50 protein-coding genes and 5 tRNA genes (1 of these 55 only partly in view) are annotated in these 53453 nt (G+C 53.0%); 15 read left to right on the top strand and 40 right to left on the bottom strand.

Annotated features, from left to right (window positions below):
* From B5F75_RS02715 to B5F75_RS02700, 4 genes are all read right to left on the bottom strand, one after another.
* The coding region (locus tag B5F75_RS02715) for a GTP-binding protein (protein WP_143351232.1) at window positions 1–109 on the bottom strand (109 nt) is incomplete at its 3' end.
* Between the two features lie 55 nt (window positions 110–164).
* Window positions 165–237 (bottom strand) — tRNA-Thr (locus B5F75_RS02710).
* Between the two features lie 41 nt (window positions 238–278).
* Window positions 279–351: transfer RNA gene (locus B5F75_RS02705), tRNA-Thr, on the bottom strand.
* 35 nt (window positions 352–386) lie between these two features.
* Window positions 387–457 (bottom strand) — tRNA-Gly (locus B5F75_RS02700).
* Between the two features lie 364 nt (window positions 458–821).
* Between B5F75_RS02700 and B5F75_RS02695 the strand changes: the two genes are divergently transcribed.
* Window positions 822–893 (top strand) — tRNA-Cys (locus B5F75_RS02695).
* 99 nt (window positions 894–992) lie between these two features.
* Here the strand turns inward: B5F75_RS02695 and B5F75_RS02690 are convergent.
* From B5F75_RS02690 to sppA, 6 genes are all read right to left on the bottom strand, one after another.
* Window positions 993–4175, bottom strand: coding sequence for an efflux RND transporter permease subunit (locus B5F75_RS02690; RefSeq protein WP_087287537.1), 3183 nt, complete (start codon window positions 4173–4175; stop codon window positions 993–995).
* Between the two features lie 7 nt (window positions 4176–4182).
* A complete protein-coding gene (locus B5F75_RS02685) occupies window positions 4183–5088 on the bottom strand; it encodes an efflux RND transporter periplasmic adaptor subunit (protein ID WP_087287533.1) in 906 nt (301 codons plus the stop codon).
* Window positions 5069–6448 carry a TolC family protein gene (locus B5F75_RS02680; RefSeq protein ID WP_087287530.1) on the bottom strand — a complete coding sequence of 460 codons (1380 nt, stop codon included), beginning with the start codon at window positions 6446–6448 and terminating at the stop codon, window positions 5069–5071. Before B5F75_RS02680 ends, B5F75_RS02685 begins: the two co-directional genes overlap by 20 nt.
* A 5-nt stretch (window positions 6449–6453) precedes the next feature.
* Window positions 6454–7113 (bottom strand): TetR/AcrR family transcriptional regulator, encoded by a 660-nt coding sequence (locus tag B5F75_RS02675; RefSeq protein ID WP_087287527.1) that lies wholly within the window; start codon window positions 7111–7113, stop codon window positions 6454–6456.
* Window positions 7114–7223: 110 nt separating this feature from the next.
* Window positions 7224–7787 (bottom strand): hypothetical protein, encoded by a 564-nt coding sequence (locus B5F75_RS02670; protein WP_087287524.1) that lies wholly within the window; start codon window positions 7785–7787, stop codon window positions 7224–7226.
* Between the two features lie 9 nt (window positions 7788–7796).
* A complete protein-coding gene (gene sppA, locus B5F75_RS02665) occupies window positions 7797–8936 on the bottom strand; it encodes a signal peptide peptidase SppA (RefSeq protein WP_087287522.1) in 1140 nt (379 codons plus the stop codon).
* A 127-nt stretch (window positions 8937–9063) separates the two neighbouring features.
* Between sppA and dapA the strand changes: the two genes are divergently transcribed.
* Genes dapA through B5F75_RS02645 form a run of 4 tightly spaced genes read left to right on the top strand, consistent with a single transcriptional unit; the run spans window position 9064 to window position 12922 of the window.
* Window positions 9064–9951, top strand: a complete 888-nt coding sequence (gene dapA, locus B5F75_RS02660; RefSeq protein WP_087287519.1) for a 4-hydroxy-tetrahydrodipicolinate synthase — start codon at window positions 9064–9066, stop codon at window positions 9949–9951.
* 9 nt (window positions 9952–9960) lie between these two features.
* A complete protein-coding gene (locus tag B5F75_RS02655) occupies window positions 9961–10839 on the top strand; it encodes an aspartate-semialdehyde dehydrogenase (RefSeq protein WP_087287516.1) in 879 nt (292 codons plus the stop codon).
* The gene (locus B5F75_RS02650) at window positions 10836–11510 is read left to right on the top strand and encodes a 4-hydroxy-tetrahydrodipicolinate reductase (protein WP_087287513.1); all 675 of its coding nucleotides are present in this window, start codon (window positions 10836–10838) and stop codon (window positions 11508–11510) included. The genes B5F75_RS02655 and B5F75_RS02650 overlap by 4 nt, the downstream gene beginning before the upstream one ends.
* Window positions 11507–12922 (top strand): UDP-N-acetylmuramate--L-alanine ligase, encoded by a 1416-nt coding sequence (locus B5F75_RS02645; protein WP_087287510.1) that lies wholly within the window; start codon window positions 11507–11509, stop codon window positions 12920–12922. The genes B5F75_RS02650 and B5F75_RS02645 overlap by 4 nt, the downstream gene beginning before the upstream one ends.
* A gap of 47 nt (window positions 12923–12969) precedes the next feature.
* Here B5F75_RS02645 and murD read toward each other — a convergent pair whose 3' ends face one another.
* Both murD and B5F75_RS02635 read right to left on the bottom strand, forming a co-directional pair.
* Window positions 12970–14364 carry a UDP-N-acetylmuramoyl-L-alanine--D-glutamate ligase gene (murD, locus tag B5F75_RS02640; RefSeq protein ID WP_087287507.1) on the bottom strand — a complete coding sequence of 465 codons (1395 nt, stop codon included), beginning with the start codon at window positions 14362–14364 and terminating at the stop codon, window positions 12970–12972.
* On the bottom strand, window positions 14357–15820 hold the full coding sequence (locus tag B5F75_RS02635) for a UDP-N-acetylmuramoyl-L-alanyl-D-glutamate--2,6-diaminopimelate ligase (RefSeq protein ID WP_087287503.1): 1464 nt from the start codon (window positions 15818–15820) through the stop codon (window positions 14357–14359). The genes murD and B5F75_RS02635 overlap by 8 nt, the downstream gene beginning before the upstream one ends.
* 64 nt (window positions 15821–15884) lie before the next feature.
* Between B5F75_RS02635 and B5F75_RS02630 the strand changes: the two genes are divergently transcribed.
* The gene (locus tag B5F75_RS02630; protein ID WP_087287501.1) at window positions 15885–16670 is read left to right on the top strand and encodes an alpha/beta fold hydrolase; all 786 of its coding nucleotides are present in this window, start codon (window positions 15885–15887) and stop codon (window positions 16668–16670) included.
* 15 nt (window positions 16671–16685) lie between these two features.
* Here B5F75_RS02630 and tilS read toward each other — a convergent pair whose 3' ends face one another.
* A complete protein-coding gene (tilS, locus tag B5F75_RS02625; protein ID WP_087287498.1) occupies window positions 16686–17429 on the bottom strand; it encodes a tRNA lysidine(34) synthetase TilS in 744 nt (247 codons plus the stop codon).
* A gap of 43 nt (window positions 17430–17472) precedes the next feature.
* Between tilS and B5F75_RS02620 the strand changes: the two genes are divergently transcribed.
* Window positions 17473–17838, top strand: coding sequence for a response regulator (locus tag B5F75_RS02620; RefSeq protein WP_087287495.1), 366 nt, complete (start codon window positions 17473–17475; stop codon window positions 17836–17838).
* 66 nt (window positions 17839–17904) lie between these two features.
* On the opposite strand, the gene B5F75_RS02615 is transcribed toward B5F75_RS02620, so the two are convergent.
* The 4 genes from B5F75_RS02615 to B5F75_RS02600 all read right to left on the bottom strand — a co-directional run bounded on the left by B5F75_RS02615 (window position 17905) and on the right by B5F75_RS02600 (window position 21909).
* Entirely contained in the window at window positions 17905–18489 is a 585-nt protein-coding gene (locus B5F75_RS02615; protein WP_087287492.1) for a biotin--[acetyl-CoA-carboxylase] ligase, read from the bottom strand.
* 41 nt (window positions 18490–18530) lie between these two features.
* On the bottom strand, window positions 18531–20537 hold the full coding sequence (uvrB, locus tag B5F75_RS02610) for an excinuclease ABC subunit UvrB (RefSeq protein WP_087287489.1): 2007 nt from the start codon (window positions 20535–20537) through the stop codon (window positions 18531–18533).
* Between the two features lie 72 nt (window positions 20538–20609).
* Window positions 20610–21296, bottom strand: a complete 687-nt coding sequence (locus B5F75_RS02605) for a MarC family protein (RefSeq protein ID WP_087287486.1) — start codon at window positions 21294–21296, stop codon at window positions 20610–20612.
* A 538-nt stretch (window positions 21297–21834) separates the two neighbouring features.
* Window positions 21835–21909: transfer RNA gene (locus B5F75_RS02600), tRNA-Val, on the bottom strand.
* A 123-nt stretch (window positions 21910–22032) separates the two neighbouring features.
* Between B5F75_RS02600 and B5F75_RS02595 the strand changes: the two genes are divergently transcribed.
* Genes B5F75_RS02595 through B5F75_RS02575 form a run of 5 tightly spaced genes read left to right on the top strand, consistent with a single transcriptional unit; the run spans window position 22033 to window position 27779 of the window.
* Window positions 22033–23049: an AI-2E family transporter gene (locus B5F75_RS02595; RefSeq protein WP_087287483.1), complete on the top strand. Its 1017-nt coding sequence runs from the start codon at window positions 22033–22035 to the stop codon at window positions 23047–23049.
* Window positions 23050–24393 (top strand): MFS transporter, encoded by a 1344-nt coding sequence (locus B5F75_RS02590; RefSeq protein ID WP_087287480.1) that lies wholly within the window; start codon window positions 23050–23052, stop codon window positions 24391–24393. It begins immediately after the preceding gene.
* A complete protein-coding gene (murQ, locus tag B5F75_RS02585) occupies window positions 24390–25286 on the top strand; it encodes an N-acetylmuramic acid 6-phosphate etherase (protein WP_087287477.1) in 897 nt (298 codons plus the stop codon). Before B5F75_RS02590 ends, murQ begins: the two co-directional genes overlap by 4 nt.
* Entirely contained in the window at window positions 25279–26367 is a 1089-nt protein-coding gene (locus B5F75_RS02580) for an anhydro-N-acetylmuramic acid kinase (RefSeq protein WP_087287474.1), read from the top strand. Before murQ ends, B5F75_RS02580 begins: the two co-directional genes overlap by 8 nt.
* On the top strand, window positions 26364–27779 hold the full coding sequence (locus B5F75_RS02575) for a glycoside hydrolase family 3 N-terminal domain-containing protein (protein WP_087287471.1): 1416 nt from the start codon (window positions 26364–26366) through the stop codon (window positions 27777–27779). The genes B5F75_RS02580 and B5F75_RS02575 overlap by 4 nt, the downstream gene beginning before the upstream one ends.
* On the opposite strand, the gene B5F75_RS02570 is transcribed toward B5F75_RS02575, so the two are convergent.
* The 8 genes from B5F75_RS02570 to B5F75_RS02535 form a co-directional block, all read right to left on the bottom strand.
* Complete coding sequence (locus B5F75_RS02570; protein WP_087287468.1) at window positions 27780–28802, bottom strand: hypothetical protein; 1023 nt, start codon at window positions 28800–28802, stop codon at window positions 27780–27782.
* Between the two features lie 93 nt (window positions 28803–28895).
* Window positions 28896–29384 (bottom strand): nucleoside deaminase, encoded by a 489-nt coding sequence (locus B5F75_RS02565; RefSeq protein ID WP_087287465.1) that lies wholly within the window; start codon window positions 29382–29384, stop codon window positions 28896–28898.
* Window positions 29385–29415: 31 nt separating this feature from the next.
* On the bottom strand, window positions 29416–31278 hold the full coding sequence (locus tag B5F75_RS02560) for a ComEC/Rec2 family competence protein (RefSeq protein ID WP_087287462.1): 1863 nt from the start codon (window positions 31276–31278) through the stop codon (window positions 29416–29418).
* Window positions 31278–31871, bottom strand: coding sequence for a recombination mediator RecR (recR, locus tag B5F75_RS02555; RefSeq protein WP_087287459.1), 594 nt, complete (start codon window positions 31869–31871; stop codon window positions 31278–31280). Before recR ends, B5F75_RS02560 begins: the two co-directional genes overlap by 1 nt.
* A gap of 2 nt (window positions 31872–31873) precedes the next feature.
* On the bottom strand, window positions 31874–33805 hold the full coding sequence (dnaX, locus tag B5F75_RS02550) for a DNA polymerase III subunit gamma/tau (RefSeq protein WP_087287456.1): 1932 nt from the start codon (window positions 33803–33805) through the stop codon (window positions 31874–31876).
* Between the two features lie 3 nt (window positions 33806–33808).
* Window positions 33809–34249, bottom strand: coding sequence for a DoxX family protein (locus B5F75_RS02545; RefSeq protein ID WP_087287452.1), 441 nt, complete (start codon window positions 34247–34249; stop codon window positions 33809–33811).
* A 10-nt stretch (window positions 34250–34259) separates the two neighbouring features.
* Window positions 34260–35114: a hypothetical protein gene (locus tag B5F75_RS02540; protein WP_087287449.1), complete on the bottom strand. Its 855-nt coding sequence runs from the start codon at window positions 35112–35114 to the stop codon at window positions 34260–34262.
* A 6-nt stretch (window positions 35115–35120) separates the two neighbouring features.
* On the bottom strand, window positions 35121–36197 hold the full coding sequence (locus B5F75_RS02535; protein WP_087287445.1) for a 1,9-bis(guanidino)-5-aza-nonane synthase: 1077 nt from the start codon (window positions 36195–36197) through the stop codon (window positions 35121–35123).
* 151 nt (window positions 36198–36348) lie between these two features.
* Here B5F75_RS02535 and B5F75_RS02530 point away from each other — a divergent pair, with 151 nt between their 5' ends.
* The 3 genes from B5F75_RS02530 to B5F75_RS02520 all read left to right on the top strand — a co-directional run bounded on the left by B5F75_RS02530 (window position 36349) and on the right by B5F75_RS02520 (window position 40236).
* Complete coding sequence (locus tag B5F75_RS02530) at window positions 36349–37596, top strand: serine hydroxymethyltransferase (RefSeq protein ID WP_087287442.1); 1248 nt, start codon at window positions 36349–36351, stop codon at window positions 37594–37596.
* 185 nt (window positions 37597–37781) lie between these two features.
* Entirely contained in the window at window positions 37782–38993 is a 1212-nt protein-coding gene (locus B5F75_RS02525; protein ID WP_087287439.1) for a S1 family serine peptidase, read from the top strand.
* A gap of 1 nt (window position 38994) precedes the next feature.
* Window positions 38995–40236 carry a S1 family peptidase gene (locus tag B5F75_RS02520; RefSeq protein ID WP_087287436.1) on the top strand — a complete coding sequence of 414 codons (1242 nt, stop codon included), beginning with the start codon at window positions 38995–38997 and terminating at the stop codon, window positions 40234–40236.
* Between the two features lie 34 nt (window positions 40237–40270).
* On the opposite strand, the gene B5F75_RS02515 is transcribed toward B5F75_RS02520, so the two are convergent.
* The 15 genes from B5F75_RS02515 to gyrA form a co-directional block, all read right to left on the bottom strand.
* Window positions 40271–41404 carry a tetratricopeptide repeat protein gene (locus tag B5F75_RS02515; protein WP_087287433.1) on the bottom strand — a complete coding sequence of 378 codons (1134 nt, stop codon included), beginning with the start codon at window positions 41402–41404 and terminating at the stop codon, window positions 40271–40273.
* 82 nt (window positions 41405–41486) lie between these two features.
* Complete coding sequence (locus tag B5F75_RS02510; protein WP_087287430.1) at window positions 41487–42296, bottom strand: prohibitin family protein; 810 nt, start codon at window positions 42294–42296, stop codon at window positions 41487–41489.
* Between the two features lie 56 nt (window positions 42297–42352).
* A complete protein-coding gene (locus tag B5F75_RS02505) occupies window positions 42353–43195 on the bottom strand; it encodes a carbohydrate kinase family protein (protein ID WP_087287427.1) in 843 nt (280 codons plus the stop codon).
* 66 nt (window positions 43196–43261) lie between these two features.
* Window positions 43262–43672 (bottom strand): ATP synthase F1 subunit epsilon, encoded by a 411-nt coding sequence (gene atpC / locus B5F75_RS02500; protein ID WP_087287424.1) that lies wholly within the window; start codon window positions 43670–43672, stop codon window positions 43262–43264.
* Window positions 43673–43675: 3 nt separating this feature from the next.
* Window positions 43676–45094: a F0F1 ATP synthase subunit beta gene (atpD, locus tag B5F75_RS02495; RefSeq protein ID WP_087287421.1), complete on the bottom strand. Its 1419-nt coding sequence runs from the start codon at window positions 45092–45094 to the stop codon at window positions 43676–43678.
* Window positions 45095–45114: 20 nt separating this feature from the next.
* Window positions 45115–46017, bottom strand: a complete 903-nt coding sequence (atpG, locus tag B5F75_RS02490) for an ATP synthase F1 subunit gamma (RefSeq protein ID WP_087287418.1) — start codon at window positions 46015–46017, stop codon at window positions 45115–45117.
* A gap of 9 nt (window positions 46018–46026) precedes the next feature.
* Window positions 46027–46965, bottom strand: a complete 939-nt coding sequence (gene rfaD / locus B5F75_RS02485) for an ADP-glyceromanno-heptose 6-epimerase (RefSeq protein WP_087287415.1) — start codon at window positions 46963–46965, stop codon at window positions 46027–46029.
* Window positions 46966–48501 carry a F0F1 ATP synthase subunit alpha gene (gene atpA, locus B5F75_RS02480; RefSeq protein ID WP_087287413.1) on the bottom strand — a complete coding sequence of 512 codons (1536 nt, stop codon included), beginning with the start codon at window positions 48499–48501 and terminating at the stop codon, window positions 46966–46968.
* Window positions 48502–48513: 12 nt separating this feature from the next.
* A complete protein-coding gene (gene atpH / locus B5F75_RS02475) occupies window positions 48514–49041 on the bottom strand; it encodes an ATP synthase F1 subunit delta (protein WP_087287411.1) in 528 nt (175 codons plus the stop codon).
* 2 nt (window positions 49042–49043) lie between these two features.
* Window positions 49044–49538, bottom strand: coding sequence for a F0F1 ATP synthase subunit B (atpF, locus tag B5F75_RS02470; RefSeq protein ID WP_087287408.1), 495 nt, complete (start codon window positions 49536–49538; stop codon window positions 49044–49046).
* Window positions 49539–49558: 20 nt separating this feature from the next.
* The gene (gene atpE / locus B5F75_RS02465) at window positions 49559–49789 is read right to left on the bottom strand and encodes an ATP synthase F0 subunit C (protein ID WP_087287405.1); all 231 of its coding nucleotides are present in this window, start codon (window positions 49787–49789) and stop codon (window positions 49559–49561) included.
* A gap of 47 nt (window positions 49790–49836) precedes the next feature.
* Window positions 49837–50598: a F0F1 ATP synthase subunit A gene (gene atpB / locus B5F75_RS02460; protein ID WP_087287401.1), complete on the bottom strand. Its 762-nt coding sequence runs from the start codon at window positions 50596–50598 to the stop codon at window positions 49837–49839.
* The gene (locus B5F75_RS02455; protein WP_087287398.1) at window positions 50585–50842 is read right to left on the bottom strand and encodes an AtpZ/AtpI family protein; all 258 of its coding nucleotides are present in this window, start codon (window positions 50840–50842) and stop codon (window positions 50585–50587) included. Before B5F75_RS02455 ends, atpB begins: the two co-directional genes overlap by 14 nt.
* 199 nt (window positions 50843–51041) lie before the next feature.
* Window positions 51042–52505: an alpha-amylase family glycosyl hydrolase gene (locus tag B5F75_RS02450; RefSeq protein WP_087287394.1), complete on the bottom strand. Its 1464-nt coding sequence runs from the start codon at window positions 52503–52505 to the stop codon at window positions 51042–51044.
* Window positions 52506–52667: 162 nt separating this feature from the next.
* On the bottom strand, window positions 52668–53453 hold the 3' end of the coding sequence (gyrA, locus tag B5F75_RS02445; protein ID WP_087287391.1) for a DNA gyrase subunit A. It continues 1734 nt past the right edge of the window; the window shows 786 of its 2520 coding nt (coding positions 1735–2520); the start codon falls outside the window, past its right edge; it ends in the stop codon at window positions 52668–52670.

Genomic DNA, 53453 nt, shown 5'->3' with positions numbered 1-53453 from the left:
CCAATACCTTCGTGATCGCCGTCGTTAACGTCGTCTTACCATGGTCCACGTGCCCGATCGTTCCCACGTTCACGTGCGGTTTGCTGCGGGAAAATTTTTCCTTTGCCATCGTTTAGTTCTCCTGTTTTTAGTCTGTACTGCTATTGTTTAGTTGTTTCAAAACAAGCTGGGAGTGGGAATCGAACCCACGACCTTCTCCTTACCATGGAGATGCTCTACCGACTGAGCTACCCCAGCAGTTACTGCTGCCCCCTTGCGGGGAATTTTTCAAATCCATAAGCTGGGAGTGGGAATCGAACCCACGACCTTCTCCTTACCATGGAGATGCTCTACCGACTGAGCTACCCCAGCATTTGTTTTGACGCTTGCGCGTAAAAACCGTACCAAGCGGGCGATGGGAATCGAACCCACGTATCAAGCTTGGAAGGCTAGTGTTCTACCATTGAACTACGCCCGCATACGGCAATATACTTTATTATATCAAAAAACAGACAAAGACGAAAGTCTTTCGCTCCGGGGCGGGCACGCGCACCGCGAAAAACGGCCCCCGTTTGGGGGCCTTTGTTTTATTATACCAAAAAATCATCGGCTGTGTATGAATTTATCGGAAGCGGGCTACGGCTGCCCAGAAGGACAAAAAAGTGGGAGGCCTAGTCCCCTACAAGAGGTATACCCTAAAACGGGTCTTGGTGGCACTCCCATATTGCTAGTATAGCAAGCAAGCTTAAAAAATCAAGGCCTAAATTTAAAATTTTTCACTTCTTCCTAAAATTTTCTTTTTTTGCTATAATAATTAAGTCGTAACTATTTCCGATTTACTCGGTGCGGTAGCCAAGTGGTAAGGCGTCAGTCTGCAAAACTGATATTCGTGGGTTCGATTCCCGCCCGCACCTTTTCTTTTTTATACCGCGCCTAAAGCGCGGTTTTTCTTTATGTCCGCCATAAAAAACGCCGGGGTTTGCCCCGGCGTTTTCTGTTTTCCGAAGGAAGAATCAATCTTCTTGCGGCACTTCCGGCAAGATGGTGTCTTTGCTCTTATCTTCCGGATACGGAATGCCTCTGAATTTATAGTTGATCCAATCTCCAAATTCGTCCATTAAAATGTACGTAACAGGCGTCATCAGCAAGGTTACCAGCAGCGACAGCGCCTGCCCGCCCACAATTACAATGGCCAAGCTGCGGCGGGATTCTGCGCCTTCTCCGTTGGAGATAAGCATCGGGACAACCCCTACCACCAGCGTCAGCGTCGTCATCAAAATCGGGCGCAGACGTACGCGGTTGGCTTGCAAAATAGCGTCCGTACGGCCGTAGCCGCGGGCACGCAATTGGTCGGTATAGTCCGTCTGCAAAATAGCGTTTTTACTGACGACCCCGATTAACATAAACAGACCCAGCAAACTGTAGATATTTAACGTCTGCCCGGTTACCAATAGCGAAAATACCGCAAACGGAACCGTCAACGGAAGCGACACAATAATTGCCACCGGGTGAGAATAGTTCTCGAACTGGGCGGCCAAAATCATGTATTTAAACAAGAATGCCAACACAAACGCCAAGATAAACGACTGGAACATCCGGCCCATTTCTTTGGCGCTTCCGCTGGTGCCGCCGCTGTATTCATTGGAAACGTCCAACGAGTCATACGCCTGCTGGATAATCCCCATAGCCGTGCGGGTATCCAGCCCGTTCAAGTTGGCTTCCACCGTAATTTCGCGCTGGCGGTTGTAACGGTCAATTTGGCTGGGGCCGGTGCCTTCCTCAATGGTGGCCACGCTGTCCAGACGGACAATCGTTTCTTTCCCGTCAATGGTAGCCGGCACCATGAGCGCACTGACAGCTTCCTTGGTGTCGCGGTATTCTTCGCCTACGCGGATGCGGACTTCATAAAGTTCGTCCCCTTCCTTGTATTTGGTTACTTCGTCTTCGCCGCCCACCATGGTGCGCAGGGCCGAAGCGATATCCGTTACGTTCACGCCCATATCATGCGCTTTTTCGCGGTTGATGATGACGCGGTATTCCGGTTTGGCCAAGTCCAAGGACAAGTCCAAATCGATAAACCGCGGATCTTGGCGCAATTTATCCAAAACAGCGTTGCCGTATTCCGTCAGTTTGTTGATATCCGGCCCGGAAATACGGTATTCCACGTCTTTCAGGCCGCCCGGCCCGTCCGAAACGATATACGAGCTGGTTTTTAAGCCGTCGTATTTTTTCATCATTTCACGGGTCAGCTCCAGATACTTGGCGGTCGTAATGCCGTGACGGGTTTTGCGGTCTTCCAACTCAAAGCGCACGTGCCCTTGGTTGCTGGGGTTGGAATCCAAAAAGCTGCTGCCGACCCCGGCCGAAATCAGTACGTCTTTCACATAGGGCATGCGTCTTACGTCTTGCTCCAGCTGCATCAAGATTTGCTGCGTATCCGTATAGCTGGTGCCTACAGGCGCTTCCACGTTAATCTGAATTTTACCGCTGTCTTCCTGCGGGAAGAATTCCCCCCCTACAATCTTGAGCATCGGAACTAACGCAAATAAACACAGCACCGAAATCAAAACCATCGTTTTGCGGTGGTGGATAGACCAGTTGAGCATGGGAATATAGATGTTCACCAACTTTTGGTTGATAGCGTCCACAATATGATCCAGCTTGGTCTTTTTCTCCCCCTGCTTTAACATTTTGGCGCAGAGCATAGGCGTCAGCGTCAAGGCCACAATACCGGACAGCGCAATAGCAAACACCACCGTCATCCCATAGCTGCTTACCACGCGGCCCACAATACCGCTCATATACGCCAGCGGCAGGAAAATGACCAGAATGGAAAGCGTGGTGGCAATTACCGTAGAAGTGATTTCGCGCGATCCGTCCAACGCGGCCTGCAGCGGCGTTTTGTTGTATTTTTCCATATGCCGGAAGATGTTTTCCAGCATTACGATAGCGTCGTCAATAACGATACCCACGGCCACGGTTAACCCCAAAAGCGTCATGGAGTCAATCGTAAAGCCCATCATGTTCATAAACAAGAACGAACCGATGATGGAAATAGGCATGGCCAAGAAAGCAATAAAAGTGGAGCGCAGCGACCCCATGAAGATCAACACCATAATCCCGGCTAAAATACCGCCCAAAATCAGGTGTTCCAGCACGGTGTTGACGGAAGCCTGAATGGTGCCGGACTGGTCCATCATCAACGAAATTTTAATATCCTTGGGCAGCGTGGATTTGATTTGATCCAGCTTGTCTTTTACCCCTTGGATGACGGCCAACGTGTTCGTGCCGGACTGTTTTTTTACTTCCAGCGTTACGGCGCGGCGGCCGTTTAAGAAGGTGGATTCGCGGTCGTATTCCCCCGAATCCTCGGCATAACCGATATCCGAAATTTTGATAGAAGTGCCGTTCTTGCGCGCGACAAAAATATCGTTAAAAGCCGGCACATTGTCAATGCGGCCCAACACGCGCAAGGTGTATTCCTGGTGCTGCTGTTCCACGCGGCCGCCGGGCGTTTCCACGTTCTGATCCTGCAGTGCGCTTTTGACGGCCGTAATCGGCAGCCCTAAAGAATACAATTTAAACGGGTTGACGATGACGTGAATTTCGCGTTCGCGGCCCCCCACGATAGACACCGACCCCACCCCGCGGGTGTTTTCGATGTTTTCCTTCACTTTTTTCTTGGCGATTTCCGTTAATTCAATAATGTCTCTGTCGCCGGAAACCACCACGTTCAGGATGGAAATGGCGTCCGCGTCCAACTTCATAATAACAGGCGCGTCCGTACCGTCGGGCAAATCGTTGGTAATCAAATCCACTTTATCGCGCACTTCCTGCGCGGCCACATCCTGGTCTTTATCCATATCGAACTTAATTACGACCAGGGAAATGCCTTCCGTACTTTGGCTGTTTAACTCGTCAATCCCTTCAATTTGGTTGACGGATTCTTCAATTACTTTGCTGACCGAGGTTTCCATTTCTTCGGAGCTGGCCCCAGAAAGAGTGGTCTGCACCAGTACATAGGGAACATCCATGTTAGGGTACAGCCCCACGCCCATGCTGTTATATGCCATTAACCCCAAAATCACCAGGGCCAACGAGCACATAATCGTCAAAACAGGGCGTCTGATAAAGAAAGAGGAAAAGCCCTTTTTCTGTTCTGTTTGCCGTGTGGCTTGTTGTTCTTTTTCTTGCATAAAAACCCTATTTAATTTCGATTTTGCTTCCGTCCTTTACGCCATATGCAAACGCAAGGACTTCCTCTCCGGTAGACAAACCATCGGTAATTTCCACATAATCATTGTTTTCAAATCCCACCTTTACGTTCTGGCGGATGGCTTGTTTCTTGTCGCTGGAGGGAATATATACATAGGTTTGACCCTGTTCATCCGTATAAACGCTCTTTTTGGAAACGGACGGAGCATCCTTCTTTTCAGCCAGGGCGATATCCACTTTGGCAAACATGCCGGATTTTAATAAGGCCTTCGGGTTTTCGGCCACGAATTCCACCGCCATGGCGCGGCTCATGGAATCCACCACGGGGCTTAAGATATTCAGTTTGGCTTCAAAATCTTTGCCGGGCAACGCGTCCACCCGCAGCACGGCCGATTGACCTTTATGCAAATCGCCGATATACCGCTCCGGCACGTCCACTTCAATGCGCACCGTGCTCTGATTCACGACCAACGCCACCGGCGTCGTGGTGGTTACGTTTTCGCCGGGATCCAAGTACACCCGGCCGACAACGCCCGTAATCGTAGAAGGAACCACCACCGGTTCATACACGGCGCCCACTTCATCGCGTTCAATCAACGAAACGGTTTGGTTCCGTTTTACGGCGTCGCCTTCTTTGAGTACGTTTTTAAGCAATTTGCCGCTGACGCGCGGATAGAGGGTAGCTTCTTCCAACGCTTTTACGTTGCCGGACATTAACAACTGCCGTTTTAAATCCCGCAGCTGCACTTTTTCGGTCTGCACCACAAACACGTCCATCGGTACATTGCCCAACAGTTTTTCGGCCGGGTCGCGGCGCATCCACAACCCGATACCGACTAAAATGATAATCCCCAAAAGAACATAATTTAACCGCTTAATTGTCTTTTTTTTCATATAACTCAACCTCCGCCCCTACGGCGAATTTCAAATCGGACAAGGCAATCGCCCCGTCATACACGGCCTGCACAAACTGCAAGTCGGAATCATTTACGTTGGAAATGGCGTCGTTTACTTCCAGCTGGCTCGTGAGCCCGGCGCGGTAGCGCTGCATCTGCGCGCTTAAGTTTTCGCGGGCTTCATCCACCACGCCTTTGGTGGCTTCAATGCGGGAGCGGGCTTCTTCCAAGTTCAGCCACGCTTCTTTTACTTCAATGCGCACGTTTTTCATTTTATTTTGATACGCGGCTACGGCCTGTTCGTACGCCAATTCTTTTTGCGCCACCTGCGAACTGACTTTTCCGCCTTCAAACAACGGGATGCTCAAGCTGACGCCCGCCGAAGAAGACCAGTAATAGTCCTGCTTATGCTGCGGAAACCCATGATCCGTAATGCCGTTATACGTATAATCGGCGTTCAGCGCCAAAACAGGCATATGCCCCGCTTTGGCAATATTAATGTTGTAATGCGCCGCATCCACCGCCAGCTTGGAGAGCATCAGTTCCGGGCGGCGTTCCATGGCAATGCGGTACAATTCGTCCAACGGCGGAGTGGGCGGCAGGTGCAAGTCTTTTTCCGACCAGGTAAGATAGATGTTGTCTTCCGGGTCGCGGTTTAAAATTTGCCGCAGATACAGGTTGCCCAATTCAAAATTTTTCTTGGCTTGCAAAACAAGCGGTTCAATGTTTTCCACTTTTACTTTCTGGGTTAACACGTCCAGATTGCTGGCCAAGCCCTGTTTGTATTTGGCCTGTGCCTCTGCCAAGTGCTGTTTGGCGATATCCAGGTATTCTTCCTGTACGCGGATCAGCGCGGCGGCGTAAATAATGTCGTAGCAGAACTTAACCACCTGCTGAGTAACCAAATCCTGCACGTGGCGCAGGTTGTAAAACCCGGTTTCGGCCCCTACCTTGGCGGCACGCGCCGTATTGCGGATTTGCCCGCCAGACCATAAAATATACGATCCGCTTAACCCTGCCGTATATGTATTGTTCTGGCCGATTTCAATACTGTTGGAGCCCATGATGATTTTGCCTTTTTTTAAAGCACGGCTGTACGAGCCGTCCAAAGACAAAGACGGATAAAAATACGAATTGGCTTCCGCCAGCTGTTCTTCGTAAATTTCTTTCGTCTTCTGGGCGTCAATGATTTGGTAGCTGTCCGAAAGCGCCATGCGGATGGCGTCCGCAATGGTAATCTTTTCTCCCCCCACCTCTTCACGTTCGGCAAACAAACTGTTGGCCGAATTGTTTGGAGCGGCCTCCAAACCTACGGGCGCATACATTGCCAGCAGCGCGAGTACAATCCATTTTCTCATATGTCTTATTTTGTTTCCTTATAGTATTGTTTAATTCCCAATAAAATGATTTTTACCAAACGGGCGATCTGTTCCCTGTTATACAGGCTCCCTTTGATACACCCGCGGCAAACGTGCTGTTCCAAATAGGCACTAAACATAATTTCCGTTGCAATGCCCGACACCAGCCGCACAATATCCGTCGTGGCCCCCGCAGGGACTTTGCCTTCCTTTTCCTCTTCTTTTAAAATGCGTTCCAACATGCCCTGCAAATAACGGTCTTGTTTGCGGGCGGGCATTTTGGAAGAATCCATATCCAGCGTGTACGAAATCATCTGAATCACAAATTTGGAATGGATCGGATTTTTCGTAAAAAAATCCAAGTGGGATTTTAGTCCTTCATACAGCACTTCTTCCGGCCCTTGCGCCCGTTGCTGCACGGTAAGCAACTGGTCGCAGAAGGCTTGTTCGTGATCGTCAATAATACTGGAACAAAGGTCTTCTTTGTTTTTAAAATAATAATACAGCACGGGCTTTGTAACGTGCACCTTTTCGGCGATTTCGCGCATGGAAACTTTATCCAGCCCTTTTTCCGCCATCAATGCAAATGCGGCCTTCTTGATGGTTTGCCGCATGCGAAGCTCCCGTTCTGATTTGTCCGTTTTGGTTGTTTCGCTTTTCTTCATAAGTTATTTACCTACCGGTAAGTATATTTTACCAAAAGAAGCCTTTTTTGTACATAGTTTTACAAAATAAAACCCCGCCCAACGGGCGGGGTCGTTAAAAACTTGTATGTCTAGAACAGAAGCATCAGCCCCCACGCGGCAAAAATACAGCCCAACAACCCCGCCGCACACAGGGGAATGAATCCAAACAACCACGCGCCCAGTGCTTTCCAAGCTGATACGCCGTACAGCCGCATCAGCCCGCGCGTTAAATACCCCAGCTGCAAGCCCAATACCAGCAATACCGCCGCTGCGGCCAACCCGCCCAAGCGGGCTTGCGGCCACATGGCGTTCCACAAGGCAAATACAATAAAAAGCCCTTTTATAAACCCGGCCGAACCAACTAAGCTAAACAATTCGGCGGGAGAGGCTTTTACCCGGCAGAAATCCAAAAACATCCCACACACCGCCGCCATAAAAAAGCCTGCGGTCAGCTCGGCCGCGAACACCACCGCCCATTTGCCTACAAACGCCGCCGCGGAAATGCCGTCCCCTATATTAAAAAACAGCACCCAGCCCAACGCGGCCGCCAAATAGCCCGCGCACGCCCACGCCAAAGAACGGGCCTGTACCCATTCTTTCAGCGCCGCGGCGGGATCTTCCATATAATGAAAGTATGTTTTCAACCCGTGCATACGCGCTCCTTAATGCACCCACAGGTACGATACGCTGGGGGTAGCGATTGATTGAAGCTGCTGCGTAAGCGTCTGGCTTTCCACGGACGAGCCAAACGAAAAAATCAGCTCGCGCAAGCTTTCCGGCCGCTGGGTAATAATTTGCGGGTCTTTAATTCCGGCCAGCTCTCCGGCCAGTGCCAAGGCTTCTTCTTCGCCTCCCAGCTTATCAATAAATCCCAAGTTAAACGCGCGCTGGCCCGTAAAAATGCGGCCGTCGGTGTATTCGGTCATATCCTCGGGTTTGACGTTCGGGCGCCCCGCTTTGACGGCCGCCAAAAACTGCCCGTAGGTATCGTCCACCATATCCTGCAAAATGGCTTTTTCGGCGTCCGTCATCGGGCGGTAGGCGGAACCCATATCCTTGTATTTGCCCGATGTAATGGGCGTTACTTTGACGCCGATTTTTTCAAACAGTCCTTCCACGTTGCCCGTTTGCATAATCACGCCCACCGATCCCGTAATCGTGCCGGGTTCGGCTACAATTTTATCGGCCGCCATGGCAATGTAAAATCCGCCGCTGGCCGCCACATCGCGAAAGAGAGCCACCACTTTCTTGTTTTCTTTCGCGCGCAAAATTTCGCTGTAAATATCCTGCACGGAAGCCACCGTCCCACCGGGGGAATTGATATCCAGCACAATAGCTTTTACATTTTTATCTTCGCCCGCTTCCCGTATTTTTTTGGCAATTTCCGAGGCGCCTTTCGGGCGGGAGAACGGAGAAGTGCTGTTGTCCTGCGCGATGACGCCGCGCACTTTAATCCAGGCCACATTCCCTTTTTTGTTCCGCGCCGAAAGAGAAGCGCCCAGCACTTCTTCAGCCGACGGTTTGGCCTCTTTGGCCGAGGGACACGCCGGCACGGGCCGCACCGTCAAATAAACGCCGCAGACGGCCGAAACGGCAAAACAGGCCAGCAGTAAAAACGACCACGCCCCGCGGCCCGACAACCGTTTGGCGGGTTTAGGGTCTTTGGGGGTTTCTTCTTTTTTGTCCGAATCAGTCGTCAAAAAAGCTGTTTTTTCGTTTTCCAACAATTTTTGCTCCCATTGTTCTTTGGGAAGAGACATATCAGTAGAGGCCGAAAGGCCTTCGTTTTCGTTTTCTGGCATACAGTTTCCTTTTACACATTCAAAATTGTTACTTAATTATAGCAATTAAATTGCTAAAATAAGAGCAGTTCCCACTGTATATCGGGGAAATCTTCTGTCCGTCGTACACCAGGAGGGAGGAGTGTTTATGTTTAGAGGAATTTACACGGCTTTGGCCACGCCCATGAAACCAAACGGCAGCGTGGATTATGATGCGCTGGAGCGCCTGCTGCGCGCCCAGCTGAGTGCGGGTGTGGACGGAATTGTCCTCCTGGGCACCACGGCCGAAGCGGCCACTTTGTCCGCCGGCGAAAAAACCGAAATTCTGCAGTTTTGCGTGCCGCTTATTAAAGGCCGGGCCAAAATTATCATCGGCACCGGCACCAACGCCACTTCCTCCACCTTGGAAAATACCCGCGCCGCGCTGGCCTTTGAACCGGACGGCGTGCTGGTCGTCACCCCGTATTACAACAAGCCTAACCCCAACGGGCTGATTGAACATTACAAACAAGTGGCGGCCTTGGGCAAGCCGATTGTGCTCTACCACATTCCGGGCCGCACCGGGCTGAAGCTCTCCAATGCCGTGTTCGACCGGCTGCTTGCGGAAGTACCCCAAATTGCCGGCATTAAAGAATCCGACTACGATATGGCCCACGTCATGGACATGGCCGTCAAATACGCTCACCGCTTAAATTATATCTGCGGCAACGACGATTTGTTCCCGCAGTTTTTGGCCATGAACGCATCCGGCATCATCAGCGCCGGGGCCAATGTGCTGGCGCCGGCTTTTGTGCAAATTTATAAACTGTTTCTGCAAGGGCAAACCAAAAAATCGTTTGATTTGTTTGCCCAGCTTTATCCGTTGGTCAAAGCGTGTTATCTGGAAACGAACCCGACTTGCGTGAAATACATGCTGGAGAAAATAGGCTTCGGCACGCAGACGGTGCGCCTGCCGCTGGGAACCATCTCGGAAGAGAATAAACAGAAAATAGACCGCCTGCTGGAAACGGCAGACCCGACATTTTTTATCCATTAAGGAGCCGCTATGAAAACCGTAGGCATCATCGGAATTAACGGGATGGTAGGGCAGAATATGCTGGCCGAACTGAAAAAAATAAACACCCCGTTTGAAATTAAAACATTTGGCCGAAACGACGAAATCACCCCGTTGGATATTGCCGTGTTGTGTACGGATAATCCCGTCAGCGCACAGATTGCGCCCCAAATTAAAGACCGCGTTAAATTTACAGTGGATATGTCTTCCGAGTTTCGCATGACGCCGGGCGTGCCGCTGGTTATCCCGGAAATAAACGCCCATGCCATCACCCCAAACACCCCGCTTATTGCAAGCCCCAACTGCACGACGACCGGCCTCGTGATGAGCCTGGCCCCGCTGGCGCCGCACTATCATTTTACGGAAGTGTTTTTCTGCTCCTACCAAGCCATCAGCGGCGGCGGCAAAAAACTGCTGGACGATTTTCACACCCCCGGCTCCTACTACGAAAACAATTGCGTGCCGCTGATCGGTTCCGTCCAGCCCAACGGCCACACCAGCGAAGAGCTCAAAGGATTGTACGAAACGCGCAAAATTATGGAAATGCCGCACCTGAAGGTATACTGCCATACCGTACGCGTGGCGGTGGAAAATTCCCATTCGCTGGGCGTTACGCTCAAAGCAAAAGAAAATTTTGATTTGGAACAAGTCAAAAAATTATGGAATGCGTTTCCGAACTTGGTCTACAGCGAAAAAGTCATCACGCCCAAAGAAGCCAGCGGCCTGGAAACCACTTTCATCTGCCGCTTGCGCCGCGACGTGGAAGAACCCAACATCATTCACTATTTTGTAACGTTTGACAACCTGCTCAAAGGCGCGGCGATGAACGGCCGCCAGATTGTGGAACTTTTGCTGGAGAAATTTGTATGAAAAAAGTATTTATTAACGGCGCCGAAGGCAAAATGGGCAAAGCCATCGCCCGCATCATCCAATCCCGGCCGGAGCTGGGGCTGGAAGTATCCATCCGCCGGGAAAGCGGCCAGGCCGTCTTGGGCGATTTTGACGTGGTGATTGATTTTTCCACCCCGCAGGGCGCGCAGGAAGCTTTTTCCATTGCCCGCAAACACCGCCGCCCCTTTTTAACCGGCACTACCAATTTGCCCGAAACGTTCCTGTTTCAAATGCAGGAAGAGGAAAAAATCCCTGTTTTTTATGCACCCAACGTCAGTTTAAGCGTGTACTTTTTTACGGAGCTGGTGCGCCAAGCCGCGTGCATGTTCCCGGGGTACGAAGCCAGACTGCACGAAATACACCACCAATATAAAAAGGACGCCCCCAGCGGCACCGCCAAAAAACTGGCGGACGTGCTGGAACTGCCGTACGAAAACGTAACCTACGAACGCACCGGCGAGGTGGTGGGCACGCACACGGCGTCTTTTGTATCTGCCTTTGATGAAATAACCCTCACGCACGAAGCCAAAAACCGCGATTTGTTTGCCGATTCGGCCGTACACATCGCCCTGTGGCTGATGAAACGCGAGAGCGGTTTTTACACCATGTCGGACTACGCAAAATTTAAATTGAAGGAAAAAAGAAAATGAAAATTCATTTTATAGGCATTGGAGGCGTGGGCATGAGCGCACTGGCGCAGCTGCACGCCATGGGCGGAGACCGGGTAACCGGTTCCGACCGCTTGATCAGCAAAGGCTATACGGATATGGCCTTGTGGGATTATCTTAAAAAACTAGGCGTGGAGCTCTACCCGCAGGACGGAAGCGGCCTGGATCACCGCACGGAACTGGTGGTGCTTTCTTCCGCCATTGAAGACGACAACCCCGAACTGGTAAAAGCCAAAGCGCTGGGCATTCCCATAATGCACCGCTCGGAACTGCTGGCTAAACACGTGGCGGCCCACCGCACGATTGCCGTTTCCGGCACCAGCGGCAAAAGCACGACCACCGCAATGATTTACGATATCTTGGCCTTTGCCGGGATGAGCCCTTCGGTCATTACGGGCGCGGCGATTTTATCGCTGCAAAAAGAACAGGGCGTGTTTGGAAACGTATATAAGGGAAATTCGGACATTTTGGTCATTGAAGCCGACGAAAGCGACGGTTCCATCGTCAAATACAAGCCGTACCTGGGCGTCTGCCTGAACTTGCAGAAAGACCACAAAGAAATTTCCGTACTGCAGGGCTATTTTAAAGAATTTATCTCCCACTGCAAAACCGCCATCATTAACGCCGAAGAAGAAAACCTGCGCGTACTGGCCCCGCAGGCCAAAACGTTCGGCCTGTCGCTGGGGGACGTACACCCGAGCGAAATAAAAGTGGACGGCTTCGGTTCGGACTTTACCATTCAAGGCCAGCCTTTCCGCCTGCACGTGCCCGGCTTGCACAACGTAAGCAATGCCGTAGCCGCCGTGGCGGCCGCCCTGCAAATGGGGGTAGATTTGGATACTTGCGCCAAAGCGCTCAACAAATTCCAAGGCATCGCCCGCCGTTTTGCCAGCATCGGCAGTTACGACAAAATTGAAGTGATTGACGATTTTGCCCACAACCCGCACAAACTGGGCGCCACCATTGCCGCCGCCCACCTGCGCGGCAAACGCGTGCTGGCGTTTTACCAGCCGCATGCATTTACTTCCATTAAACTGCTGGCGCCGGAATTTGTGGAAAGTTTTGCCAAACACATCGGCCCGCAAGACCACCTGTGGCTGACGGAAGTGTACTATCCGGGCGGCACCATTCCGCAGGGCGTTTCCTGCCGGACGGTGTACGAAGGGCTAAAAGCGCGCGGCGTGAACGTCAGCTACGACGACTGCCGCGAACGCATTTTGGCCGAAATGGCCGGCGCCGCACAGCCGGGGGATATTCTGCTGGTGCTGGGCGCGCGCGACCCGACGCTGACGGATTTTGCCCGCAAACTGCTGGCCTCGCTAAAAGAACGGCAAAGCGTATCGGGATGCAAAAATTGCATGTTGGGCAACTGTTGCCTGCATTACAGCAAATAATTAAAAACCCCGCCTTTTTAGGCGGGGTTTTTTAAAGCAAGCGCGGTTTATTTTTTCCCGTCCGTCCGCTCTTTAAAAATATAGGCGTTGACCAGTTGCTTAAAGATTTTGCCGCGGTGTTCAAAATCTTTAAATTGGTCAAAGCTGGAACACGCCGGCGACAACAGCACAATGTCCCCCCGCGTTGCGCCGCGCATGGCGGTTTGAACGGCTTTGTCCAGCGTTTCGCAGCGCGTCAGCGGTACGGCGCCGTGCAGTTCCCGCTCAATTTTATCCATCGCTTCGCCAATCGTCAGCACCTGTTTGCAATAGTCTTTGAGATACGGAATCAGCACTTCGTAAGAAGCGCCTTTGTCCCGCCCGCCCAAAATCAGCCACAAGTTGCGGTTTTTATCAAAACTTTTCAGTGCGGTAATGGTGGAGTCCAAATTCGTAGCTTTGGAATCGTTTACGTACACCACGCCGCGGTGATAGGCAAACTGTTCAATGCGGTGCTCCATCGCTTCAAACCGGTCAAACACGGCCCGCACGGTATCGGCGGGCACGCCGGCGGCAAACGCCATTAAAGCGGCGGCCATGGCGTTTTCAATGTTATGAATTCCTTTCAGGTGCGGCGGGCGCAGCTGGTGCCCTTCGCTGAAAATCAGTTCGTCTCCGTCAAAAAATACATCCGTTTTCAGCAAATGTTTGGGCTGGGTAGAAAAAGCCAGCACTTCGCTTTTGGCTTTTTCCACCAGTTGGGCGCACACGGCGTCGGCCCCGTTTACCACCAGCACATCATTGGCGCGCTGGTTTTTAAAAATTTTGGCTTTGGCCTTGATGTAGCCTTTCATCCCGCCGTGATGATCCAGATGGTCGGGCGTCACATTCAAAAGGCACGCATAATGAGGTCGGAAATAGGTGCTGTCTTCCAGCTGATAGCTGGACACTTCAATCACCACGTCATCCCCTTTTTTTACCCGGGGCGCACAAGCCGAAACGGGACTGCCGATGTTGCCGCAAATATGCACGCCGCGGCCTTTGTTTTCGCGGGCGGCATTTTCCTTCAAAATTTCACCCAACAGCGCCGTGGTGGTGGTTTTGCCGTTGGTGCCGGTTACGGCAAAAAGGCGGATGCCTTTGGGCATAAACGCAATAGCGGTTTCCAATTCGCTAAACACGGGGATTCCCCGCTTCTTGGCTTCCACCAACACCGGATGGCGCGGGAAAATGCCCGGGCTTTTAATCCAAAATCCGCATTCAAAAATTCGGTCGGAATGGCCGCCCGTCTCCAGCGTTACGCCGGGCGGAAGCACGGCCTGAGCGGCGTGGGAAATGGCCGCTTCCTCGCTGATTAATACTTCAAATCCGTTTGCCGCCAGCAAAGCCGCCGCGGCACGCCCGCTTTTGCCCCAGCCGAGCACGCAGGCTTTTTGTCCTTTTAATTTGTCTTTTCTAAACATATTTTTTCTTCTCTTTTTGCAACCACGTCCGGACGGTTTCCTGATCGGAAAAATGTCTTTTTTGCGTACCGACCAGCTGATAATCTTCGTGCCCTTTCCCGGCGATGATGACAATATCGCCCGGTTGGGCTTCTTTTAAAGCGCTTTCAATCGCCTGCGCCCGGTCGGGGATGATTTGATAATTGGAAAAATCTTTCATCCCGGCTAAAATATCGTTAAAAATTTGCTGCGGATCTTCACAGCGCGGGTTGTCGTTGGTTAAAAACACCCGATCCGCGCGCGAACAGGCCGTATTTCCCATCAGCGGCCGTTTGGTGCGGTCGCGCTGGCCGCCGCAGCCGAAAACCACCAATACGCGCCCTTTTTTAAAAGGCTCCACCGTATCAAACGCCCGGCGAAGCGATTCGTCGGTATAGGCAAAATCCACAAAGACGGAAAACGGCTGTCCTTCGTCTATGCGTTCCATCCGCCCCGGTACGCCCGGCAAGGCGGCCAATCCGCGCACAATGGCCGCTTCGTCGGCGCCGTGCACCCACGCCGCGGCACACGCGGCCAGGGCGTTGTACACATTGTGCCGGCCCAAAAGGCGGATGTGCATGGGCGTGCCGTTTATAGAAAACGAAGTGCCTTCCAAGGTTTCTTGAATGTCCTGCGCCTTAAAATCGGCTTCGCTTTCCAACCCAAACGTTACCGTCTTTACACGGCCCTGCAAAAGCTCCAGCAAACGCTTGCCGTACGGATCGTCTGCATTAATCACGGCCACGCGGTTGGGTTTGAAATTGTGCGGATCGGCCAAGTTTTCAAATAATTTTTGCTTGGCCTTAAAATAATTTTCAAAGGTGTGGTGAAAATCCAAATGATCCCGCTGCAAATTGGTAAACACGGCCGTGTCGTACCAAATATGGCGCACCCGCTGCAATTCCAGCGCGTGCGAAGACACTTCCATCACCACACTGTCGCAGCCGCCGTTTTTCATGCGGGCAAGTAACTCAAACAGTACCAGCGCCGCGGGCGTAGTGTTGGGCGCCTTGGAGAGGACTTGCCCGGCCATGCGGTAGTTTACCGTCCCCAACGCGCCTACTTTATGCCCGGCGGCTGTTAAAATAGATTCCAGCAAATACGCAATGGACGTTTTGCCTTTGGTGCCGGTAATGCCCGTCATGTGCATGGCGTCGGAAGGGCGCCCGTAAAATTCGTATGCGGCGTCAGCCATGTCGCGGTCAATATCGGCCGACTGATAATAAAGCGCCGGGCAAGGCTTGGCAGGCGCGAACATAGACACCACCATCCCCGCTCCGCGGGCCAGGGCGTCGTCTATAAACAAGTTGCCGTCTGCATTGGCGCCTTTTAAGGCAAAAAATACAAATCCGGGGCGCACGTCCTGCGAGCGGAACGTCAGCCCGGTTACGGTAAGGCCGTTTTCGGCCGCTTTTTGTAAAACGATGCTGGAAGACATAGCAATATGGTATCAAATTGATAGAATGTAGGAAACGAAAAAATAGCTTTTAGGAGTTTTCTCTATGTCCGCCCCTCTTTCCGCCTCCATCCGTCTATATGGCAAAGCCCCCTATACCTTGGCCTTGCTGCACGGTGGGCCGGGGGCGCGGGGCAGTTTGGCGGGGCTGGCCGCGCAAGTAGGCCAAAAGCGCGCCGCGGCGGAACTGCTGCAAACGGCATTTTCCGTAGCAGAACTGCTGCAGGAACTGCACGCGCAAATTCAAACGCTTACGCCGCCCGTTGCGCTGGCGGGGCACTCGTGGGGGGCGTGGCTGGGGCTATTGTACGCGGCGATACATCCGCAAAACGTCCGCCATTTGGTGTTGATTTCCTGCCCGCCGCTTACGGATGAATTTGTTCCGCAGATTTTAGAAAGGAGACTTTCCCTATTAACCCCACCAGAGGCAAAAGCCTTTCAAGAAGCGCTGCGGCAACTGGAGAAAAACAATGCCGCTTCCCCGCAAGCGTTGCGCACGCTGGAAGAACTGAGCCAAAAAACCGATTTTGCCTTTCCCGCCCCTTATGACGATTCCGCCTTGGAGGTGGACGCCCGCCAATATCAAGCCGTCTGGCCGCAAGCCGCCCGCCTGCGCACGGAAGGAGTGTTATTGCAGGCCGCCCGCGGCTTGGAGTGCCCCGTCAGCGTACTGCACGGTTTGCAAGACCCACACCCCGCCGCGGGGGTGTTGGAACCGCTTACAGCGTGCGGTATTCGGCCGCAGACTATTTTGTGGGAGCGCTGCAGCCATTCCCCGTTTGCCGAAAAATACGCCCAACGGGAACTTTGCCGCTTTTTGCAGCAGGCGTAATGCGTTAGAATAGATTTAATTGCGGCAAGAAGTTTCTTCCAGCAACCGGGTAATGTCCTGCGCCAGCAGGGACAGGTGGCTTTTAATTTGCGGTTGTTTGGTTTCTAAGAGAGGAAGCAGGGTGGAGCGAATCCAATTGCGGGTGTAGACGTCTTCAAAATTGGTTTGATCGGTAATGTGGGACAGCCCGTTATTTTGCAAATAGCTTTCCGTTTCGGCCCGGGTAATGCATAACAGCGGGCGCACGATTTCAATGCCTTTTGCCAGCGGACGGCGCACCGGAATGCCGCCTAAGCCTTTGGCTTTGGTGCCGCGCAGTAAATTTAATAAAACCGTTTCGGCCTGGTCGTCAAGCTGGTGCCCCAGCGCCAGCTTGTTAGCGCCCCATTTGCGGGCCAATTTTACAAACGCTTCATAACGTGCTTTGCGCGCGCCGTGCTCCGGGCTTAAATGAAATTTATCCGCATATTTTTTGGCATCGGTTTTAAGGGTTAAAAACTCAATTTCCAACTCTTTGCATAATTGCCGGCAGAAACGCTGGTCGGCTTCGGCATCTTTGCCGCGCAGCCCGTGGTTGACGTGCGCCGCCGCCAGCGCAAAGTGTTTTTCACCCGCCAAATAGCGCAAAAAATGCAGCAAACACACCGAGTCGGCCCCTCCGCTAAGCCCCACCAGCACGGCGTCCCCCCGGCCGATCAAGCGGCCGGCAAACGCCCGCATGCGGGGCAGAACGGAAGCGTTAAAGCTTTTTTTTGTCATATAAAAAAGTATAATAAATTAAATAAAGGGATTGAAAACGCTTATGAAAAAGAGAATTTTAATTGTAGAAGATGAAGCCAGCATTATTGATTTGCTGACGCTGGTTCTGACCCGAGAAGGATACGAAGTATTCTCCTGCCAAACGGGGCGCGATGCCATCGCCACCATCAAAAAAGTGCACCCTCATTTGGTCATTCTGGACGTGATGCTGCCGGGGTTGGACGGGGCCAGCATCGTGAAAATCATGTCCGAAGACGAAACGCTTTCTTCCATTCCCGTCATTATTACCTCGGCCTTAGTGGAATCGGAAAAGCTGTTCTCCACCCACCCGCAGGTAAAGGCGTTTTGCTCCAAGCCTTTTGTCTTAACGGATTTTGTCGCCAAGGCCAAACAAGCGTTGGGAGACTAAAACACTTTCCGTCCGTAAAAAACGCCCGCAATGAAACGGGCGTTTTTTTATTTGAAAATCTGCGCGTTAACACGCCGATTTAAGCCAATAGGCGTATTGCTTCCAAAAGGCCGTTAAAAGTTCGTCCAAAAGCAGTTCCTTGCTGATCTCCGTCCCTGCGCATTGTTTTAAACTCAGGTGCGGCTCTTTGCCGGCCGGAACACGGTTGTTCACATTTACGCCCACGCCCACCAGGGCAAAGCGTCCGTTTTCTTCAAAAAAAGTTTCCGCCAAAACGCCGGCCGTTTTTTTCCATTTGCGGTTTTTCTTGTCCCACGCCAAAATGCTGTGGCCGTCTTTCACTTTGGTTTTAAGGTCAAAAACGGCGGCCAGCGCATCGGCCAAAGCCTGCGCCGTTTGCCGGCTTAAAGACAAGGCGCACAAATCGGCGCGCTGGGGGCGCAAGATAAGCGTAAAATAAATGCCGCCTTCCGGCGCGTGAAACCGGCTGCCGTCCAGCCGGCGGGCCGCCGTCTGTTCACAAGCCAGTACCAACGTGCCTTCCGCCTCGCCGCTGCGGGCCAACTCCAAGGCCAAGTCCTGCGTGCTGGGCACGGTTTCCAAACCGATTACTTTTTCAACTTTTTTAAGGGGAACTTTTGTTTCTTCCATAGTTATATTTTACCAATTTATCTTGCCTGCACCCGGCCGAATTACTTCTTTTTCCCGCCGCCTTTTACGCGCATTTGGCGCAACTCAAACAAGCGGTCGCGCAATTCGGCCGCCAGTTCAAAGTTCAGCGCGTCCGCCGCTTGGAGCATTTGCTGTTCCAAATCTTTTTCCACGGACTGGATATTTTTGAGCGTCGGCTCCGGCAACGTTTGGCTTAAAATGCCAAAGGCGCTCGTTTTGGTTTGCTGCTGCAGTTCTTTCAAGTCCACTTCCATTTTTTGAATGGTCTTGGGCGTAATGTGATGCTCTTTGTTATAAGCTTCCTGCAATTGGCGGCGGCGGTTCATTTCGTTTAAGGCGTATTTTATGGAATCGGTCTGCCGGTCGGCGTACAAAATTACTTCGCCGTCTGCATTGCGGGCGGCGCGGCCGGAAATTTGAATCAGCGTGGTGGTATTGCGCAGGAAGCCTTCGTTGTCCGCTCCCAAAATGGCTACCAGCCCCACTTGCGGGATATCAATGCCTTCGCGCAGCAGGTTAATGCCTACCAGCACGTCAAATTTTCCTTGGCGGAACTCTTTTAAAATTTCCACCCGGTCTAACGCTTCAATATCCGAATGCAAATAGCGCGTTTTGATATTCTTTTCCGTAAAAAACGCGCTTAAATCTTCCGCCGTTTTTTTGGTCAGCGCCAGCACCAGCGTGCGTTCGCCGCGTTTTTTGTGCTCGGTGATTTTTCCCACCAAATGGTCAATCTGTCCGGCGGTGGGGTGAATGTAGACTTTCGGGTCTACCAGCCCTGTGGGGCGAATGACCTGCTCCACAATATGGTTGCCGCTTACGGTCAGTTCATACGGGCCGGGCGTGGCGGAGACGAACACCGTGGCCGGCATGAGTTTTTCAAATTCGTCAAATTTAAGCGGGCGGTTGTCCAGGGCCGACGGCAGACGGAAACCGAAATCCACCAACATCTGTTTGCGGGCGCGGTCGCCGTTAAACATACCGCGCACCTGCGGCAAAGCTACGTGGGATTCGTCCACCATCATCAAAAAATCGTCGTATCTTTTAAAATAATCCAGCAAACACGCCGGCCGCTCGCCGGGTTTGCGGCCGTCCATATAGCGGGAATAGTTTTCAATCCCGGGGCAAAAACCGGCCTGCTGCAGCATTTCCAGGTCATACTCGGTGCGCTGTTTTAAGCGGTAGGCTTCCAGTTCTTTGCCCATTTTTAAAAGTTCCGCGTGGCGGATGTCCAGGTCGCGCCGGATTTGCTCAATGGCGTTTTGCGTGTCCTCGTCTGTCGCCACGAAATGTTTGGCGGGGTAAATCCACGCTTCGTCCAATTCCGCCAGTACGTTGCCCGTAATGGGGTGGATTTCATAAATATGCGCAATCGTCTTGCCGGCAATTTCTACGCGGATGGCGTTTTGGCTGTAGGGCGTCATAATATCGGTATACGGGCCGCGCATGCGGAAATTGCCGGAAGCAAATTCCATTTCATCGCGGCGGTACTGGATTTTGATTAACTGCCCCGAAAGGGAAGAACGCGTCATCTCGGCGCCTTTTTTGACGTAAATGCGCATTTCGCGGAAGCTGTCCGGCGAGCCGATGTTGTAAATGCACGAAACGGACGCCACCACAATCACGTCCCGCCGCGTCAGCAGCGAGGTGGTGGCCTTTAAACGCAGTTTGTCAATGTGTTCGTTGACGGCGGAATCTTTTTCGATATACGTATCGGTTTGCGGAATGTAGGCTTCGGGCTGGTAATAATCGTAGTAAGAAATAAAATACTCTACGGCGTTTTCCGGGAAAAATTGTTTAAACTCGGCATACAGCTGTGCCGCCAATACTTTATTGGGCGACAAAATAAGCGTGGGCCGGTTGAGCCGTTCAATGACGTTGGCCATGGTAAACGTTTTCCCCGAGCCCGTCACCCCCAGCAACGTCTGGCGCGGCACGCCGGCCAGCACGCCTTGGGTAAGCGCTTCAATGGCTTTGGGCTGGTCGCCCGCGGGTTTAAACGGAGAAACAAGTTTAAAATGATCCATAGCCTTATTCTACTTATCTTACACCCGTAAAAAAGGGCGGCTTTTTACAGCCGCCCGACAGCAACAAAAAATTTATTTTTCGGCGCCCGCCGCGTGGGTAAAGGTGGAATCCAACACCCCCGGCAGCAGCTGCGCTACGCCGTCAATCATAAACTGCATGGCAATGGCGCACAAAATCATACCCATAAAACGGATGACAATCTGCGTTCCGTTCGGGCCGATTTTATTAAAAATATAGCGCGACCCCACCAAACACACGCCCACGATGGCGGAGCTTAAAAACAAGACGCCGATCATCATCATCGCCATGGAAAAAGTGGTCGTTTTTTCCGCGTACAAAATGGCCGTGGTAATGGAACCGGGCCCGATAAAAAGCGGCATGGCCACCGGCACCAAAATATGGCTCAGGCGGTTGCGGGCCTGGTCAAACGTGTTGCCTTGCGCGGCGGCAGTTTCAATGCCGTGGCTTTCAAATTTGCTTTTCCCCTGCAACATGCGCAGGCCGACAATTAAAATAATAATAGACCCCGCCAGCCGGAACGCCGGAATGGTAATGCCAAACAGCGTTAAAATGCGGTTTCCAAACACGAAAAAGGCCGTCAGCAACAGGAAAATGGCCAGCGCCATCATCAGCGCCACGGCGCGCTGCACTTTGGGCGGTTCGTTTTCCACATGTTCCAGAAATATCGGCACGTTGCCGATCGGGTTTAAAATGGACAGCATACCGATAAAAGAGTTTACCAACAGACCCCAATCCATAGTTTAAAAATCTCCTTAAAAGAAAAAGTGCCTGCTGAAAGCAGACAGTTTAATATCTATAAATAGTATATAAAAAAATAACCCGTTCCCCAATAAGCTGGGGCTAATCCCTTTGCGCGCTTTCTGCCTAAATAAAAAACCCCGCCAAGAGCGGGGTTTAAATGGGGAGCCGTACAGACTTTACCTACAAGTCCCCTCCCTGACGCTCGGGGCTCGCAGGCCCGCCTCGCGGTGCTCGCCTTGCCTACCGGCAAACTCGCACATCGCTGCGGCTTTCAAATCCTGCCGCGCGCAAAGCAGTTTGCGCGCTTTCTGCCTAAATAAAAACCCCGCCAAGAGCGGGGTTTAAATGGGGAGCCGTACAGACTTTGCCTACAAGTCCCCTCCCTGACGCTCGGGGCTCGCAGGCCCGCCTCGCGGTGCTCGCCTTGCCTACTGGCAAACTCGCACATCGCTGCGGCTTTCAAATCCTGCCGCGCGCAAAGCAGTTTGCGCGCTTTCTGCCTAAATAAAAACCCCGCCAAGAGCGGGGTTTAAATGGTGGGCAGTACAGGATTTGAACCTGTGACCTTCCGCGTGTGAGGCGGACGCGCTACCGCTGCGCCAACTGCCCGAAAACTGTATATTTATTATATCAATTTCCATCTCTTTTTGAAAAGCTTTTCTTTTCTTCTCTTCCAAAACACCGCGCACGCCCCGCCCAAACCTATGCTATACTAAATACAAGAGAGGTATTATGTTTACAAAAACGTCATTAGAAAAATTAGCCCCCATCAACACCGTTTGCTTAATGATTTTAGCCGCCACCGCGGCCACCGGCGTGTTGGTATACACCAAAACCATGCTGATGCCCTTCGTGATTGCCCTGTTTATTTCCATGGTTGCCGGCACCTTGGCCGGATGGCTCAAACAAAAATGGAAAGTTCCTTACGGCTTGGGGCTGGTGCTGAGTTTTGTGGCGTTTTTGGCCTTTGTCGTTTTGTCGGTATTGTTTATTTCCGGCTCCATTGAAAGCTTTGTGGCTGGAGCCGATATTTACAGCGAGCGGCTAAACGACACGCTGGATTGGCTGCTGATGAACTCCCAAAAATTCGGGGTGAACATCAATTCCCAATTCGTGGCCGATACCGTCTCCAAACTGCCTGTATTTAATATGCTTAAAAGCGTGGGCAGCACACTGGTTTCTATTTTAACCAACCTGATGCTCATTACGCTGTTTGTCATCTTCATTTTTATGGGCAAAGCCTCGGCGGATAAACCCTCCCTCGTGGGCAACATCCAAAAGCAAATCTCCTTTTACCTGCTGATTAAAATTTTTGTTTCGCTGTTGGCCGCCGGATTTACTTGGGTGGTGCTGGCCTCCATTAAAACGGAACTGGCCTCCATGCTGGCGGTACTGACGTTTGTGCTCAATTTTATTCCCAACATCGGGCCGTTTATTTCCACCTTGCTGCCCATGCCAGTATTGTTCCTGCAATACGGGTTTGACTGGCATATTTTGCTGGCCCTTATTTTACTGACGACCATTCACTTCATCATCGGAAACATTTTGGAAACAAAATGGCTGGGAAAAGGAATGGATTTAGACCCCATCGTCGTCATCGCCTGCTTAATTTTCTGGGCGCTGGTGTGGGGCATTATGGGCGCCCTGCTGGCCGTGCCGATGACGGCTATTATCAAAATTGCGCTGGAGCGCAATGAAACTACCAAACCGCTGGCGGATTTGCTGGGCGGGAAATACGCGTTTAAATAAATGACAAAAAATCCTTGGTATTACATCCCTTCGCTGTATCTGGCGGAAGGGTTTCCGTACATTATTATCAACACGGTTTCCACCGTGCTGTATGCCGACCTGGGCTTTTCCAACGAAAAAATCGCCTTTTGGACGGGGTGGCTGTATCTGCCGTGGATTTTAAAAATGTTCTGGAGCCCGTGGATAGACGCCCGCTCCACCAAGCGCCGCTGGCTGCTGGGCGCCCAAACCGCGCTGGCGGGCGTATTTTTGCTTTTGGCCGCCCTTACGGCGTGGGAAGCATTTTCTTTTGCGGCGCACCAGGGCAGTTTAACTTTCTTTTATCTTTCACTCTTTGGGCTGCTGGCGGGTGCTTTTGCCTCCGCCACGCTAGACATCGCGACCGACGGCTACTACCTGCTTGCTTTGACGCCGGTGCAGCAATCTCAGTTTGTAGGCATCCGCACCATTTTTTACCGTCTGGCCATGATTTTGGGCAGCGGCCTATTGGTAGCGGGCGTGGGGGCCCTTTCTCAGGCGGGGGCCGCCGGGCAACAACCGCTTGTTCCTTGGCCGTTTAACTGGGCGCTGTTGTTTTTGTTTTTGGCCGCTTTATTTGCGGCGGCGGCCGGGTGGCACCGGTTTATTTTGCCCAAGCCGGCGGAAGACCGGCCCGTGCACGCGGCGCGCGGCAACGCGTGGGGAGATTCATTCAAAACGTATTTCACGCAAAAGAACATCCTGTATATTTTGGCGTTTATTTTGCTCTACCGCTTGGGGGACGCGTTTTTAGAAAAAATTGTTCCGCTTTTTTTACTCAAACCGCAGGCCGAAGGCGCCTTGGGATTAAGCGTGCAAACCTACGGGCTGATTAAAGGCACGCTGGGGCTGGGGGCGGTGGTCGTAGGCAATTTGGCAGGCGGCTGGCTGTTGGGAAAATACGGATTTAAAAAATGTATTTGGCCGTTTGCGGTGATTTTAATTTTGCCCAATTTTTTCTACGCTTATATGGCATGGGCGCACCCCTCCACCGGGCTGATTACGGTGCTGATTACGCTGGAGCATTTAGGCAACGGCCTTGCGTTAATGGCATTTACCGTGTTTATTATGTATATTTCCCAAGGCGCTTACAAAACCTCCCATTATGCCATTTCCACAGGCATTATGGCCTTGGGGATGATGCTTCCTTCCATGGCTTCGGGCTGGCTGCAGGCGCGGCTGGGATACACGGGTTTCTTTTGGCTGGCCAGCCTCGTCAGTTTAGTAACGGTAGCGGTGGTGCCGCTTTCTTTTAAAATTAAATCCATTGAAGAAACGGAAGCTTCTTTCCGCACTCACAAACACTCGCTGGAGGATGCCCAATGAAACCGGTCAATTTAAATATGATTGCCACGGAAACCCGAAACCCGAATACGATGGATTTGGATAAATCCACCCCGCGCCAAATCGCCCGCAAAATAAACCGCGAAGATTTCAACGCCGCACGCGCCGTGCAAGCCGCCAACAAAGAGATTGCGGCCGTTATGGTCATGGCGGCGCACGCCTACGCGCGGCATAAAAAAATTATTTTTATCGGTGCCGGCACCAGCGGGCGGCTGGGCATTTTGGAAGCGGTGGAATGCGTGCCCACGTTTGGCACCAAACCCTCGCAAATTATCGGGTTAATTGCCGGCGGGAAAAAGGCCGTCTTCCGTTCGCAGGAAGGAGCCGAGGACGACGCCCGGCAAGGCGCGAAAGAAATCGCCCGCGCCGCCAAAAAAGACGATTTGGTAATCGGCCTGACCGCCAGCGGCCGCACGCCCTATGTGCTGGGCGCGCTGAAAGAAGCCCAAAAAATAGGCGCAGGCACGGCTCTTATTTCCTGCAATCCGCAGGCCCTCTGCCCGCACGCGCAGGTGCATATTGCTCTGCCGACCGGGCCGGAAGCCTTGTGCGGGTCTACCCGCATGAAAGCGGGCACCGCCACCAAAATGGCCTTAAACGCCATTACCACCGGCGCCATGACGCTGTGCGGCAAAACCTACGGCAACCTGATGATAGACGTTCAGCCCACCAATGAAAAATTGGTCGCCCGCGCCATTCGGTTAATTTGCACCGTGGCGGGAACGGACGAAAAAACCGCCGCCAAGCTGCTGCAGGCGGCGGGGAAAAACGTTAAAACCGCGGTAGTCATGCACCGCAAAAAAGCGTCTAAAAAAGAAGCCGAAAAATTATTAAAAAAGCAAAACGGTTTTTTAACCAAGGTGATTGATGGCTAAATTTGCGTTAGGACTGATGAGCGGCACCAGCGCAGACGGGCTGACCGTCAGCGCCGTACAGCTGCGGCCGCTGCGTATTCTGCATTTTAAAAATTACCCGTATCCCTCCCGTCTTCAGCAAAAATTATTAACGGCATACGCGTTGCCGGCGGCGGAGCTGTCCGCCCTGCATTTTGAACTGGGCAAATTATACGCCAAAACCGTTCAAAAATTTTTAAAAGAGTTTCACTTGTCCGCCGCCGATTTGGAAGTAACCGGCTCGCACGGGCAGACGATCTATCACGGCCCTTATGACGCCGTGCCCAACACCCTGCAAATCGGCGAGCCTTCTTTTATCGCCGTGCAAACGGGGCGGCCGGTCGTGTCGGACTTTCGGCCGATGGACATGGCGCTTGGCGGGCAGGGGGCACCTTTAATTCCTTTTTTTGACGCCTATGTGTGGGGGCGCGGCACCCCCAAAATTTTGCTTAACGTAGGCGGCATTTCCAATTTTTCCGTCGTCGGCAAAAACATAAAAACCTTCGGGTTTGACGTGGGGCCCGGCAATACGTTACTGGATTTGGCCGCTCAGCGCCTGCTCAAGCAGCCGTTTGATAAAAACGGCCGCACGGCCGCACGCGGCACGCCGGATGTAAAACGCGTACAAATACTGCTGCGCCAAAAATACTTTTTGCAAAAGCCTCCCAAGAGTTTAGACAAAAATACCTTTGGGGAAAAATATCTTGACCGATATTTCCCCCGTGCCGATTTTAAAAGTACCGCCGATTTGCTGGCCACGCTCACGTGGTTTACCGCGGCGGCCGTGGCTCAGGCCGTTCAGCAATTTGTGCCCGCGGCCTGCCGCCGGGAACTGGTGGTATCCGGCGGGGGGTGCTACAATCACACGCTCCTTGCCTTTTTGCGCCGCCTGTTGCCCGCGCTAAAAATTACCACGACTTTATCCTACGGCATCGACCCGCAGGCCAAAGAAAGTGCGGCGTTTGCCTTGTTTGCCTGGCGGGCACTGCACGGGCAAATTAATCATTGCTCCCGCGCCACCGGCGCACGGAAAGATGCTGTGTTAGGGAAAATTACGTTATGAATATCAACCGTTTGGTACACCCCGGTTTTTGGTTTGGAAAGACCCCGCAGGAAGAAGCCCTGCAGCTGGCGCGCATGGGCGTAGGCGGGTTTTGCCTCTATGGCGGAACCCGTGCGGAAGTGGCCGCTTTGACGCAAGCGCTTCGCGCCGCTTCCCCGCATAAACGCATTTTAATTTCCGCCGATTACGAAGACGGTTTGGGCCGCTGGCTGCCGGATGCGGAGCTGCTGCCCTCCAACCTGGCCCTCGGCGCGGCGGACGATACGGCCTTGGCCGAAGAAAAAGGGTTTTTAACCGCCCGCCAAGCCAAAAGCATTGGGGTGGATTGGGTGTTCGCCCCGGTGGTAGACCTGGCCGACCATCCCCAAAACCCTATCGTAAACACTCGTTCTTTCGGGGCAGACCCGCAAAAAGTAACCCGCCTCGCGGGAGCGTTTATGGACGGACTGGCCAAGGGCGGCGCGCTAAACAGCTTAAAACATTTCCCGGGGCACGGGAACACGGCCACGGATTCGCACCTGGCGCTTCCCGTGTTGCTCTCTACCAAACAGCATATTCTGACGCACGAATTGGTGCCTTTTCAGCAACTTTTAAACAAGGCAGACGCCGTCATGGTGGGGCATTTATTGGTGCCCACGTTAGACGAGCAATATCCCGCTTCGGTTTCCCATACGCTGATGACCGATTTGCTCAAAAAACAAATGGGCTTTGCCGGATGTGTGTGTACGGACGCGTTGGGTATGAAAGCGCTGGGAGATGAAAAGAAAGCCGCCTTAAAAGCTTTTTTGGCGGGGGCGCATATTTTGCTGGTGCCGGAGAAACCCTTTGAACTGTTAGATTTTTTAAACAAGCAAACCCTGCCGCCAGCCCTGCTGGAGCAAGCAATGCAACAGCAAAATTTTTTGTGCGCCCGCGCAGACGAAGTGCCTTGCACCACGCAGGCGGCCGCCTTCGGGCCGACGGATTTTTCGGCCCGCACGGCACACAAAGCGCTCACACTTTTGGGCGCGCCGCTTACGTTGACTGCGGGAGAAACGCTGTATTATCTGTCCGTCGGCAATGACGAGCACTTATCGCAAGAGCCTTTCTTGCAAGCCTTGCAGCAACACCATATTAAAACGGAAGCTTTTAACGGGCAGGAAGGGAAATTGGCCGTTCTTTGCTGGCGGCGCTACCAAGCGTATAAGGGAAAAATAGGACTGGACGAACAAGAAATCCAACAGGTCAAACAAGCCCTGCAAAACCACCCGCACAGCATTGCCATCAGCTTTGCCAACCCGTGGACAGTTGATAACATCCCCTGCCGCGGCAAGCTGTTTGCTTTCAGCCCCGCACCCGCTTTTCAGCAGGCGGCGGCGGACGTACTGGCCGGGAAGCTTACCCCCCAAGGCAAAATGCCGGTTTTACTGTAACTACGGGGCAATCATCTGCGCGTCAAACCCGCTCATGCGGGCCCAAACGTCATCGTTCCACACCAGCACGCCCGGCTTGGCATACGCAAAATTATTCCACCGGTGGAACAAGAACTCCTTCGTGTTGCGCACCGACGTCAAACTAACCGAGAACACCGCCTCTTTCGGCAGGGAGTTGGCCAGCGAATACCGCCAATCATAGGCGGCCGCCATGGGAGATACGTATATCAAAAATACCGCTTGCGGAAAGGCTTCTTTCCATTTGGCTAAACTGCGGTACAAATGCAGACTGCGGGCGGCCTCCGCGGCGGGCACTTCCGCGGCGGAAATAATCAAATTGGTTTTTTCCTGTTGCAAATACCCTTCCGGCTTGGGGCCCGCATCGCCGATGCCCGCCACCGAAAAACCCTCCCGCACGAACGAGCGGATAAACCCTCTGTCCTTCTCGTCGGCGTACAATTCAGAGGCAAATTTGACGCCCCGGTCGGGCAGTGTGCCGGATAGAATAATCACTTTTTTATCTGCAAAAGCTTTGCGGTATTGAAGCGCAAATTTTTTAAAAAGCGCTTCCATTTGCAAGTCGCCCTCTTTGCCGCCAAACAGCACGTATTGCGTTTTTTCTCCCAACCGGTGCGGGAAATCCAGCGGCGTTCCCGGGAATGCCGCCAGCACTCCTTGCGGCACTTGGTCGTGCGAGGCAAAAAATTGCAATTGCTTTTCCCGCAAGGGTTGGTCTTTGAGCATCAGGCGGTTACTTAAAACGGCCCACGCGCGCAGCCGGTTGGAAAGAACCGGCGTGAGCGGAGAAAGACGCCTGTCTACCCATAAGCCTACCCCTTGGCTGGCCGGCAATGTCATGCCCATGCGTGCATTTAATAAGGCCGCCCGGCTGGAGGAAACCGTCGCCGCGCCGGGGCGGGAAAGCGCTTTTTGGGCGCCTTCCAGCGCTTTTTGCCACGTTTGGGCGGACACGCCGCTTCCGCAGGCAATGCTTAAAATAAACAATAAAATTTTTCGGTACATATGGGTATTGTAAAAGATATATCCGTTTTTTTCGAGGGTCTTTTGTCCTATTTTTCACTAGGACTAAAAAGCCCCGTCTAAACGGGGCTTTGGTTAATACGTGATTTTATCTGTTTTTTCGTTCCACTTTTCAAACGGCTCGTTTTTGTTTTCCAAATCAATGCAAAACGTTTTAAGCGAGCGTTTTTCCACCGGCAGCGGCACTTCTTTATAAATAAATTCATCGTCAAAGCCGTATTTGGCGGCGGTAAACCGGTCGGCCGCAAAAAACAGCGCTTTGGGGCGGGCCCAATAAATGGCGCCCAAGCACATCGGGCACGGCTCGCAGGAAGAATAAATTACGCAGTCTTTCAATTCAAACGTTCCCAATTTTTTACATGCTTTGCGAATAGCGTCCACTTCCGCATGACGGGTGGGATCGTTGGACGAGGTTACCTGATTGCAGCCGCGGGCAATAATTTTGCCGTCTTTCACAATCACCGCGCCAAACGGGCCGCCCTTGCCGGAGAGCATTCCCTTTTCGGCCATTTTAACGGCTTCTTTTAAAAATTTGGCATGTTCTTTCAGTTCCGCTTGTTCCATACAATCCTCCAAAGGTGCCTTTTTATTATAGCTAAATTTGAAGCTTTACGGTTTGATTCCTTTGGTTGGCATGCACGTTCTCCCCAATGCGCACAAACCGCGCCCCGGCCCCCAGGCAAATGTCTTGCTCCCGGCTTGCAAAGCAATAGGAAACGTCATCCAAGCGGGTGCCGCTGTAGCCGGCATTAATCCACATTTTCCCTTGCCGGGTTTGATGTTCCCCCCACGTAACCCGTACCGGCACGCCGGCCGCGGGCAGGGTGTCCCCCGGCCAGACGCCGGGTGTGAAAGGCCGGATGACGGTGCCCGTTTTGGAAAGGGTCTCCAGCTCCTTGGGCACGGGCGCATGCGAAAAAGTCAGTACGGCGTCCGCTTTTTGCACTCCTATTTTATAAAGGGCCGATGTCAGTTTTTCGGGTGCAATGCCCGCCTCAAACAACAACACTTTGCCGTTGGAGAGCTTTACGATCGCGGCGTTTTTGTTCCACTCGTTTAGCAAATACACGCGCCCGCCGGAAAAGAAACACGCCTGCACCCCCAGCGCCATCCCCGCAACGATCAGGCACGGCCAGAAGAGTTTGCGGGCGAACTGTTTTTGCGGCAGATGAAACAGCCAAAACAGCCCCGCATAATACGCCGCTATGGCGCCCGGGCTCCACGCCGCGGCCGGAACGGAAGACAGCTTAAAAGACGCAAAAAATTCCACCAACATTTTAAATCCTTCCAGCCCCCACGCGGCAGGCCCCTGCAGTAAAAACCCCATATGCAGCAGCGTGAACACATAGTAGCCAAAGGTAATGCCCATTAAGGTGGACGCCCACGGCACCAAAAGCATATTAGAAAGCAGGCCCGTCACGGAAACTTTATAAAACACATTGGTAAAAATCGGCAGCAGCACCAGCTGGGTGGAAAGCGTCGCCAAAAAGATTTGCGCAAAAAAGCGCACCCACCCCGGCCACGCGGCGGGAAGCCGGTAATTGCTCAAACACACGATAATGGCCAGCGTCGCCAGAAACGACATTTGAAACCCCGTTTCAAACACGCTTGCGGGCTCCAGACACAAAATAATAAAACAAGACACCAACAGCCCCTGAAACACCCCGCTGTTGCGCCCCAGCAAATACCCCACACACGCACAGACCGCCATAAAATAGGCCCGCACCAACGGGGCGTCGGCCCCGGCCGCCAAGGTGTAGAGCCCGGCCACCGCCAGCGCGCAGATAATGGTTTTCTTCCTGCCTAGCCCCACTAACGCGCAGAGCCCTACGGTAATTAACGTAACAAACCCTACATTGCCGCCGGAAGCCACCAACAGATGCACGGCGCCGCTGTCTTGAAAATCGGCATAGAGCCGTGGGGATATTTCCCCGCGCTCGCCCAACAGCACGCCCCCTGCAATGGCCGCCAGCTCCGGCGCAAATGACCGCTCAAACGTGTGCAAAATATCTTCCCGCAGCGCCCTCAGCCCGCGGAAGAACACCCCCGCCGGGCGCACCACCTGCGCCTGCGAGACTTTGCTTTCCGTAAAAATATGCTGTTGGGCCAGATAGTGCCGCCAGTCAAAATTCCCCAACAGGTGAATGCCGTACGGCTTTTGCAGGCGGCCCTGTAGGAGCAGGGTATCTTGCCACTGCGGTTCAAACCCTGCAAACCGCGCATACACATAGCCGTCTGCCAGCTGTCCGTTTACGGACAAGACCTTCACAACGGCATTGGTGGATTTCTTTTTATGAACGGGGAAATGCGCCACCCTTCCGGTAAGCGTAACTTGTTTTTGCGGCAAGGCATGAAAAACATCCCGCTTGGCAGGAGCGGGACGATAAAAACACAGAAGCAAACAAATAAGCGCCGCCAAACACCACAAAAGCGGCCTTTTGTACAGATCGGGATGCATTAGATTTTGGTGCGTCCTTTTAGGGAATAGCCCAGCGTCATTTCATCCATATAATCAATATCGCCGCCCAGCGGCACGCCATAGCCGATGCGCGTTACCTGCCCCACCAGCCCGCGCAGCAAATCGGCCAGATACAGGGCCGTCGTTTCGCCCTCGCTGTCCGGATCGGTGGCGATAATCACTTCCCGCACCGGCGGCTGCGCATGCTGGACGCGTTCCAACAGTTCGCGCACTTTCACCTGTTCCGCCCCGCGCCCGTCCATGGGTGAAATGGCGCCGTGCAGCACGTGGTACAGCCCTTTATACGCGCCCGTTTTTTCCAGCGATTCAATGTCCTGCGGGTCTTCCACCACGCAGATAAGCCCCCGGTCGCGGTCGGGGTCGCGGCAGATTTCGCACAGGCCGTCTTCGCTGTAGCTAAAGCACTGGGGACACAATTTAACGTCCTGCTTGATGGCCGCCAGCGCATGGATAAACTCTTCCGTTTCGCCTTGCGACGCCCGCAAAAAATAGGCGGCAAAACGTTCCGCCTGCCGCGGGCCTACGCCGGGCAGTCTTCGCAAAGCACGGATGAAACGGTCTAAACTTTTCATACTTACGCCATCAACTCACCGGGGAAAATTTCCAAAATGTCTTTCACTTCTTCCGGCGTATCCGCCGCAGCCCCGGCCGCGGCATCGGCTTCAAAATTGCCTTTTACAAAAGGTTCTTCTTCCGAAATAACCGCACGGGAACTCCCCGCAGGGGCAGATTGCTTCTGCGAAGCGGTTTCTGCCGCATGGGGCGCCGTTCCCCGCACGGGGGCCGGCTCCTGACAAGGCGCGGCTTTGGCGGGTTGTTTGGCGGCTTGCGCGGAAGGTTTTTTGACGCTTTCCGTCCGCGGGGCGGTTTGCGCCGCGGAGGGTTGTTCCGGCGTGCCTAACTGGATGCGAATCACGCGGCCGCTTATTTTCTGGGCGGCTTGTTCCAATTCCGGCAGTTTGTTTTGCGCCGGGATTTGATAAAACTCTTTTCCGGGAGCAAAATGAAGCGTCCATTGGGCATCGCTAAACGTAACGGAGCAGTTGGTCATCACGTCATACACAAACGGGCTTTTGGCAAACTGCTGAAGCATTTTATCCCAAATCTGGCGGTTGGAAAGCGTTTTTTGCAACGAAGCGGCCGCCGCCGGCGAAAGCGAAGCGTCTTCCTCTTCTTCGTCATCTGCCAGGATATCTTCCTGCGTGTTTACCGCCGGTTTGGCGGCAACAGCCGGTTTTGGCGACACCGGCACCGCCTTTTGAACGGACGGTTTAGCCGTGCGCGCGGCAGGCGTTGCCTGCGCGGGCGCGTGGGAGAGCGGAGGACGCGCCGGCGAAGCCGGGCCGGAAGAGGCGGGTTCGCCGCGCTCCAAGGCTTCCAAGCGGCGGATAAAGGATTCAATGTCCAAGCAGCTGTCCATCACCGTAAACATGCCTACTTCGGCGCTGACGAGGGCATTGTCCGAAAATTTTACTTCTTCAATAATTTTGTTAATCTTGCGCGACAGCTGCGCCAAAAATCCGGAAGATACGTTTTTGACGGTTTCCTTCGCCCCCGCAAACGGTTCTTCGCCTTGGCCCAAGGAAAAGTAAAACAAATCGCCCAGCGTATTTTTTAAATCTTTCAAAAAAGCATTGGCGTCAAAGCCTTCTTCTTTAAGCGTTTCAAACACCCGGTGCAACTGCGGGCCGTTTTTTTGCACCAGCGCGTCCACCGCCTGCTTAATTAACTCATCGGGGGTAAGGCCCAGCATTTCGCCCACGGCTTTTTCGTCAATCCGCTCGCCGCTGTAGGCGATGGCGCGGTCTAAAAGCGTCAGCGCGTCGCGCATGGCGCCGCCGGCGTTTTTGGCGATGATTTTGGCCGCCCCCGGCGTGAGGTCTATATTTTCCGCCCCGGCCAAATCCAGCAAATGCGTGCTGATTTCTTCCACCGTCAGCGGGCGGAAACGAAATGTTTGGCAGCGGCTGACAATGGTGGCGGGCACTTTGTGTTTTTCCGTCGTGGCCAAAATAAACACCACATGGGCGGGCGGTTCTTCAATGGTTTTTAAAAGCGCGTTAAAAGAGCTGGTGGAAAGCATGTGTACTTCGTCCAAAATAAATACTTTAAACCGGTCGCGCGACGAAGCCAGCGCCACCGTATCAATGATAGCCTCGCGCACTTTTTCCACTTGGGTGTTGCTCGCGGCGTCCAGCTCCAGCACGTCCATATCCGCACTTTGGGCAATTTCCAAACACTGCGGGCATTGCCCGCAGGGCTCGGGCGTGGGCTTGTTGTTGCCGTGCCCGGTGCAGTTAAGCGCTTTGGCCAAAATGCGCGCCGTGGTGGTTTTACCGCAGCCGCGCGGGCCATAGAACAAATACGCATGCGCAATGCGCCCCAGCTTTAATGCGTTTTGCAAGGTTTTGGAAATGCTTTCCTGCCCCACCATATCTTCAAATTTTTGGGGGCGGTATTTATTTGCCAAACTGACATATTGGTTTTGCTCTTCTAACATTTCCATAACTTAACCTCTGCGTGATTTTTGCGCGCGGCGCACCGCGTGTTTGTAATCTAAACTGATTTTTCCAGGGCCCAATAACGCCGCCGGCAGCAACGCCGTCAGCAGCAGCACCAGCAGCGCTACATACAATTTATTGAAATCCGATGCAAAAAAGATAACCCCCATCACGGCCGTGCACAACACGGACAGCCACGCCGCCGGGCGCGTAAACCAGCCCAAAATCAGAAACAGCGCCAAAAACAGTTCCGCCACCAGCACCGTCAGCCCAACCGGCACCGGAAGCGGCAGGCCAATAGCGGTGGCGTTATATAAAAATTCCCGGTAAAAAAGCAGGCTGCCGATGGTAACGTACAACAGCACCAGCCCCGTCAGCAACCGGGTTAGAAAAATCGTAAGCGAAAAGACGTCTTCGTCTATATTGCAATGCAAATCAATTTGGCGCATACACCCTCCGTCAGAATTCCACTTCGGCGGACATGGAAAAATACGTTTTCCGGTTATCTTCCCGGCGCGGCTCAAACACTTCCACCCCGCCCGATAAAGACATCTCCCCCAAATGTACATGCAGCCCCGCACTGACGGCTGCCGCCGTGTCGCTCAGTTCGTTGTAGCGGTACCGCGCCAACGAAGCATACGGCGTAATCAATTCCGTGCGGTAGCTCAGCCGCACCGCGGCGGCTTCTTTTACAAATCCTTGCACCACCGCCGTCATAAAAGGGATATTGGCCCAGCTAAAAGTAAGGTTATGCGGCGGGTTGCTACTATATTCTATCACTTTATGCCAAGCGGCTTGCACATTCCAGTTTCCCGCGTCGGCGGACGCTTCTACATGCGCGCCGGTTTCCACTTCGCCAAACGCGCCGGACGGCAAATCGTTGCCCTGCTTGTCCACGTAGGTGCGGTAGCGGGTCTGCTCGGCGTAACCGGTAAGCGTCGGGTTTTTAAAAATCCACCAGCGGTAAAACGGCTTCCAGCCAAGCCCCGCCGCATACCCCACCGCCTGATATCCAACGGCCTGCGGCTGCCAAAACCCTTCGGCCAGTGCCCGCCAGGCGTCGTTTAGTTCATACGATACTTCCAGCCCGTAGCGCGAGGTGGAGCCAGCCTCGTCTATTTCTTTATCCGTCATCCGGTAATACCCGTACATGGGCGTAAACACAAAACCGTTATCCAAATCCAGCCGGTACCGGGCCCGCAAAGCGGCGTAGCCGCGTTCCCCGTTGACCCCCGAAAAACTGAGCTGCCCGTAGCATAACGCACACGGGCAGATCAGCAGGATCAAACTGATAAACGCGGTTTTCAGTCGCATCGCAATTTATTTTTTGGCTTTTTTGGCTTTCAAAGCCGCCACTTTGGCGTCTTCGTCCTGGAGGAACTTGACGTAGTTGGCCGCTTTGCGTTTTTTCCACGCGCCTTTGTGGTAGCCGTAGCCGATGATGAGCGGAATCAAGGTCGTGCATTCGCCGTACACCATCTGTTCCAGCGCGGTGGAAACTTTACCCCAGGAAGAAGCTTCCTTGAGGGTGGAGCCGGACAAGGCACCGTCGCGCACGTCGGCCACCGTAATTTGCACGGCGTATTTGTGCATGGGAGCATCCGCCCCTAAAATTTCGGCCGCCACCACGGTGTCTTGGGCAAAGTTTTTCGGTACGCCGCCCGAGAACATCATCAATCCGGTTTCTTTGGCTTTGATTTTGATTTTGGTCAGTTCCAAGAAGTCTTTGGCGCTGTCGATAGACACATGGGCTTCGGGGTGTTCGGTTTGATGGGCTACAAAGCCGAAACCGGCCGAGCAGTCCGAGAAGGCCGGCACAAACACGGGCACGCCGTATTTGTAAGCGTTGTAGACGATAGAGTCTTTTCCTTTGCCTTTTTTCTCCAGCCATTTGCCCATTTCCCAAATAAATTCGCGGGAAGAGTAGGGGCGGGGCTCCAGGGAATTGCAAATTTTATGGACGGTTTCGTCGCATTCTTTGAGTTGGTCTTCGTCAATATAGGTGTCGTAGATACGGTCAATGTGCAGGTCGCGCAGCAAGTTGTCGTCGGCGTTATAGGGGGTGCCGATATAGTGTTTGTAACCCAACGCTTCAAAGAAGTCCTGGTCTACGATATTGGCGCCGTTGGAAACAATCGCGTCAACCATGTTGTTTTGAATCATGTCCACCACTACTTTTTTAAGCCCGGCGGATACGAGCGATCCCGCGATGCACAAAATGACGGAGCATTTTTTGTCAGACAGCATCATATTGTAGATTTTGCTCGCTCTGGCCACTTCGCGGGAAGCGTAGGCCATGCTCCCAAAGGCTTCCACCATAGGAACCACATTGTATTTTTTGAGGTCAATGTGTTTGATGGTGTCTTTGAGAAAGTCTTTTTTGGTAAGTTTTGCCATTTCTTTACACCTCTGCTGGATTTATTTACTTCTATTTAGTAAATTATATTAAATATACACCGTATTTTCTATAGAAAATATATAAAATTTTGCGGCAAAAACACGGCAGAAATTTTCTGCCCTTGGCTGCCGCCCAAGGAGCGTACCCCCCATGTATCCGGATTTACAAAAAACTGACCCCGCCGTTTTTTCAGCGGTAGCCAAAGAACTCGGCCGCCAGCGCGAAAAATTGGAGCTGATTGCTTCGGAAAATTTTACTTCGCTGGCCGTCATGCAGGCGCAAGGCTCGGTGCTGACCAATAAATACGCCGAAGGATACCCCGGCAAACGCTACTACGGCGGATGCGAATTTGTAGACGAAGTGGAACAGCTCGCCATTGACCGCGCCAAACAGCTTTTCGGCGCCGAGCACGCCAACGTGCAGCCGCATTCGGGCGCGCAGGCCAATATGGCGGTCTACTTTGCCCTCCTGCAACCCGGCGACACCGTGCTGGGCCTCAACCTTTCCCACGGCGGGCACCTGACCCACGGACACCCGATGAATTTTTCCGGCAAACTTTACCGCATTGTGGCCATGAACGTGCGCCCCGACACCGAAGAAATTGATTACGACGAAGCCGCCAATCTGGCGTTGGAACACAAACCCAAGCTGATTATGGCGGGAGCGTCCAACTATTCGCGCGTGTTTGACTGGAAACGCCTGCGCGAAATCGCCGATTCCTGCGGGGCCTATCTGGCGTGCGACGTGGCCCATTACGCGGGGCTTATTGCTGCGGGCGAATATCCAAACCCTTTCCCGTATGCAGACGTCGTAACCACCACCACGCACAAAACACTGCGCGGGCCGCGCGGCGGGCTGATTTTGTGCAAAGAAAAACTGGCCAAAGCCATCAACTCGGCCGTTTTCCCCGGCACGCAAGGAGGGCCGCTGATGCACGTGATTGCAGGCAAGGCCGTTTGCTTTGGGGAAGCGTTAAAGCCCGAATTTAAAGCGTATCAGCACCAAGTCAAACAAAACGCCGCGGCTTTGGCCCAGGCCCTGCTGGTCCGCGGCTACCGCTTGGTGGCGGGCGGAACAGACAGCCACGTGATGTGCATTGATTTGCGCTCCAAAGGCCTCACCGGCAAAGCCGCCGAAGCCGCCCTGGACAAAGCCGGCATTACCGCCAACAAGAACACCATCCCGTTTGACCCCGAAAAACCGTTTGTAACCAGCGGCCTTCGCCTGGGAACGCCGGCCGTAACCACGCGCGGCATGAAAGAGGCCGATATGGCGCAAGTGGCGGCGTTTATTGACGACGCCATTTCGCACGCACAGGACGAAGCGTACTTGGCGCAAATTGCCGGGCAAGTCAAAAAATTCTTGGAAAAATTCCCGCTCTATCCGCAGTTGCAATAGGGGCGTGTTCTCTTTTCCCCCGGAACGGACGGTTCGTTCCGGGTTTTTTATTTAGTCCTACTTTTTTATGGGACTAAAAACGTTCTTTTTTGGGACTTTAGACCCTTTTTTTTAGAATACAAAAGCAGTACATTATAGTATCGGGATTTGGCGCGGGGCTCCGCCCCGGCCCAGGGAAGGAAAGGATGAATATCAAAAAGACCCTTGCATTTTTCGGAATCGTTGCCCTGCTGTGCGGCGGGACAACGCCCGTTTTTGCGCAAAAAGATCTGACGAAATTTTTAAAACAACTATGGGGCCCCAAAAACCTTTTCTTTAACCGCTCTCCTTCGCTGAAGCAAACGTTCCCCAAAATAAACTGGCAGGCGTTGGACAATATGGCTTTTGCACAAGTGTCCACCCAGCAGGTGTTGTCCGCGGCGACGCCGTTGTTTATGCCCAAAGTTTCTGTAGACGTGCCCCGCCCGCTGCTGCCGGCGCCGCAAAAAATCAAACGCGCCGTGTTTACCCTGCAATACGACCCTAAAACCCACGGGAAAGGCTCCGCTTTTGCCGTGAAAATTGACGGCCAGGTGTGGGGCGTTACCGCCCGCCATGTGTTAGACGACATCGGCCGGTCGCCGTATATGTCGCTTAAAACGCCCGCCGGGCAGGAATTGTTTTTCCAAGTCTTTTCCGTGCGGGAAGGAAACGTGCATGGCGCGGATATTGCCGTTTTTCGCATTCCGCCGCAAGCGTTGGATTACATCACCCCGCTTCAGCCCGACTATGTGCTCCCCACCCCGGAAGAACAAGTACAGTCGGCAGGCTTTTCGCACGGAAACTTCGGCTGGTTCCCCCGGGTGGATGTGTTGTTTGCCAGTAATCACCGCATTTTAGCCCGGTACGAAAATTTCCCCGTGCGAAGCGGATATTGCGGCTCACCCGTCTTAAAAAACGGAAAAGTCATGGGCGTATTTGTAGGCATTATGCCCCAAGAATTGGCCCAAACCGCGGCGTGGTTTAGTTTGGTATCCAACTCTTTTCCAACCCCCATTCATTCGTTTACCCAAATTGTTCCGATTTCTTGGGTGCTGCGCCTGGTGCGGCAGGAAAAGTCCGGCCTGCCCATTGAAAGCACCGTGCCCGTTAAAGTGCTGGGCAAAACCATTGCCTGGCTGCACCCGGATGAAAATATCGTTTCTATCCAACAAATGCGCAACGGCAACCTGATTAAAACGATTCCGGCCTACCCTTTTATGAACTACAGTCATTTGGAAGCCTTCTTGGAGATACAGCCCCTTGACCGTATCTACGTGACCATCCAACAAGGAGACCGTTCTTCTTCCAGAAAAAGAATTTTTGTCTATGCGTTGGACACGGCTTCCGGCAAAGTAACACACACGGAGCGAAAATAAAATGCAAAAAAACATCCTGCTTTGGGTACTTGTATTTTCGTTGGCTCATACGCCTTTTGCCTATGGACAAAAAACGCTAAAGCCGGTTTTTAAATCACTGGGCAAAGTGGCCGCGCAAAAGGCGCCCCAAACGGCCGCAAAAGCGCTCCTGCCCGCCAGCCCCGCCGCCGCGGCGGCCTTGGCCAAAACAACAGCCCCGCACCAAAACCTGCCGGCACTGCCGCTGCCTCCGCTGCCGCTGACCACCCAAGAAACGGCCCGGCAGCTGCAAAAACAAGTGAATTTTGCCTTAGTCATCGCCCTCGCCAAACAACAAGAGCAAACCCGCCGTAAAATGGCGGCGTTTGACACACAGCTGCGGCAGCGCGTAGGAACTTTGCGAAATCCGTTCCTGCAAGATTTCATTCCCTTGGAAGGGACCGCTTTTTTTATTGAAGAAGAATACCAAGGCAAAAAATATCTCTGGGGTGTTACCGCCGCACATATGGTGGACTATGTCGGCCCGGACATCCACCTGCGCCTTAGCTTGGACGTGGGATTATCGTACGATATTCCCGTTACGGTGGTGGCCAAAGGAAATACCGGCATGGCCGATATCGCCATTTTTAAAATCAATGAAGACGTTTCCGATTTGGTACTTCCGTTCACGCTGGCTAAACGCGAACCCAAACCCAACGAAGTACTGCGCTCCTATGGATTTTTTGAAGGGGACTTCCACGTAGTGCCCAACCGCAAAGTGCTGCAGTCCACCCCCGGCCGAATTGTAACTTCGTTTGAGTTTGGCAATCACGAGCGGGCCGGCGCCTGCGGCGGGCCGTTAATTAACGAACAAAATGAGTTGGTAGGCATTCACTGCGGCAGTTCCCGCTCCAAGCAAGAAAGTTATGCCGTGCCGATTTCTTTCTTAAAAGATTTATTGGAGGCCGCCCACCACAACGGCATCAAAGAACGCGATTTGGTGCTAAACGGCCGCACCATTGGCAAAATTAATATAGACGAATACATTTATTCCGTCAGCGTCAAAAAATTAGGCATCACGCTCCGCACCGTGACTCCTTGGCGGGAAGAATCCCGCGTGGATTATAACCACTTGGAAAATTTAATCGAACTGCCGCATTCCGGCGTTTTGGAAATTGCGATTGTAAAAGGCGGCACCATCCAAACCGGCCAGACCAAAGCCACCAGCCAAAAACTAATTTCCGTAAATTTGCGAACCGGCTCCTCGTTCTTGGAATATATGTAAGAAAAACCCGGCTGAATAAAAGCCGGTTTTTTTATTAGTTAGATGTTAACAATGCTTTTGCCGCTTCGTTGCCGCTGTCTGCTGCGCGGCGGAGCCATTGTTCCCCCTCTTTTTTATTGGCCGGCACGCCCAGCCCTTTCCAATAAATTTGCCCCAGCACGTATTGTGCGGCGGTATGGTTTTGTTCGGCCGCTTTGCGGAAGAATTGAATGGCCAGCTCTACCGATTTGGGCGTTCCCTGCCCCTGCATCAGCATAAAGCCCGTCATATATTGGCCCTGCGCCTGCCCGCCGGCCGCCGCATTGGAAAACCACGCGAAAGCATCTTCGTATTTGGGCGGATTGGCACCATACGCCAAGGTGCCCATTTGGTATTGTGCATCGGGGTTTTTGGCTTGCGCGGCCGCGCCCAAGAGCTCCATGGCTTTGGCTTCATTTTTTTCCACGCCTTCCCCGTTTTGATAAAGCCGCGACAGTTCATACGCGGCCTGCGGCAGTTTCTCCCCTTCCTGCCACGCCTGCGTAAACCAGCGGGCCGCTTCTTCGTTGTTTTGGGCAATCACATACCCTTCACGCAGCATTTGCCCCACTTCCAGCTGCGCCTGCGAATCGCCCGTTTTGGCGCTGGCCAGCAACGCTTGAAAACGGGTTACTTCTTCATAGAGCTGCGGGTCTTCCAGCTGCACGTCCTGTGCGCGTTCTTGGGCTTGCGCATCTCCCTGCTGTCCGGCCTGCAAATACCAATTCAACGCTTCCCCGCGGCTGGACGGCAAACCGCCTAATCCCTGTTCATAAAAACGCCCCAGTTCGGTTTGCGCCTGTGCGTTGCCTTCGCGCGCGGCCAACTGCAAATAAACGGCCGCTTCTTCCAAATTTTTCGGCAGGACTTTCCCCTCAATATATAGTTGGGCCAGCTTCCAAGCCGCTTCCACGTTTCCGTCCGCCGCCGCCTTGCGGTACCATTCGGCCGCTTGCGCGCCGTCGGGCGTTTTGACGCCTTGGCCGGCCGCATATAAACCCGCCACCTTGAACGCCGCCTGCATATCCCCCGCCTGCGCCGCCGACAAGGTTTGCTCAAATTCCCGCTGCTGCGGCGTTTTATAAAACACAAAAACATACACCCCCGCCAACACCGCCAGCAACAACACGATTTTTAAAAATGTTTTCATACGTCCCCCACGTGCAGACAAAATAAAAGGAAGGCCGAAACCTTCCTTTTATTATACCTTTACCAAACTGTTTTTACATTTTTTATTTCGTCATGACAAACGGCATTTGGTCTCCGGCCATATACGTGGGCATATGCCCGTCCCATTTTTCAATGGCTTTTAATTGCGCTTCCACCTGGCGCAGTTTGATCAGCTCGTCCGACACCACTTCCCGCTGCAAGCGCAGGGATTTGGCTTCCGCTTCCGCCTGCAGGATTTTCTGCTCGGCTTCTTTTTTCACTTTTTCCACCAGGTTCGTGGCCCGCTTGGCTTCTTGTTCGGCAATTTGTTTTTCTTCCACCGCTTTTAAAAACTGGGGAGAAAATTCAAAATTGGTAATGGCAATGTCGGACACGATAACTTCTTTTTCTTTCATTTTTTCTTTTAAAATCTGATCCAATTCCCGCGCCACTTCTACCCGGTTGGAAATCAAACTGTCCGCCGAGTATTTGGCGATAACGGCTTTTGTCCATTCTTCCACCATGGGTTTTAAGACCGTAGCCGTATACTGCGGCCCCAAGTTGCGGTAAATGGATTCAATCGTATCCGGCAAAATGCGGTGGTTGATGGCCAAAGTTAAGCCTACCGTCTGCAAATCTTTTGAAAACGCTTCCGTTTGGAACGAATCTTTTTTGATGCGGACGGAAAATTTTTCCACTTTATCCACAAAAGGCACTTTGGCGTGCAGGCCTTCTCCGTACGCGCCTACAATTTTTCCAAAGCGCAGTTTCACCGCCACACTGCCGGCCGAAACCGTAAAAAAGGAATTGAACACACCGATCAGCAACACCAAGGCCACTATCGGTACAGCCAGTTTTTTCCAACTTACGGAAATAGGGGTTATATTTCTCATTTGTTCTCCTTATGATTTTGTGTTTAACTGCTTTTTATCTATGCAAAGCGTTTTGTTTAATCCCAAGCGCCCGCATGCCCGCATGCGCGGGCGGCCGTTTGCACCGCCTGCTGATGCGCCCGCTCCAGGCTTTCGCCCCGCAGCCACGCGCACACAAACGCCGCCGTAAAGGAATCACCGGCTCCCACCGTATCCACTACTTGCACGGCGGGTGTAGGCAAATGGGAAAGGGTGCCATGGGCATATACGTTGCTGTACTGGGCCCCGGCCGTTAAAATAAGAAACCGAAGGCCATAGCGCCGCATCAGTTCCGCACACACGCTCTCTGTCGGCCAATTAAAATAATCCGCTAAAACTTTTAACTCGTCATCGTTTATTTTAAGCGCGTTGCACAGGCCCAACAGGGTTTCCAGCAGCTCTTTGGAATAATATGGCTGGCGCAAATTAATATCCAATACTTTTAACGTTTCAGCCGGCATACCGGCAAGCAGGGCCGACAAATTGCGCCGCGACTCCGCTGTGCGAAACGCCAGTGAACCGAAACACACGCCGTCCGCCCGCGCCAACAGGCGCGAAGCCGCCTGCGTAAGCGGGATATGATCCCAGGCGGTATTTTCTACAATGCGGTACGACGGAATGCCCTGCTGCAGCGTTACCTCTACGCGGCCCGTTGGAAACGGAACGCGGGCCACCTCCAGCTGCACGCCGCCTGCGTGTAATTGTTGCTGTAAGTCGTCGCCCAACGCGTCCTGCCCGACGGCGCTTATTAACCATCCTTCCGCGCCGTGGTGCGCCGCATGATACGCCACATTGGCCGGCGCCCCGCCGGGCCGCTTGCCTTCCGCCAGCATATCCCACAGCACTTCTCCCAGTCCCACCACAATCGGTTTGGATGTCATTTTTTCTCCTTGTTGCATCCCGTTAAAAAAAGCCCCGTCGGCGCGAGGCTTTGGCAAGACACAAAATTACATATGTCTCTTTTTCACTTTCATACGCGCAATCGCCTGCTTGATTTCAATTTCAGCCAGTTCAAAATCAATATCGGCATCTTTGCGGGAGAGCGATTCTTTGACGGCTTTGATTTTCTGTTTTTCCACTTCTTCATCAATTTCGTCGGCCAAATCCGCCCCTTCCGCAAACACGTTAACCACGTTATGCAACACCTCGGCAAAGCCGCCCAGTACGGCGAATTCTTCTTCCTTGCCGTCGTTTTTATAACGCAGTGAACCCATACCCAGCTGCACAATGGTTTTGATGTGCCCGGGCAAAATGCCCATCTCCCCCAGCAAAGCGGGCAAGACCACCATATCGGCTTCCCGGTTGGAGATGAGTTGTTTTTCCGGCGTAATCAGGTTCAGGGTCAGTTTTTTGGACATAGCTTACTCTTTGTCTTTTACTTTTTCGTAATTGGCCAGCACGTCGTCTATGCCGCCGCACATATAGAAGCAGGATTCCGGAATATGGTCGTACTCGCCGTCCACAATGCCTTTAAAGGCTTTAATGGTGTCGGCCAATTTGACGTATTTGCCCGGATGTCCGGTAAACTGTTCCGCCACGGAGAAGGGCTGCGAGAGGAATTTTTGAATTCTTCTGGCGCGGGCCACAGTTTTTTTGTCTTCGTCGGACAGTTCGTCCATCCCCAAAATGGCGATGATATCCTGCAAGTCCTTATATTTCTGCAAGACCTGGCGCACCCGCTGGGCCACGTTGTAGTGTTCTTCGCCGATAATGCGCGGATCCAAAATGCGCGAGGTGGAATCCAGCGGATCCACCGCCGGGTAAATGCCCAAGCTGGCAATCTGGCGCGAGAGCACGGACGTGGAATCCAAGTGCGTAAAGGTGGCCGCCACCCCGGGGTCGGTCAAGTCGTCCGCGGGGACGTATACGGCCTGAATAGAGGTAATGGCCCCTTTCTTGGTGGACGTGATGCGTTCCTGCAGGTTGCCGATTTCGGTGTTAAGCGTGGGCTGATACCCTACGGCCGAAGGCATACGCCCCAGCAGGGCGGACACTTCGGAGTTGGCCAACACAAAGCGGAAGATGTTGTCCAAAAACAGCAGCACGTCCTGCCCTTTGACGTCGCGGAAGTATTCCGCCTGCGTCAAAGCCGTCAGCGCCACTTTCGCGCGCGCCCCTGGCGGTTCGTTCATCTGTCCGTATACCAGCACGGTTTTGTCCAACACCGAGCTGCCGTCCGCCAATTTGGACTCGCTCATTTCCAACATCAAATCGTTTCCTTCGCGGCTTCTTTCCCCCACGCCGCCGAAGACGGAGCTCCCGTGGTGTTCGCGCGCCACGTTGTTAATCAGCTCCATAATCAGTACGGTTTTGCCTACCCCCGCACCGCCAAACAGCCCTACTTTTCCCCCTTTCATATACGGGGCGATCAGGTCAATGACCTTAATACCGGTTTCAAAAATTTCCGGGGTGGGGTTTTGGTCTTCCAAAGAGGGCGGATCGCGGTGAATGGGCATCTGCATGGCGCCTTTAATGTCGCCTTTGTGATCCTGCGGCTTGCCCAGCACGTTCATCAGGCGGCCCAAGCATCCTTCGCCTACGGGCACGGAAAGAGGCCCTTCGGTATCTACGGCTTTGGCGCCGCGCTGTAAGCCGTCGGTGCTTTCCAGCGAAACGCAGCGTACAATGCCGTCGCCCATTTGCTGGGCCACTTCGGCTACGATTTTTTTGCCGCCGTCCATTTCAATTTCAATGGCGTTTTCAATGGCGGGCAGGTGGTCTTGCTCAAACTGCACGTCCACCGCGGCGCCAATGATTTGAATTACTTTTCCGGTCTTCATATCGTTTCCTGTATGTTAAATTAACTGTTAAGAGCTTCCGCTCCGTTGACAATATCCAAAATTTCGTTGGTAATGCCCGCCTGGCGCACTTTGTTGAGCTTCACGCCCAGCGCGGTAACCAGTTCGCCTGCGTTTTTGCTGGCGGCGTCCATGGCGTTCATCGTGGCCGCCAAGTTGGCCGCTTGGGATTCCAGCAAAAAGCGGTACATGTTGGCTTTGAACAGCCGCGGCACCAACAGTTTGAAAATTTCCAGCATGCCAGGCTCAAACAGAAAGTCGCTTTCTTCCCGATCTTTTGTAATCGCTTCAAAATCAAACGGCAGGATTTTCTGTTCCACCAAGTTCTGGCTGGCCAGGGATTTAAAGTCGTTATAAATCAGCGTAACGCTGCCTAATTTCTGTTCAAAAAACGTCTTTAAAACCGCTTCTCCCAACAGCTCGGCATGCGCATACGACACCTTGGGGAAAATCCCCACGCTTTCATAGGCCAAATGCAGCTGGGGCATTTTTAACCGGGCGAGGAAATCACGTCCTTTTTTACCCACCGCAAAAACAAAAATTTCTTTGTCTTTGTTTGCTTTTAAAAACTGCAAGACGCTGCGTAAAATCACCGCGTTAAAAGAGCCGGCCAGCCCCTTGTCCCCGGTGATGACCAGCAACCCGATTTTGCGGGGATCTCCCGTTTTGTTTACGAAAAATCGCCCTTCCCAGCTTTCGCCTTCGTCGGGCTGCGGCATCGCTAAAATGTCTTGTTTCAAATCGTCCACCATTTCCAACATCTTCTTGGCGAACGGGCGGGCGGCTTCCATCGCTTCCTGGGCGCGGCGGATGCGGGCGCTGGAGATCATCTTCATCGTCTGCATAATCTGCTGCGTGGATTTGATGGCTTTTATATTTTGCCGTATGTCCCTAAGTGATTCCATGACAATTCCTTATTTGCTGTTGCGCCCTTCCAGGATAGACACATAGTCGGCGATACCCGCTTCCAGCGAGTAGTCCGGCTCGTAGCCGAGTTTTTCCTTGGCCAGCGTCATATCCGCCTGCGTTTTAAGCTGGAAGAACGGATACGGGTTGTCAATGTATTCCGGTTCCAGGTTGGTGCCGAGCTCTTTGTTCAGGCACGCAATGATGGCGTTATAGTCGCGCGGAATGCCGGTGGCGGCGTTGTAGACGCAGGTTTCTTTGCCGTTGTTGAGCGCGCAGAGATTGATTTTGACAATATCTTTTACGTACACAAAATCGCGCTGTTGTTCGCCGTATTTGAATACGCGCGGGCGTTTGCCGGCTTTCATCTGGTTGTAAAGCTGGTATACCATGCTGGCCATTTTGCCTTTATAGTATTCCCCGGGGCCGTAGACGTTGAAATAGCGCAGGCCGATGATGGTCATATCGTTATTGTCTTCGGCAAACTGGCGGGCCACGTTATCCATAATCACTTTGGAAAAACCGTATACGTTTTCCGGGTGCGTGGGCTGCGTTTCCACATTGGGCACGGGGCCGTTGCCGTATGTGGCGGCGGAAGAAGCGTAAATTACTTTTTTAATTTCGTTTTCCGCGGCAAAGTTCAGCAGGTTTTTAAAGGCTTCCACGTTTTGTTCCATCATGGCTTTCTGATCCATCACCGTCGTATCGGTAATGGCGGCTTCGTGGAAAATGGCGTCAAAATACATATCCGTGGGCATGTATTCAAACAAATCCGCGGTGATGACGTCGCCTTTGAACCCGATCAGGTTTTTGAAATGTCCGTTCTTGGAAAAATCGTCCATGACCGTTACTTCATGGCCTTGGGCTTCCAAGGTTTTGGCGATATTGCTGCCGATAAATCCGGCGCCGCCGGTAACCAAGTATTTCTTTTTCGTTTTCGCGTCCATTTATTTCTCCTGTGAAGCGGGTTTAAAAACCGTTTTAAATTCGTCCAGCGTGCTGACCACTTTTTCTTCCACTTCTTTGGTCAGTTCGTTGGCGGCGTTGAGCGTATCCAGCACGTCGGGGCGCTGGGCGCGGGCAAAAGCAAGCAGCTGTTTTTCGTATTCCAATACGTCGCTTACTTCAATGGAATCCAAGTATCCGTGTACGCCCGCATACAACACCAACACTTCTTCGCCCACTTTCAGCGGGGCGTATTGGTTTTGTTTCAACAATTCCGTCATGCGTTTGCCGCGGGCAATTTGGCGCTGGGATTCTTTATCCAGTTCGGAACCGAACTGGGCAAAGCCCGCCAATTCCTGATACTGCGACAAATCAATACGCAGCGTGCCGGCCACTTTGCGCATGGTTTTGCGCTGGGCCGAACCGCCCACGCGCGATACGGACAACCCGACGTTAATAGCCGGTTTGATGCCGCTTAAGAACAAGCTGCTTTCCAGATAAATCTGTCCGTCCGTAATGGAAATGACGTTGGTCGGAATGTAGGCGGACACGTCGTTGGCCTGCGTTTCAATAATCGGCAGCGCCGTCAGCGAACCGCCGCCGTTTTCGTTGGACAGTTTGCACGCGCGTTCCAACAGTCTGGAATGCAAGTAAAATACGTCGCCGGGGTAAGCTTCGCGGCCTGGCGGACGGCGCAGCAGCAAGGACATCTGGCGGTACGCCTGCGCGTGTTTGGACAGATCGTCGTACACAATCAGCACGTCTTTGCCCTGCCACATAAAGTATTCGCCGATGGCGCAGCCCGCGTACGGGGCGATATACAAAAGGGAAGCCGGATCGGACGCCGTCGCCGAGACGACAACGGTGTAATCCATCGCGCCGAAATCCGTGAGCGTTTTGACCACTTGGGCCACCGTGCTCTGTTTTTGGCCGACGGCCACGTAAATGCAGATGCAGCGCTCCGACGCCGGGATGTTCTTTTGGTTGATAATGGCGTCCACCGCGATGGCGGTTTTGCCGGTTTGGCGGTCGCCGATGATCAGCTCGCGCTGGCCTTTTCCGATCGGCACCATGGCGTCAATGGCTTTAATGCCGGTTTGCAGCGGCTGTTTGACGGGTTGGCGGTCAATAATGCCGGGGGCTACAATGTCCAGCGGCATTTTTTTGTCGGCCTTGATGGCGCCTTTGCCGTCCAGCGCGTGGCCCAGCGGGTCTACCACGCGGCCAATCATGTCCGCGCCCACCGGAATGCTGATGACTTCTCCCGTGCGTTTGACCAGGCCGCCTTCATGCACCAAATGGTCGGGCCCCATCAACACACAGCCGACGTTATCATATTCCAGGTTTAACGCCATGCCTTGCACGCCGTTGCCAAAATCCACCAGCTCCGACGCCTTGACGTTGTTCAACCCATGCACGCGGGCGATTCCGTCGCCCACTTGGATGACGGTGCCCACTTCGTTTACGTCGGCAGAAGTGTCAAAATGTTCAATTTTTTCTTTGATGATATTGGTTATTTCTTCGGGTCTAATTGCCATATTTCTACCGTATTAATGTGTCAACTCTTCTTGCAGTTTCATAAGCCGCCCCTGCAAGCTGCCGTCTATCAGTTCCCCCCGGCAAGTCATTTTCAGACCGCCCAACAGCGTCGGGTCAACCGAAAAAGACGCCTCCACCTTCGCACCGTAACGCGCCGAGAGGGCCTCTTGCGTTTGTTTTTTCTGTTCGGGGCTCAGCGCGCGGGCCGACACCACTTCCGCACGCAAAATACCCATCCGCTCGTCCAACAATTCCCCCACGCGGCGGGTAACGGCATCTAAAAGCGGGTAACGTTTTGCGTCAATCAACAGTTCCACAAACGACGCCGTCTCCGGCGCCTGGGAAAGCGCGGCACGCACCGCCTGCTTTTTTTGCCGGGCGGTGACGCGGGGGCTGGTCATTACCTCCCGCACGGACGAAAGCGCCTCTTGCGCGGCGCGCAAATCCTGTGCGCGCCGCTGGGCTTGTTCGTTCGTAGCGCTTAAATCGTTATAGGCGGCGGCATAACGCTGCACCGCAAGTCTGTCTGAACTGTTCATAGTTACTTCGCTTTTATTTCTTCCAACACGCGGTCTACCACGCTCTTGGCGGACTGTTCGCTCATCTGCTGCTGCACCACCTTGGAGGCAGCCAGCACCGCCGTACGGGCAATTTCACCCCGCACGTCCGCGAGCGCTTTGTTCTTTTCCGCTTCAATTTGCGCTTTGGCCTGCGCCAGCAGCCGGTCGGACTGTTCTTTGGCGGCGGAAAGAATTTGCTCTTTCTGCTTTTCTCCGATTTTTACCGCTTCCGCCATCCGTTTGGAGGCTTCTTCGGAAATCTGGGCCAATTTCGCATCCAACTCCTGCTTGAGCGTTTCCGCGGCGGCGCGGGCGTCCTGCGCCTGCTTTTTATCGTCGGCTATTTGCTGTTCGCGTTTTTCCAACCCGCCAATAATGAGGTTCCACGCAAATTTCTTGAGCAAATACACCAACAGTAAAAAGTTGCAGACGGTCAGTACCAGCACGCCGTAGTCCGGCTTTAACAAATCTTCCATACGTTCTTCGTCCTAACGGATTATTTGAGCACCAGCGTCAACAGGCAGATTACCAGCCCCAACATGGCGGCGCCTTCCAACAACGCGGCGATTACAATCATCGTAGAGCGCAAATCGGCACCGGCTTCCGGCTGGCGGGCAATCCCTTCCAACGCAGCGTTACCGATTTTTCCTAACCCCAGCCCCGCTCCGATCACAACTAAACCGGCGCCCAGGCCAGCGGCAATATATTTCAGTGCTACGAGTTCCATATGTTTTTCTCCTTTTGGGCCAAAGCCCTGTTGCTAGATTTTTTAAATCAATGCGTATGAATGACCGATCCGGCAAAAATGCTGGTTAACAGCGTAAATACATACGCCTGCAAAAACGCCACCAGCAGTTCCAGACACGTCATAAAAAGTTCCAACCCCATTGCCGGCAGCAGCGCGCCCGCCCCTGCGGCAATGTGCATCTGTCCGACTACAAAAATAATCAGCAGCAAGCAAATCAGCACCATATGCCCCGAAAGCATATTGGCAAAAAGACGAATCGCCAGTACGCATACTTTGATGATCATACTGACTACTTCCAGCGGGAAAATAAGCGGCACCAGCCAGCCCGGCGTGCCGGACGGAATAAACCCTTTTAAAAACCCGATCGGGCCGTGGAATTTAAGCCCGCAATATAAGATTAGTCCGCCCGAGCACAACGCCAGCGCGGCGGTAACGGAAATGTTGGCCGTGGCGGTTTTCATATTGGGAATCAGCCCCGCCAAAGCGCTGCACAGCACAAACAAAAACAGGGTGCAAAAATACGGCAGGAAGCTTTTTCCTTCTTTGCCCATATTAGGCAGGACAATGCCGTCCCGTATAAACGAAACGTATTCTTCCATCAAGGTCTTCAGCAGGCGCCCTGCGCGGCTGGGCCCCAAGCGGGCAATCCACGAGAGCCCCAACAACAATACCACGCTTATCGCCAACAAGGTAACGGAATGTGTGGTGATCGGCAGGCGGAACCCGTCCAGCGTAACCCCCCAATCGTGATCCAAAATATGGTGTGCAATAATCTCAGCGACGTCCATCTTCTTTTTCTACCTTTTTCAAATTTGTTTTACTGCGGGACATTTTGCCTGCGCCGCGGATAACTTGATACATCCCCAGCGCAAACCCGGCGCCCGCCCCCGCCAGCAACATCCACGGCGAAGTGTCCCACCGCTGATCCAGCCAATACCCCGCGCCCGCACCTAATATCTCGGACACGGCAAATTCCATTCCCAACGTCGTAATTTCCAAATGGTCTTGCTTGGTAAATGGCCCCAGCGCCATGGTTTCCCCCGGTTTGTTTACCGAGCGGTAAGTATATCTATATTATAAAAAACTTTCACCAAAAAAGCTATCTTGGCGAAACCAAAATACCGCTTTCTTTTATTGTAGTAAATCTAAAGAAGTTGCGGGGAGTTTTCCTGCTAAAGAAAAGAAACGGCAAGCGCATAAAAAACCCCGCCGGGAAGCGGGGTTTTTGTTGTTATACGGCGTACGTAAAAATTTTGCTTTCATAGGGTTTTAAATGCAGCTCATACCCTTGCGAAAGCGTTTGCGGCGTAACGGTGATTTTTTCGCCGGTCAGCTCTTCCGTAATCTGGCTGTCCGGGCCGTACACGCCTTTTAAAGACAACCGCCCGTTGGCCGGTGCACTGCTGTAGTTAATCACAATCAGCTTGCCGGTGTTGCGCTGTTTCCACTGCCAAGCCAGGATGTTGCGGTTGGAATCATCACCCATCGCTATGGAAGCCACGTCCCGCAGCGTCCATTGCCCGCCGTGAAACGCCGGGTCGGAAGCGATATGCAGCAATTTTTCGTAGTATTGGGCCACTTCCATATTGGCTTGGAAATCGTCTTTAATGTACTGAATGGGCATCCGTTCCGGGCGGCCCAACAGTTGGAATAAATGGAACATCCGCGCGCCGGGAAGCGTGGCAATAATGGTGCTGGCGGCGAGGGATTTTTCTTTCCCGAACGCTTTTAAGCTTTCTTCTTCGTCGTGGTTGGCCGTAAAGCGGATGGAGCGCATTTGGAACAAATGCTCGGCGCCCAGGTGGCCTTTGATGTTCTCGGCATTGGAAAAGCGGAGCCGGTCATACAGTACTTTATCGTAGGTATAATCAAAACCCAGTTCCTGAATATCCCACTCCAATCCCCAATACACTTCGGCAATAAAAATAAATTCGGGGTGTTTGTCGTGCACGGCCGTCAGCGCCTGGTGCCAAAATTCTTCTTTGGGCAAATTGCCGCCAATAAATTCCCACCACGTGTCGCGCTGGACTTTGTTGAGCGAGAGCATCGCCATATCGCAGCGTACCCCGTCGCACAAATCCGCCACGTGCAACAGATTTTTAAGCATAAATTCGCGGGTTTTGGGGTTGAAATAGTTAAGCTGCGCCGTATCCGTCCACGGGGCGAAATACGGGTCTCTCCCATGCGCAATATAAACGCCGTTTGCGTTTTTGAAAAACCAATCCTTGTGCGCATGCGGTTCCTGCGTGCCGGTGTTGATGTACAAATCCGGGTCGGACGTTACCGTCGGGCTGTCGATGGCGGTATGGTTGCCCACGAAATCCAACAGTAAATTAATTCCCAGCGCGTTTAATTTGCCGCGCAGGGCGGCCAACGCCGCGTCGCCCCCCAACGCTTCATCTACGGTGTATTCGTACACGGCATACGGCGAGGCCGTGATGTCTTCCGGCTTAAAATCCGGTTTAATGGCGCGGATTTGGGCCTGTATGTCCGGGTTGGAGCGTGCAATCTGCTCGGCGGCCGGGCTCAATTTCCATACCCCCATAAACCAAATCGCGTCAAACCCTAAATCTTTGGCCCGCTGCCAATACTCATCCGGCACTTGGTCCAAAGTAAGGGGATGCCCATAGCGCGCTTCCAGGCGTTTGAGCCAGGAGCGCGTATTAATTTCTAAAATGTGCGGATTGGTTCTCATAACAAAATTCCCCTCTTATTTTTATAGCACTTTCTGGGGCGGTTGTAAACCTTTTTTTACCGCTCGGTAAGCTGACAAAATCCGTCCGGAAGGGGCCTGTTTTTGCAACAAAAATCCGCCCCCGAAACCGAGGGCGGATAAAATGAACCGAACGGAAAAACGCTATTTGGAAGCTTCTTCCGGTTCGTGCTCCTCGTCATCTTTGACGACGGGCGCAATGCGGGCGATCTTGTCGCCGGGTTCGAGCTTGGCCAGCGTGACGCCTTGGGCGTTGCGGCTGACGGAGCGAATGTCTGCACAGCGCACGCGGATGGTCATGCCTTTTTCGGTTACGATCATCAGGTCTTTGCTTTCGTCCACTAGCTTAATGCCTACGACCGAGCCGTTGCGGGCGCTGGTTTTGATGGTAATGACGCCCATGCCGCCGCGGTTTTGGCGTTTGTATTCGCTGAATTCGGTGCGTTTGCCAAAGCCGTTTTCGCAGACGGACAGCACATCGGGCTGCGGTTCATCGGCCGGGGCCTGTTCCATCCCCACCACCACGTCGCCTTGCGCCAGGTTGATGGCACGCACGCCCTTGGCCGGGCGGCCCATGCTGCGCACCTGGTTTTCGTCAAAGCGGATGGATTTGCCGTTCTTGGTGGCTACGATAATGTCCGACTTGCCGTGCGTGGTTTGCACGCCGACGAGCACGTCGCCTTCTTCCAAGCCGATGGCAATAATGCCCGTGCGGCGGATGTTGGCAAATTCGCTCAGTTCCACGCGTTTGATGCTGCCGAAGCGGGTGCACATGGTCAGGTACGTATTATCGCAGTGTTTGGGGTTGAATTCCTCAATCGCCACCGCCGAGGTTACCTTTTCTTCGCCCGTTAATTGCAGCAAGTTCACGATGGCTTTGCCTTTGGACAGACGGTTGCCTTCGGGAATTTCAAACGCGCGCAGCGCAAA

Source organism: Elusimicrobium sp. An273 (assembly GCF_002159705.1).
Classification (GTDB): Bacteria; Elusimicrobiota; Elusimicrobia; order Elusimicrobiales; family Elusimicrobiaceae; genus Avelusimicrobium; species Avelusimicrobium gallicola.
This window is presented reverse-complemented; position numbering and strand designations above follow the sequence as displayed.

Bases quoted from the DNA above. Each gene is read 5' to 3' on its own strand.
- rfaD (WP_087287415.1), bottom strand. From the start codon at position 46,965: ATGGACGCGAAAACGAAAAAGAAATACTTGGTTACCGGCGGCGCCGGA.
- B5F75_RS02620 (WP_087287495.1), top strand. From the start codon at position 17,473: ATGAAAAAGAGAATTTTAATTGTAGAAGATGAAGCCAGCATTATTGAT.
- recR (WP_087287459.1), bottom strand. From the start codon at position 31,871: ATGAAAAGTTTAGACCGTTTCATCCGTGCTTTGCGAAGACTGCCCGGC.
- B5F75_RS02510 (WP_087287430.1), bottom strand. From the start codon at position 42,296: ATGAGAAATATAACCCCTATTTCCGTAAGTTGGAAAAAACTGGCTGTA.
- atpH (WP_087287411.1), bottom strand. From the start codon at position 49,041: ATGAACAGTTCAGACAGACTTGCGGTGCAGCGTTATGCCGCCGCCTAT.
- B5F75_RS02505 (WP_087287427.1), bottom strand. From the start codon at position 43,195: ATGACATCCAAACCGATTGTGGTGGGACTGGGAGAAGTGCTGTGGGAT.
- atpE (WP_087287405.1), bottom strand. From the start codon at position 49,789: ATGGAACTCGTAGCACTGAAATATATTGCCGCTGGCCTGGGCGCCGGT.
- atpD (WP_087287421.1), bottom strand. From the start codon at position 45,094: ATGAAGACCGGAAAAGTAATTCAAATCATTGGCGCCGCGGTGGACGTG.
- atpF (WP_087287408.1), bottom strand. From the start codon at position 49,538: ATGGAAGATTTGTTAAAGCCGGACTACGGCGTGCTGGTACTGACCGTC.
- B5F75_RS02455 (WP_087287398.1), bottom strand. From the start codon at position 50,842: ATGGCGCTGGGGCCATTTACCAAGCAAGACCATTTGGAAATTACGACG.
- murQ (WP_087287477.1), top strand. From the start codon at position 24,390: ATGAAACCGGTCAATTTAAATATGATTGCCACGGAAACCCGAAACCCG.
- B5F75_RS02535 (WP_087287445.1), bottom strand. From the start codon at position 36,197: ATGGCAAAACTTACCAAAAAAGACTTTCTCAAAGACACCATCAAACAC.
- atpC (WP_087287424.1), bottom strand. From the start codon at position 43,672: ATGTCCAAAAAACTGACCCTGAACCTGATTACGCCGGAAAAACAACTC.
- B5F75_RS02530 (WP_087287442.1), top strand. From the start codon at position 36,349: ATGTATCCGGATTTACAAAAAACTGACCCCGCCGTTTTTTCAGCGGTA.
- B5F75_RS02685 (WP_087287533.1), bottom strand. From the start codon at position 5,088: ATGAAAAAAAAGACAATTAAGCGGTTAAATTATGTTCTTTTGGGGATT.
- B5F75_RS02560 (WP_087287462.1), bottom strand. From the start codon at position 31,278: ATGCATCCCGATCTGTACAAAAGGCCGCTTTTGTGGTGTTTGGCGGCG.
- B5F75_RS02655 (WP_087287516.1), top strand. From the start codon at position 9,961: ATGAAAACCGTAGGCATCATCGGAATTAACGGGATGGTAGGGCAGAAT.
- B5F75_RS02615 (WP_087287492.1), bottom strand. From the start codon at position 18,489: ATGGAAGAAACAAAAGTTCCCCTTAAAAAAGTTGAAAAAGTAATCGGT.
- B5F75_RS02690 (WP_087287537.1), bottom strand. From the start codon at position 4,175: ATGCAAGAAAAAGAACAACAAGCCACACGGCAAACAGAACAGAAAAAG.
- B5F75_RS02580 (WP_087287474.1), top strand. From the start codon at position 25,279: ATGGCTAAATTTGCGTTAGGACTGATGAGCGGCACCAGCGCAGACGGG.
- B5F75_RS02525 (WP_087287439.1), top strand. From the start codon at position 37,782: ATGAATATCAAAAAGACCCTTGCATTTTTCGGAATCGTTGCCCTGCTG.
- atpB (WP_087287401.1), bottom strand. From the start codon at position 50,598: ATGGACGTCGCTGAGATTATTGCACACCATATTTTGGATCACGATTGG.
- B5F75_RS02450 (WP_087287394.1), bottom strand. From the start codon at position 52,505: ATGAGAACCAATCCGCACATTTTAGAAATTAATACGCGCTCCTGGCTC.
- B5F75_RS02565 (WP_087287465.1), bottom strand. From the start codon at position 29,384: ATGGAACAAGCGGAACTGAAAGAACATGCCAAATTTTTAAAAGAAGCC.
- atpG (WP_087287418.1), bottom strand. From the start codon at position 46,017: ATGGAATCACTTAGGGACATACGGCAAAATATAAAAGCCATCAAATCC.
- sppA (WP_087287522.1), bottom strand. From the start codon at position 8,936: ATGCCAGAAAACGAAAACGAAGGCCTTTCGGCCTCTACTGATATGTCT.
- B5F75_RS02545 (WP_087287452.1), bottom strand. From the start codon at position 34,249: ATGCGCCAAATTGATTTGCATTGCAATATAGACGAAGACGTCTTTTCG.
- uvrB (WP_087287489.1), bottom strand. From the start codon at position 20,537: ATGGATCATTTTAAACTTGTTTCTCCGTTTAAACCCGCGGGCGACCAG.
- murD (WP_087287507.1), bottom strand. From the start codon at position 14,364: ATGTTTAGAAAAGACAAATTAAAAGGACAAAAAGCCTGCGTGCTCGGC.
- B5F75_RS02605 (WP_087287486.1), bottom strand. From the start codon at position 21,296: ATGGATTGGGGTCTGTTGGTAAACTCTTTTATCGGTATGCTGTCCATT.
- B5F75_RS02645 (WP_087287510.1), top strand. From the start codon at position 11,507: ATGAAAATTCATTTTATAGGCATTGGAGGCGTGGGCATGAGCGCACTG.
- B5F75_RS02650 (WP_087287513.1), top strand. From the start codon at position 10,836: ATGAAAAAAGTATTTATTAACGGCGCCGAAGGCAAAATGGGCAAAGCC.
- dnaX (WP_087287456.1), bottom strand. From the start codon at position 33,805: ATGGAAATGTTAGAAGAGCAAAACCAATATGTCAGTTTGGCAAATAAA.
- B5F75_RS02575 (WP_087287471.1), top strand. From the start codon at position 26,364: ATGAATATCAACCGTTTGGTACACCCCGGTTTTTGGTTTGGAAAGACC.
- B5F75_RS02630 (WP_087287501.1), top strand. From the start codon at position 15,885: ATGTCCGCCCCTCTTTCCGCCTCCATCCGTCTATATGGCAAAGCCCCC.
- B5F75_RS02540 (WP_087287449.1), bottom strand. From the start codon at position 35,114: ATGCGACTGAAAACCGCGTTTATCAGTTTGATCCTGCTGATCTGCCCG.
- B5F75_RS02670 (WP_087287524.1), bottom strand. From the start codon at position 7,787: ATGCACGGGTTGAAAACATACTTTCATTATATGGAAGATCCCGCCGCG.
- B5F75_RS02680 (WP_087287530.1), bottom strand. From the start codon at position 6,448: ATGAGAAAATGGATTGTACTCGCGCTGCTGGCAATGTATGCGCCCGTA.
- B5F75_RS02570 (WP_087287468.1), bottom strand. From the start codon at position 28,802: ATGTACCGAAAAATTTTATTGTTTATTTTAAGCATTGCCTGCGGAAGC.
- B5F75_RS02520 (WP_087287436.1), top strand. From the start codon at position 38,995: ATGCAAAAAAACATCCTGCTTTGGGTACTTGTATTTTCGTTGGCTCAT.
- B5F75_RS02515 (WP_087287433.1), bottom strand. From the start codon at position 41,404: ATGAAAACATTTTTAAAAATCGTGTTGTTGCTGGCGGTGTTGGCGGGG.
- B5F75_RS02590 (WP_087287480.1), top strand. From the start codon at position 23,050: ATGACAAAAAATCCTTGGTATTACATCCCTTCGCTGTATCTGGCGGAA.
- B5F75_RS02595 (WP_087287483.1), top strand. From the start codon at position 22,033: ATGTTTACAAAAACGTCATTAGAAAAATTAGCCCCCATCAACACCGTT.
- B5F75_RS02635 (WP_087287503.1), bottom strand. From the start codon at position 15,820: ATGTCTTCCAGCATCGTTTTACAAAAAGCGGCCGAAAACGGCCTTACC.
- dapA (WP_087287519.1), top strand. From the start codon at position 9,064: ATGTTTAGAGGAATTTACACGGCTTTGGCCACGCCCATGAAACCAAAC.
- B5F75_RS02675 (WP_087287527.1), bottom strand. From the start codon at position 7,113: ATGAAGAAAAGCGAAACAACCAAAACGGACAAATCAGAACGGGAGCTT.
- atpA (WP_087287413.1), bottom strand. From the start codon at position 48,501: ATGGCAATTAGACCCGAAGAAATAACCAATATCATCAAAGAAAAAATT.
- tilS (WP_087287498.1), bottom strand. From the start codon at position 17,429: ATGACAAAAAAAAGCTTTAACGCTTCCGTTCTGCCCCGCATGCGGGCG.